Source organism: Enterobacter sp. NFIX58, from assembly GCF_900110475.1.
In the GTDB taxonomy this organism is placed as follows: domain Bacteria; phylum Pseudomonadota; class Gammaproteobacteria; order Enterobacterales; family Enterobacteriaceae; genus Enterobacter; species Enterobacter quasiroggenkampii.
The window spans coordinates 192306-249976 of sequence record NZ_FODW01000005.1 but is presented as its reverse complement, the minus strand read 5'-3'; the positions used below and the strand labels follow the sequence as shown (position 1 = coordinate 249976).

50 protein-coding genes and 2 pseudogenes (2 of these 52 cut by a window edge) are annotated in these 57671 nt (G+C 56.1%); 31 read left to right on the top strand and 21 right to left on the bottom strand.

From position 1 onward, the window contains the following. The 3 genes from eptB to BMW97_RS19875 form a co-directional block, all read right to left on the bottom strand. Positions 1-1099, bottom strand: the 5' portion of a protein-coding gene (gene eptB, locus BMW97_RS19885) for a kdo(2)-lipid A phosphoethanolamine 7''-transferase (RefSeq protein WP_045907857.1). 593 nt of this gene lie to the left of the window's left edge; only the first 1099 of its 1692 coding nucleotides appear in the window; the start codon lies at positions 1097-1099; its stop codon lies off the left edge, out of view. A 256-nt stretch (positions 1100-1355) separates the two neighbouring features. Next, a complete protein-coding gene (locus BMW97_RS19880; RefSeq protein WP_008502767.1) occupies positions 1356-2558 on the bottom strand; it encodes an L-lactate MFS transporter in 1203 nt (400 codons plus the stop codon). A gap of 238 nt (positions 2559-2796) precedes the next feature. After that, a complete protein-coding gene (locus BMW97_RS19875; protein ID WP_045907858.1) occupies positions 2797-3495 on the bottom strand; it encodes an autotransporter domain-containing protein in 699 nt (232 codons plus the stop codon). Positions 3496-3648: 153 nt separating this feature from the next. On the opposite strand from BMW97_RS19875, the gene tag reads away from it, so the two are divergent. Beyond that, positions 3649-4230 carry a DNA-3-methyladenine glycosylase I gene (gene tag, locus BMW97_RS19870; protein WP_045907859.1) on the top strand — a complete coding sequence of 194 codons (582 nt, stop codon included), beginning with the start codon at positions 3649-3651 and terminating at the stop codon, positions 4228-4230. After that, complete coding sequence (locus BMW97_RS19865) at positions 4208-4654, top strand: N-acetyltransferase (RefSeq protein WP_045907860.1); 447 nt, start codon at positions 4208-4210, stop codon at positions 4652-4654. The genes tag and BMW97_RS19865 overlap by 23 nt, the downstream gene beginning before the upstream one ends. Here BMW97_RS19865 and BMW97_RS19860 read toward each other — a convergent pair. Next, positions 4617-6896, bottom strand: a complete 2280-nt coding sequence (locus tag BMW97_RS19860) for a molybdopterin guanine dinucleotide-containing S/N-oxide reductase (protein ID WP_045907951.1) — start codon at positions 6894-6896, stop codon at positions 4617-4619. The two genes, BMW97_RS19865 and BMW97_RS19860, sit on opposite strands and share 38 nt — an antisense overlap. A 211-nt stretch (positions 6897-7107) precedes the next feature. On the opposite strand from BMW97_RS19860, the gene BMW97_RS19855 reads away from it, so the two are divergent. The 6 genes from BMW97_RS19855 (at position 7108) to ghrB (ending at position 13162) form a co-directional block, all read left to right on the top strand. Further along, complete coding sequence (locus BMW97_RS19855) at positions 7108-7770, top strand: OmpA family lipoprotein (RefSeq protein ID WP_024909080.1); 663 nt, start codon at positions 7108-7110, stop codon at positions 7768-7770. Between the two features lie 179 nt (positions 7771-7949). Next, positions 7950-8966: a LacI family DNA-binding transcriptional regulator gene (locus BMW97_RS19850; RefSeq protein WP_045907861.1), complete on the top strand. Its 1017-nt coding sequence runs from the start codon at positions 7950-7952 to the stop codon at positions 8964-8966. Positions 8967-9069: 103 nt separating this feature from the next. After that, entirely contained in the window at positions 9070-9819 is a 750-nt protein-coding gene (locus BMW97_RS19845; protein ID WP_045907862.1) for a sugar phosphate isomerase/epimerase family protein, read from the top strand. Between the two features lie 3 nt (positions 9820-9822). Then, positions 9823-10761, top strand: coding sequence for a sugar kinase (locus tag BMW97_RS19840; RefSeq protein WP_045907863.1), 939 nt, complete (start codon positions 9823-9825; stop codon positions 10759-10761). Between the two features lie 117 nt (positions 10762-10878). After that, the gene (locus tag BMW97_RS19835; RefSeq protein ID WP_045907864.1) at positions 10879-12159 is read left to right on the top strand and encodes an MFS transporter; all 1281 of its coding nucleotides are present in this window, start codon (positions 10879-10881) and stop codon (positions 12157-12159) included. Between the two features lie 28 nt (positions 12160-12187). Beyond that, entirely contained in the window at positions 12188-13162 is a 975-nt protein-coding gene (ghrB, locus tag BMW97_RS19830) for a glyoxylate/hydroxypyruvate reductase GhrB (protein ID WP_045907865.1), read from the top strand. A 58-nt stretch (positions 13163-13220) separates the two neighbouring features. Here the strand turns inward: ghrB and cspA are convergent, their stop codons facing one another. Both cspA and BMW97_RS19820 read right to left on the bottom strand, forming a co-directional pair. After that, on the bottom strand, positions 13221-13433 hold the full coding sequence (gene cspA, locus BMW97_RS19825) for a transcription antiterminator/RNA stability regulator CspE (protein ID WP_003860775.1): 213 nt from the start codon (positions 13431-13433) through the stop codon (positions 13221-13223). 246 nt (positions 13434-13679) lie between these two features. Continuing rightward, the gene (locus BMW97_RS19820) at positions 13680-14390 is read right to left on the bottom strand and encodes a DUF3053 domain-containing protein (protein WP_024909075.1); all 711 of its coding nucleotides are present in this window, start codon (positions 14388-14390) and stop codon (positions 13680-13682) included. A gap of 331 nt (positions 14391-14721) precedes the next feature. Between BMW97_RS19820 and BMW97_RS19815 the strand changes: the two genes are divergently transcribed. Beyond that, a complete protein-coding gene (locus BMW97_RS19815; RefSeq protein ID WP_008502755.1) occupies positions 14722-15009 on the top strand; it encodes an HTH-type transcriptional regulator in 288 nt (95 codons plus the stop codon). Between the two features lie 39 nt (positions 15010-15048). On the opposite strand, the gene BMW97_RS19810 is transcribed toward BMW97_RS19815, so the two are convergent. Further along, complete coding sequence (locus BMW97_RS19810; RefSeq protein ID WP_045907866.1) at positions 15049-16668, bottom strand: ABC-F family ATP-binding cassette domain-containing protein; 1620 nt, start codon at positions 16666-16668, stop codon at positions 15049-15051. A gap of 844 nt (positions 16669-17512) precedes the next feature. Here BMW97_RS19810 and BMW97_RS24145 point away from each other — a divergent pair. Next, positions 17513-17689: pseudogene (locus BMW97_RS24145) on the top strand (hypothetical protein); the annotation flags it as partial. After that, a pseudogene (locus tag BMW97_RS19805) lies at positions 17617-17802 on the top strand (hypothetical protein); the annotation flags it as partial. The pseudogenes BMW97_RS24145 and BMW97_RS19805, both read left to right, overlap by 73 nt. A gap of 108 nt (positions 17803-17910) precedes the next feature. Here BMW97_RS19805 and glyS read toward each other — a convergent pair. From glyS to BMW97_RS19790, 3 genes are all read right to left on the bottom strand, one after another. Further along, positions 17911-19980 (bottom strand): glycine--tRNA ligase subunit beta, encoded by a 2070-nt coding sequence (glyS, locus tag BMW97_RS19800; RefSeq protein ID WP_045907867.1) that lies wholly within the window; start codon positions 19978-19980, stop codon positions 17911-17913. Between the two features lie 9 nt (positions 19981-19989). After that, positions 19990-20901, bottom strand: coding sequence for a glycine--tRNA ligase subunit alpha (gene glyQ, locus BMW97_RS19795; RefSeq protein ID WP_003860141.1), 912 nt, complete (start codon positions 20899-20901; stop codon positions 19990-19992). 160 nt (positions 20902-21061) lie between these two features. Next, positions 21062-21367: a YsaB family lipoprotein gene (locus BMW97_RS19790; RefSeq protein ID WP_045907868.1), complete on the bottom strand. Its 306-nt coding sequence runs from the start codon at positions 21365-21367 to the stop codon at positions 21062-21064. Between the two features lie 183 nt (positions 21368-21550). On the opposite strand from BMW97_RS19790, the gene BMW97_RS19785 reads away from it, so the two are divergent. Continuing rightward, positions 21551-22546 (top strand): acyltransferase, encoded by a 996-nt coding sequence (locus BMW97_RS19785; protein ID WP_045907869.1) that lies wholly within the window; start codon positions 21551-21553, stop codon positions 22544-22546. Here BMW97_RS19785 and BMW97_RS19780 read toward each other — a convergent pair. The 4 genes from BMW97_RS19780 to xylA all read right to left on the bottom strand — a co-directional run bounded on the left by BMW97_RS19780 (position 22539) and on the right by xylA (position 26940). Then, on the bottom strand, positions 22539-23459 hold the full coding sequence (locus BMW97_RS19780; RefSeq protein WP_045907870.1) for a GlxA family transcriptional regulator: 921 nt from the start codon (positions 23457-23459) through the stop codon (positions 22539-22541). The two genes, BMW97_RS19785 and BMW97_RS19780, sit on opposite strands and share 8 nt — an antisense overlap. Beyond that, entirely contained in the window at positions 23459-23998 is a 540-nt protein-coding gene (locus BMW97_RS19775; RefSeq protein WP_045907871.1) for an isochorismatase family protein, read from the bottom strand. The genes BMW97_RS19780 and BMW97_RS19775 overlap by 1 nt, the downstream gene beginning before the upstream one ends. A 103-nt stretch (positions 23999-24101) precedes the next feature. Next, positions 24102-25556 (bottom strand): xylulokinase, encoded by a 1455-nt coding sequence (gene xylB / locus BMW97_RS19770; protein WP_045907872.1) that lies wholly within the window; start codon positions 25554-25556, stop codon positions 24102-24104. A gap of 61 nt (positions 25557-25617) precedes the next feature. Further along, positions 25618-26940 carry a xylose isomerase gene (gene xylA / locus BMW97_RS19765; protein ID WP_086374966.1) on the bottom strand — a complete coding sequence of 441 codons (1323 nt, stop codon included), beginning with the start codon at positions 26938-26940 and terminating at the stop codon, positions 25618-25620. Positions 26941-27311: 371 nt separating this feature from the next. Between xylA and xylF the strand changes: the two genes are divergently transcribed. From xylF to xylR, 4 genes are all read left to right on the top strand, one after another. Further along, on the top strand, positions 27312-28304 hold the full coding sequence (xylF, locus tag BMW97_RS19755; protein WP_008502746.1) for a D-xylose ABC transporter substrate-binding protein: 993 nt from the start codon (positions 27312-27314) through the stop codon (positions 28302-28304). 72 nt (positions 28305-28376) lie between these two features. Then, on the top strand, positions 28377-29918 hold the full coding sequence (locus BMW97_RS19750) for a xylose ABC transporter ATP-binding protein (protein WP_045907873.1): 1542 nt from the start codon (positions 28377-28379) through the stop codon (positions 29916-29918). Further along, positions 29896-31077: a xylose ABC transporter permease XylH gene (gene xylH, locus BMW97_RS19745; RefSeq protein WP_045907874.1), complete on the top strand. Its 1182-nt coding sequence runs from the start codon at positions 29896-29898 to the stop codon at positions 31075-31077. Before BMW97_RS19750 ends, xylH begins: the two co-directional genes overlap by 23 nt. 33 nt (positions 31078-31110) lie before the next feature. Then, entirely contained in the window at positions 31111-32289 is a 1179-nt protein-coding gene (xylR, locus tag BMW97_RS19740) for a D-xylose utilization transcriptional activator XylR (protein ID WP_021242460.1), read from the top strand. A 39-nt stretch (positions 32290-32328) separates the two neighbouring features. Here xylR and BMW97_RS19735 read toward each other — a convergent pair whose 3' ends face one another. Next, positions 32329-33153 (bottom strand): protein bax, encoded by an 825-nt coding sequence (locus tag BMW97_RS19735; RefSeq protein ID WP_045907875.1) that lies wholly within the window; start codon positions 33151-33153, stop codon positions 32329-32331. A gap of 314 nt (positions 33154-33467) precedes the next feature. Here BMW97_RS19735 and BMW97_RS19730 point away from each other — a divergent pair, with 314 nt between their 5' ends. The 4 genes from BMW97_RS19730 (at position 33468) to BMW97_RS19710 (ending at position 40274) form a co-directional block, all read left to right on the top strand. Beyond that, positions 33468-35498 (top strand): alpha-amylase, encoded by a 2031-nt coding sequence (locus tag BMW97_RS19730; protein WP_045907876.1) that lies wholly within the window; start codon positions 33468-33470, stop codon positions 35496-35498. 196 nt (positions 35499-35694) lie between these two features. After that, positions 35695-36951 (top strand): valine--pyruvate transaminase, encoded by a 1257-nt coding sequence (gene avtA / locus BMW97_RS19725; RefSeq protein ID WP_045907877.1) that lies wholly within the window; start codon positions 35695-35697, stop codon positions 36949-36951. Positions 36952-37256: 305 nt separating this feature from the next. Next, on the top strand, positions 37257-38465 hold the full coding sequence (locus tag BMW97_RS19715) for a collagen-like triple helix repeat-containing protein (RefSeq protein WP_072052246.1): 1209 nt from the start codon (positions 37257-37259) through the stop codon (positions 38463-38465). A 90-nt stretch (positions 38466-38555) separates the two neighbouring features. Then, positions 38556-40274: a ShlB/FhaC/HecB family hemolysin secretion/activation protein gene (locus tag BMW97_RS19710; protein WP_045907879.1), complete on the top strand. Its 1719-nt coding sequence runs from the start codon at positions 38556-38558 to the stop codon at positions 40272-40274. On the opposite strand, the gene BMW97_RS19705 is transcribed toward BMW97_RS19710, so the two are convergent. Then, positions 40258-40713 (bottom strand): 4Fe-4S dicluster domain-containing protein, encoded by a 456-nt coding sequence (locus BMW97_RS19705; RefSeq protein ID WP_045907880.1) that lies wholly within the window; start codon positions 40711-40713, stop codon positions 40258-40260. The genes BMW97_RS19710 and BMW97_RS19705 overlap by 17 nt on opposite strands. Before the next feature lie 3 nt (positions 40714-40716). After that, positions 40717-41535 (bottom strand): IclR family transcriptional regulator YiaJ, encoded by an 819-nt coding sequence (yiaJ, locus tag BMW97_RS19700; RefSeq protein ID WP_021242452.1) that lies wholly within the window; start codon positions 41533-41535, stop codon positions 40717-40719. 224 nt (positions 41536-41759) lie between these two features. Between yiaJ and yiaK the strand changes: the two genes are divergently transcribed. The 8 genes from yiaK (at position 41760) to araD (ending at position 49480) form a co-directional block, all read left to right on the top strand. Beyond that, complete coding sequence (gene yiaK / locus BMW97_RS19695) at positions 41760-42758, top strand: 3-dehydro-L-gulonate 2-dehydrogenase (RefSeq protein ID WP_045907881.1); 999 nt, start codon at positions 41760-41762, stop codon at positions 42756-42758. Between the two features lie 10 nt (positions 42759-42768). Continuing rightward, positions 42769-43236 (top strand): YhcH/YjgK/YiaL family protein, encoded by a 468-nt coding sequence (locus BMW97_RS19690; RefSeq protein WP_023294828.1) that lies wholly within the window; start codon positions 42769-42771, stop codon positions 43234-43236. A gap of 151 nt (positions 43237-43387) precedes the next feature. After that, positions 43388-44314: a DUF4862 family protein gene (locus tag BMW97_RS19685; protein WP_045907882.1), complete on the top strand. Its 927-nt coding sequence runs from the start codon at positions 43388-43390 to the stop codon at positions 44312-44314. Positions 44315-44357: 43 nt separating this feature from the next. After that, the gene (locus BMW97_RS19680) at positions 44358-45677 is read left to right on the top strand and encodes an MFS transporter (RefSeq protein WP_025910539.1); all 1320 of its coding nucleotides are present in this window, start codon (positions 44358-44360) and stop codon (positions 45675-45677) included. A gap of 95 nt (positions 45678-45772) precedes the next feature. After that, positions 45773-47278, top strand: coding sequence for an FGGY-family carbohydrate kinase (locus tag BMW97_RS19675; protein WP_045907955.1), 1506 nt, complete (start codon positions 45773-45775; stop codon positions 47276-47278). After that, positions 47275-47928: a 3-keto-L-gulonate-6-phosphate decarboxylase UlaD gene (ulaD, locus tag BMW97_RS19670; protein ID WP_045907883.1), complete on the top strand. Its 654-nt coding sequence runs from the start codon at positions 47275-47277 to the stop codon at positions 47926-47928. The genes BMW97_RS19675 and ulaD overlap by 4 nt, the downstream gene beginning before the upstream one ends. Before the next feature lie 2 nt (positions 47929-47930). After that, the gene (locus BMW97_RS19665; RefSeq protein ID WP_045907884.1) at positions 47931-48791 is read left to right on the top strand and encodes an L-ribulose-5-phosphate 3-epimerase; all 861 of its coding nucleotides are present in this window, start codon (positions 47931-47933) and stop codon (positions 48789-48791) included. Next, positions 48785-49480 carry an L-ribulose-5-phosphate 4-epimerase gene (gene araD, locus BMW97_RS19660; protein WP_045907885.1) on the top strand — a complete coding sequence of 232 codons (696 nt, stop codon included), beginning with the start codon at positions 48785-48787 and terminating at the stop codon, positions 49478-49480. The genes BMW97_RS19665 and araD overlap by 7 nt, the downstream gene beginning before the upstream one ends. Here araD and BMW97_RS19655 read toward each other — a convergent pair whose 3' ends face one another. Continuing rightward, a complete protein-coding gene (locus BMW97_RS19655; protein ID WP_045907886.1) occupies positions 49481-50290 on the bottom strand; it encodes a helix-turn-helix domain-containing protein in 810 nt (269 codons plus the stop codon). Positions 50291-50515: 225 nt separating this feature from the next. Between BMW97_RS19655 and BMW97_RS19650 the strand changes: the two genes are divergently transcribed. Both BMW97_RS19650 and BMW97_RS19645 read left to right on the top strand, forming a co-directional pair. Then, positions 50516-51916, top strand: a complete 1401-nt coding sequence (locus BMW97_RS19650) for an MFS transporter (RefSeq protein WP_045907887.1) — start codon at positions 50516-50518, stop codon at positions 51914-51916. A gap of 10 nt (positions 51917-51926) precedes the next feature. Then, positions 51927-53876, top strand: a complete 1950-nt coding sequence (locus BMW97_RS19645; protein WP_045907888.1) for a glycoside hydrolase family 127 protein — start codon at positions 51927-51929, stop codon at positions 53874-53876. A gap of 69 nt (positions 53877-53945) precedes the next feature. On the opposite strand, the gene BMW97_RS19640 is transcribed toward BMW97_RS19645, so the two are convergent. Next, the gene (locus BMW97_RS19640; protein ID WP_045907889.1) at positions 53946-54686 is read right to left on the bottom strand and encodes a MipA/OmpV family protein; all 741 of its coding nucleotides are present in this window, start codon (positions 54684-54686) and stop codon (positions 53946-53948) included. Positions 54687-54803: 117 nt separating this feature from the next. Here BMW97_RS19640 and BMW97_RS19635 point away from each other — a divergent pair, with 117 nt between their 5' ends. Continuing rightward, positions 54804-55769, top strand: coding sequence for a LysR family transcriptional regulator (locus BMW97_RS19635; RefSeq protein ID WP_065365941.1), 966 nt, complete (start codon positions 54804-54806; stop codon positions 55767-55769). Here the strand turns inward: BMW97_RS19635 and aldB are convergent. Together aldB and selB are read right to left on the bottom strand one after the other, a co-directional pair. Beyond that, on the bottom strand, positions 55766-57304 hold the full coding sequence (aldB, locus tag BMW97_RS19630; RefSeq protein ID WP_045907891.1) for an aldehyde dehydrogenase AldB: 1539 nt from the start codon (positions 57302-57304) through the stop codon (positions 55766-55768). The two genes, BMW97_RS19635 and aldB, sit on opposite strands and share 4 nt — an antisense overlap. Positions 57305-57390: 86 nt before the next feature. Then, positions 57391-57671: the 3' end of a selenocysteine-specific translation elongation factor gene (selB, locus tag BMW97_RS19625; RefSeq protein WP_090393089.1), read on the bottom strand. 1567 nt of this gene lie beyond the right edge of the window; only the last 281 of its 1848 coding nucleotides appear in the window; the start codon falls outside the window, past its right edge — the gene reads right to left on this strand; its stop codon occupies positions 57391-57393.

Below are 57671 nucleotides of genomic sequence, written 5' to 3'. Positions count from 1 at the left end.
TTCCACGGTTGCGCGCCTCTGCGCCAATCTGCTCGCGGTAGGAAATGTTTTGCGCCATGGTGTTGCTGTAGAACCACATCTCGCTCTGCATCGCATAGAGGTCAGACGTAAATCCAAGCTGATGCAGCACCGAGAAGACGTTTTGCTCTTTCAGCGTACGCTGCGGGTTGTCGCTCGCCCCGCCCTCGCGCACAAACATGCAGCGCAGGGAGAGCTTGGTGGCGGTATCACAGGAATAGCCACGATAGGCAATCAGGTTCTTTTCCTGCGCCAGTTTCGGCGTGGTATCTCGGTTATAGCCGAGAATGCCCATATGATCCCAGCGCGTGGTCTCTCCGATAATAAAGACGACGTAGGTATCGTCGATATCTTTTGGCGCAACATAGGTAAATTTCTTCGCCGGGTTTATCAGCGACTTATTATCCGAGGATTCATCCACCTGCGCCCACGCATACAGCCCCAGCGCGGAGATCCAGTTAGACGGCAAATACGAGTTGGCGACCACACCGCCATAGCTTGGCAGATCCACGCCGGAGGTACGCTCATCATTCTTCTGCTTCACTTCCAGCAGGCGAATCGGCCCCCAGACCATCAGGCCCGCCAGCAGCACCACGGCGACGCTTCTGAATCGCTTTCCGGGCGTGCGGATCTGGTGAACCAGCGTGTAGCGGCAGCGGTTGCTCCAGATGAGCAGCAGCGGCAAGGCGCTGACGGCCACCAGCCAGAGAATAAAGTGGAGCCCTACAACCTCTTTAGAGAGGTCGATATCCGTGGTCATCACCGAGGCAATAATGCCGTAGCCAATCACCACGTTCATAAAGGTCATGTAATAGCTGGCACCCGCCGAGCACAGCACGATAAACGTTGCCAGCACTCGCCACACGCGACGGCCAAACAGGGTAAGAATACGGAATAAAAAGAAGGTGACCAGTACCGCAGCGACCAATTCGACAACCGCTGCAATTCCTTTCCAGACGGTAAAATCATGCGCATAACCGTCAAACCGACGAAAAAAAACTGCGCCATTCATAAACAGGCCGATGTACAACGCCAGCAAAAAGCAGAGCTTTTGTTGCGCCATCGATTTAATGTATTTCATGCAAGCTACCCGGAACAAGGGACAGTACCACCGCCCACGCTGATTATTACGTGGGCAGATTACATATACGCACAGGGGATCGTTCAGTGAAACGACGACAGGCGTGGTAAGTAGACCACAGAGGAAGGGAAAAGTGGCAGCAGAGTGTGTGATAGGTACAGTTATTTACAAAAAACACTTCAGGAATTTGACAACGCCAGCAAAGCCTCGGTCTTCACATAAGAAACAGGCCGGATAACCGGCCTTATTTAACGTCTCAGGCGTGCACCTCTTTGAAGACTTCACGCTGCGGCTGACGAATCGTCGTGGACAGCGCCAGCGAGATAATCAGCAAGGCAAAGATCACGCAGAAGGTCACGTAGAATCCGCCGAACAGGGAGGCAATCAGCGAGCCGCAGATACTGCCAATCCCGAAGCCCAGATAGATAACCCCATAGTTTTTCGCCAGATTGTTCAGGCCAAAGAACTCGCTCACCAGTGACGGGAAGACGGTAATGGTGCCGCCGAAGTTAAAGGCCACGCAGGCAATCGCCGCGAAGAAGGTGGCTTCATTCAGCGGAGCAAACAGCAGCGCCGCCATACCGACCAGCGAGACCACCTGGCCAATCGTAATCACGCGGATGCGGGCAATTTTGTCAGACAGAATACCGAGGACCAGACGACCCGAGAGGTTAGCAATGGAGATCACGGTTACCGCGTTGGCCGCCGTGGCTGCATCCAGTTTCACCATCCCCTGCGCGATATCTTTCGCCACGCCGATGACATACAGACCGCTCATGCAGGCCGTCAGGAACATCACCGCCAGCATCCAGTACTGTGGCTTACGCATGGACTGCGCGAGGGTGAAGTCGTTCTCCACCACGCCGTTTACAGATTTCACTTCCTGCTGCGGCGCATCTTTCATCAGCGTGGCGCCGAACAGAATCATCACCAGCACGATAGCGCCCCAGATCATGAAGGTTTTTTCGAGACCGACGGACGCCAGCAGATGGGCGTCGATAAATTTGAACCCGAGGCTGCCCAAACCGTAAGAACCAATGGCAAACGCCGAGATTAAGCCTTTACGTTCCGGGAACCACTTCACGCAGTTTGACAGCGTCAGCAGATACCCCGCACCGTCCGCCAGCCCCACCAGCACGCCAGCGCTTAGCCACAACATCATCAGGTTGCTGGAATGCGCGGTCAGGAAAAAGCCCAGCCCCAGCAGGATGCCGGACGCCATTGTCACGCGCTTCACGCCAAAACGCTCCTGCAGCTTACCCGCGACGGAAGATGAAATCGCCAGACCCAGACTCAGCAAACCAAAGGAGAACGCGACCTGGCTGACCGGGGCGCCGAGTTTGTCGGAAAGCGCGCTGTTAAACAGGCTCCAGGTATAGACCGACCCCAGCGCAAACTGAGTGACGATGGTACCAAAGAGCGTGAGCCAGCGCGTGCGGTTATAGGTTGATGTGTTCATGGCAGTTGTCCTGCAAGAGAAATTAAGGAAGTTCGCTGAGGACAACGATAAACAAAACCTTAATATGCCTGGGGTAAAACGGCATGAAATGCAGGCGGAACGGAATGAAATGCCTGGAATCGGGAATGAATGACCTGGCACGGGAATAAAGCGATAGCGTGTTAGTACCTGCTATCGCTGTAAACCCTGTGGTTGTTGTATTCGAGATGTTACCGTAACGTTTAAAAAAGTAACAACTCTAGAAATTCGCGCTGACGCCGAGGGTGTATAAAAACTCCTCACCGGTAGTGGTATGCTCCCCCTGAGCCAGCGACGCATAGGCCGCCATGTGCGTATTAAAGGGAATATCCGTTCCTACGGTGACATCCATCCAGCTACCGTTTTGAGCAGGGGCGGGCGTTTGTGGCATACCAAACTGCGATTTCCACTGATTTTCACCAAACTGCTGGTTATAGCTGATCTGCGCCCAGGGCCGGAGGTCGCCGTACTGGGTATTCACGCGCCACCCCAGCGTGCTGATGCTGGCATGCCAGAGCGGGTCCGTGACTGACTGTGTCGACGCGCTATCCCCAAACTCGTTGATCATCATGGGAGCCGTGCCGTCATAACGCCACGCCACCACCGGGCCAGTGGTGATGCGCGCTGAAACGGGAAAATTCCAGCCCACGCTCATCGCCCCCTCTGCCGTACTGCCAGACGGTATATTCAGGGTAAGACCCGGGGCGTTTTGCGAAGACTGAATACGCTCAGCGAGAATATCCTCATAGCGCGGTTGGTGATCCGCGTCCCATGTATAGCGTTCCGCCGTATTATTTTGGGCGTCTGAAACGATATATTCCTGTTGCCAGGCAGACGCTGTATTACAAAAAAACAGGCAGGCTGAAATTCCCACCAGGCCAGACACAGCATGGCGACCACTGATTTTTTTTATCATCATCAACGCGACCCCAGAGAGAGCCGAATTCGGCGATATTTGTCGTTATTCAGGAAGAGCTTATAGCCCTGTATTAACTATTGTCTTTATAGTAAACACGTCAAGCCGGTCAGAACGAATTTTTTGCAAAATCAGTATCAATAAGGGAGATGACGGATGGAACGTTGCGGTTGGGTAAGCCAGGATCAGCTTTATATCGACTATCACGATCGGGAATGGGGCGTGCCGGAAACGGATGGCAAAAAGCTCTTTGAGATGATCTGCCTTGAGGGCCAGCAGGCGGGGTTGTCATGGATTACGGTACTGAAGAAACGCGAAAATTACCGCAACGCCTTCCATCAGTTCGATCCCGTCGCCGTCGCCGCGATGACCGATGAGGACGTGGAACGACTGGTGCAGGATGCCGGCATCATCCGCCATCGCGGTAAGATCCAGGCCATCATCGGTAACGCACGGGCTTATCTGGCGATGGAGCAAAACGGCGAATCATTTTCAGATTTTGTCTGGACGTTTGTGAACAACACTCCGCAAGTCACGCAGGCCGCCACACTCGCGGACATCCCGGCCTCCACCCCAGCCTCGGATGCGCTCTCGAAGGCCCTGAAAAAACGCGGCTTTAAGTTTGTCGGCTCCACCATCTGCTACGCCTTTATGCAGGCCTGTGGCCTGGTCAACGACCACGTTACCGGCTGCTTCTGTCATCCGGGAGGCCATCATGATCCGCAAATGGCAAAGTGAAAATACCGCGCCGCTTCTGAGCCTGTGGCTTGAAAGCACCACAGAAGCGCATCCGTTTATCGCGCCGAATTACTGGAAAGAGAATGAGGCCATGGTGCGGGATGTTTACCTGCCCTCCGCTGAAACCTGGGTCTGGGAACAGGACGGCGAACCTTGCGGATTTATCAGCGTGATGCAGTCTCAGTTTGTCGGCGCCCTGTTTGTAGCGCCGTCATGCATCGGGAAAGGGATCGGGCGCGCGCTGCTGAACCATGTTCAACAGCGCTTTCCGCACTTAACCCTGGAGGTGTATCAGAAAAATGTCCGGGCGGTGAACTTCTACCATGCGCAGGGCTTTCGCATTGAAGACAGCGCCTGGCAGGATGACACCCAGCACCCGACGTGGATCATGAGCTGGCAGGCGGATCAAACGCCGTTAAGGTAAGCTCGGGACCCGTATATTTCTCGACCCAGGCCAGCGCCGTGTTTCCTGCGCAGCCATTCCCCAGCTTCGAGCTGGGGAGATCTTTGGTCAGCACGTTAACCGCCCCGTTTTTACAGATACCGCCTTCGGCGAGCTCAAGGTCAGGCCATGCGCCCTGATGAATGCAGATCACGCCCGGCTTAATCCCGTCGCTCACCACCGCCCCTGCCAGCACCTGCCCGCGTGAGTTCCAGACGCGCACCACGTCGCCGTCCGCAATCCCGCGCGCTTTCGCGTCGAGGGTATTCAGCGTGATCGGCTCTCGACCGGCGACCGCATACTGCTCGCGCAGGGAGGTATAGTTAAGCTGGCTGTGCAGACGGTGCGCGGGATGGGCAGACAACACCTGCAGCTGATCCGGCCGGGCGTTGCCGTGCCACTCGTCCGGCTCGAGCCACGTAGGATGCGGCGGGCAGTCAGCATAGCCAAAGCTGGCGATGCGCTCGCTGTAGATCACTATCTTTCCGCTCTCGGTTTTCAGCGGATGATTCTCCGGATCGCGTCGAAAATCAGCGAAACGAACAAACTGCGCGTTCTGTTCGCTCTCCGGCATTTCAATAATCTGGTTCGCCTCCCAGAACTCAGCAAATGGCGGAAGCGTCACGCCCTGCGCCGCGCCGCGCTGCCCGGCAATCTGGTAGAACGTCTCCAGCCATTGCAGATCGCTTTTCCCTTCAGTAAAACGCGCCCGACCGCCCGCTTCCCACAGTTCGCTCAGTTCAGCAAACACGTCAAAATCGTCACGCGCTTCATCACGCGGGGCGACAACGCGCTTCATCGGGACCATATGCTGATTGCTGTAGTCGCCGGTCATGGTGAGATCGTTACGCTCAAACGAGGTGGTCGCCGGGAGGACGATATCGGCGTGTTTCGCCGAAGCGGTCCAGAAGCACTCTGAAATCACCACCAGCTCCGGCTTCTGCCAGGCGCGGATCAGGCGATTGGTATCCTGATGGTGCGTGAAGTTTGACCCGCCCGCCCACCAGACAAATTTAATATCCGGGAAGTGGCGGTCCAGACCATTGTGCTGATAAAAACCGCCCGGATTTTCCAGGGCTTCAACAATACGCGCCACCGGGATTTTATCCACCGCATCCACGCCGCCCTGCACCGAGCCCTGCAAAGACGCCAGCACCGCCGCTTTACGCGTGGGGTTACCGCCATTGGCAAAATGATAGGAGAGACCAAAACCGCCGCCCGGCGTACCGATCTGCCCAAGCATCGCGGCAAGGGTCACCAGCATCCAGTGTTTCTGCTCGCCAAACTGCTGGCGTTGCATCCCCCAGCCGGACATTAACATCGTGGCATTTTTATGGAATAACGCCGCCAGTTCGCGGAGTTTATCCGCAGGAACACCGCAAATCTCTGCTGCCCACTCTGCCGTTTTCGCCACGCCATCGGACTGGCCAGTCAGGTAGTGGGCGAACTTATCGAAGCCGGTGGTACAGCGCGTCAGGAATTCGACATCGTGCCAGCCGTTTTCCACCAGCGTATGGGCGATACCCAGCATCATTGCCACGTCGGTGCCCATATGCGGGGCAACCCACTCGGCGCTGTCGCCGAAGAAATCCAGGGTTTCAGAGCGCATCGGGTCAATGCAGATGATGCGCTTGCCGCTTTTGCGCAGCGCGTCGAAATAGCCAATGCCCTGCTCGTCGCTGGCATTCCAGGCAATTTTCAACGTGTTAAGAGGGTTAGCGCTCCACAGCACCACCACATCGGTATGCGCCAGCACCAGCGGCCAGCTGGTCTGCTGCTGATACACTTCGTTCCCGCCCACGACGTACGGCATGATCGCCTGCGCCGCACCGGTGGAGTAATCCCCCAGATGACCGGTATAGCCTCCCGCCAGGCTCATATAGCGCTGCAGCAGCGTCGACGCCTTATGCAGCACCCCATTAGAGCGCCAGCCGTAGGACCCGGCGAAAATCGACGACGGACCGTAACTGTCGCGAATGCGCTTGTGCTGGGTGTGGATCAGCGCCAGCGCGTCATCCCAGCTCACGCGAACAAACTCATCCTGCCCACGAATACCCTGCGGCTTGTCCGGCGAGGCCAGAAAACCTTTACGCACCATCGGCCAGCGCACGCGCGTTTTGCTATGCACCTGATCGCGAACGACGGTCTGTAAAGAGTTGGGATGTTGTGTTGGCAATGCTCCGCGAGATGACAGAACGTTTTCGCCGTCGGTTTCGACCAGCATCGGCCCCCAGTGGGCGGCGGTCAGAATGGTTTTCGTTGAGGTGCTCAAGCGTGCGCTCCTGGTTGCGTGCAGGTTTACGGCCTTCTTGTTGAGGCCGTTTATGGTTTGTCACAAATTTCAGAGTTATACCCGGAATTTTCTCCGTATCTGGACGTCATAATCAACTGCCACGCTCGCCGTGGCAAAGAATAAAAAGGATTAAGGAAAGAAGATGAAAAAACGCGTACTCGTTATTGCCGCTCTGGTGAGCGGTGCCCTGGCTGTTTCTGGCTGCACAACCAACCCTTACACCGGTGAACGCGAAGCGGGTAAATCCGGCATTGGCGCGGGTATCGGCTCGCTGGTCGGCGCAGGCGTTGGGGCGCTCTCCTCCTCCAAGAAAGACCGCGGCAAAGGCGCGCTGATTGGCGCAGCGGCGGGCGCAGCGCTGGGCGGCGGCGTAGGCTATTACATGGACGTGCAGGAAGCGAAGCTGCGCGACAAAATGAAGGGAACCGGCGTGAGCGTGACGCGCAGCGGCGATAACATCATCCTGAACATGCCGAACAACGTGACCTTCGACAGCAGCAGCGCAACGCTGAAACCGGCTGGCGCGAATACCCTGACCGGCGTGGCGATGGTGCTGAAAGAGTACAATAAGACTGCGGTGAACGTGATGGGCTACACCGACAGCACCGGCAGCCAGGATCTGAACATGCGTCTGTCCCAGCAGCGCGCCGATGCCGTGGCCAGCTCACTCATCACCCAGGGCGTTGAAGCAAACCGCATCCGCACCAGCGGCATGGGCCCTGCCAACCCTATCGCCAGCAACAGCACGGCGGAAGGCAAAGCGCAGAACCGCCGTGTTGAGATTACGTTAAGCCCAATTCAGTAGGTAAAAGCAAAACGGCAACCCCGTTGCCGTTTTTAGTGTTTGCGCCCTCTCCCGTGGGAGAGGGTTGGGGTGAGGGCATCAGACCGCAACCTCCGGTAAGCGCAGCGCCACCGGGCAAATTACTTGATTCGTCCGATTTTCCCGCTAAGGTATTCTCACTAAATTCAGGGAAATCAGTGATGAGCAAACCAGCCCGGGCCACCATCAGCGACGTGGCGAAAGCCGCCAAAACCGGTAAAACCAGCATTTCGCGCTATCTTAACGGCGAGAAACACCTGCTGTCCGATGCGTTGCTGGCGCGTATTGAACAGGCCATTGCCGATCTCGACTACCGTCCCAGCCTCATGGCGCGCGGGCTCAAACGCGGCCGCACCCGCCTTATCGGGCTGATCATCGCCGATATCACCAACCCCTACTCCGTGAACGTGCTCAGCGGTATCGAAGCCGCCTGTCGCGAGAAAGGCTTTACGCCGCTGGTCTGTAATACCAACAACGAAGTCGACCAGGAACTGCATTATCTCGACCTGCTGCGCAGCTATCAGGTGGAAGGGATTGTGGTCAACGCGGTAGGCATGCGTGAAGAAGGATTAAATCGCCTGCAGCAATCCTCCCTGCCCATGGTCCTCATCGACCGTAAAATCCCGGAATTTGCCTGCGACGTGGTCGGGCTGGACAACACCCAGGCCGCGACGACCGCCACCGAACATCTGATTGAACAGGGCTTCGAGGCCATTCTGTTTCTGAGTGAACCGCTGGGGATGGTCAACACCCGTCGTGAACGCCTGAGCGCATTTCGCGCCACGCTGGAGCGTTATCCCGGCGTGATCGCCGAAAATGCCGAAACGCCGCTGCACGAAGCCGCGCAGCTCGACAACACCCTGCGTCAGTTCCACATGCGCCATCGTGGGATGCGAAAAGCCGTTATCTCCGCCAACGGGGCGTTGACCCTGCAGGTTGCCCGCTCGCTCAAGCGCATTGGCCTGCACTGGGGCAGCGACATTGGTCTGCTGGGATTCGATGAACTGGAGTGGGCGGAACTGGCTGGCGTAGGCATTACCACCCTCAAACAACCCACCTGGCAGATTGGCTATGCTGCTGTTGAACAAGTGGTTCGTCGTATTGAAGGCACCAGCGATGCCGTTCGCGAGCAGGTCTTCTCCGGTGAACTGATCGTTCGTGGCTCTACCGCGCGTTAAATTTCCCTTGTGATAGCGATCATAAATTCATCATCCTGACCTTTTCTTTGGAACCGGTTCCATCTAGCGTAATAGTATTGATATGTTGCGATGGAGTCCGAAGATGGGCAGAAAAATTATGGTGGTCACCGCCGCGTACGGTGCGGAACAGGTGCGGCAGGCGGGAGGTCAACGGGCGATGCTCCCTGTTATTGCTGGCGCGGGGGCAGACGGCGTGGAGATCCGCCGCGAGCTGTTCAACAGCGAAGAGCTGCTGGCGCTGCCTGCGCTGGGCGAATCCATTGAGCTGCTGGGCCTGCTGGCGTGCTACTCCGCACCCGCAGCCCTGTTTATGCCTGACGGCACCCTCAACCCGGACCTGCCCCACTATCTCTCTGAAGCCAACACCCTGAACGCCCTGTGGCTGAAGGTTTCCCTCGGCCATTTCAGCGACACGCAACCGCTCGACGCCCTGCGTACGCTATTGAACACCAGCGGAATGGCGCTGGTCGTGGAGAACGATCAGACCGACTGCGGACAGCTCGCGCCCATGCAGCGCTTCCAGGCCGCCTGTCGGGAAATGGCGCTCCCCGTCACGCTGACCTTCGACATGGGGAACTGGCTGTGGGTGGGCGACTCGCCGGAAGAGGCCGCGCGTCATCTGGCCTCTGCAGTGAGCTATATCCACGTGAAAGCCGCCGTGCCGCATAAAGATAACTTCCGCGCCGTCGCACCGGACCGCGCCGATGCACGCTGGCTGGATCTGCTCGGCCAGCTGCCTGCCGATGCCCCGCGCGGTATCGAATTCCCGCTGGAAGGGTCGGATTTAACCGCCGTTACCCGCCATTACGTCAACCTGCTGCGCGAGGAGTAAACCATGCACAAGACGCTGGATGTCATCACGATTGGTGAAGCCATGGCCATGTTTGTCGCCACCGAAACGGGTGAGCTGAGTGCGGTGGAGCACTTTATCAAACGCGTCGCAGGCGCAGAACTGAACGTCGCGACCGGCCTGGCGCGTCTCGGCCTGAACGTGGGCTGGGTCAGCCGCGTGGGGGATGACAGCTTTGGCCATTTCGTTCTCGATTCGCTGAAAAAAGAGGGGATTGATGCCACTGGCGTCACCCTCGACGGACGCTTCCCTACCGGCTTTCAGCTTAAATCTAAGGTTGAAAATGGAACCGATCCCATCGTGGAGTATTTCCGTAAAGGCTCGGCCGCAAGCCACCTCTCTGTCGCGGATTACCACGCCGATTACTTTGCCTCCGCGCGCCATCTTCATCTGAGCGGCGTGGCAGCCGCGCTGTCTGCCAGCTCGTATGAACTGCTGGATCATGCGGCAGCTACCCTGAAAGCCCAGGGCAAAACGATCTCGTTCGATCCGAATTTGCGCCCGGTGCTGTGGAAAAGCGAAGCGGAAATGGTGGAGAAACTGAACCGTCTGGCGTTCAGGGCGGACTGGGTTCTGCCAGGCCTAAAAGAAGGGATGATCCTGACCGGCGAAAGCACGCCGGAAGGCATTGCTGACTTCTACCTGAATAAAGGGGTAAAAGCGGTGGTGCTGAAGACCGGTGCCGATGGCGCATGGTTTAAAACGGCCAACGGTGAACAGGGTGCGGTCGCGGCAGTGAAGGTCGAGAACGTGGTCGACACCGTCGGCGCGGGCGACGGCTTTGCCGTGGGCGTGATTAGCGCCCTGCTGGAAGGCAAAACGCTGCCGCAGGCCGTCGCGCGAGGCAACAAGATTGGCTCGCTGGCCATTCAGGTGCAGGGCGACAGCGAAGGATTACCAACGCGAGCACAGCTCGGCGTTTAAATTCTCTCTCCCTGTGGGAGAGGGCCAGGGTGAGGGCAGCAAGCCGCACCAAATAATTAAGCCACCGTGTACCCTACAGACAACGGCGGTAACAACCTCAACAACAGAGGCAAGCCTATGAACAGTTCGACCAATGCAGTAAAACGCTGGTGGTACATCATGCCAATCGTGTTTATCACGTATAGCCTGGCGTACCTTGACCGTGCCAACTTCAGCTTCGCGTCCGCAGCAGGGATCACCGAGGACCTCGGGATCACCAAAGGTATCTCCTCCCTGCTGGGTGCCCTTTTCTTCCTGGGTTACTTCTTCTTCCAGATCCCCGGCGCGATTTATGCGGAACGCCGCAGCGTGCGTAAGCTGATCTTCATCTGTCTGATCCTGTGGGGCGCCTGCGCGTCACTGACCGGCATGGTGAACAATATTCCTGCCCTGGCCGCCATTCGCTTTATCCTCGGCGTCGTTGAGGCGGCGGTTATGCCCGCGATGCTGATCTACATCAGCAACTGGTTTACCAAATCTGAGCGCTCGCGCGCGAATACCTTCCTGATCCTCGGTAACCCGGTCACGGTACTGTGGATGTCGGTGGTGTCGGGCTACCTGATCCAGTCCTTCGGCTGGCGCGAGATGTTTATCATTGAAGGGGTGCCGGCGATTATCTGGGCCTTCTGCTGGTGGGTGCTGGTGAAAGATAAACCTGCCCAGGCGAAGTGGCTTTCCGAAGATGAAAAAGCAGCGCTGCAGGCGCAACTGGATAAAGAACAGCAAGGTCTGAAGGCGGTACGTAACTATGGTGAAGCCTTCCGCTCGCGTAACGTGATCCTGCTCTGCGCACAGTATTTTACCTGGAGCATTGGCGTGTACGGCTTTGTGCTGTGGCTGCCGTCCATTATCCGCAGCGGCGGTGAAAACCTCGGCATGGTCGAAGTAGGCTGGCTGTCATCCGTACCGTATCTGGCGGCAACCATCGCGATGATTATCGTCTCCTGGGCGTCGGACAAGCTGCAGAACCGCAAGCTGTTTGTCTGGCCGCTGCTGCTGATTGCTGCCTTCGCCTTTATTGGCTCCTGGGCCGTGGGCGCAAACCACTTCTGGGTCTCTTATACGCTGCTGGTGATTGCCGGTGCCGCCATGTATGCCCCGTACGGACCGTTCTTCGCCATCATCCCCGAGATGCTGCCGCGTAACGTTGCGGGTGGCGCGATGGCACTGATTAACAGTATGGGTGCACTGGGTTCGTTCTGCGGCTCCTGGTTCGTGGGTTACCTGAACGGTGCCACCGGCAGTCCATCCGCATCGTACATCTTTATGGGGGTGGCGCTTTTCGCCTCGGTGTGGCTTACTCTGATTGTTAAGCCTGCTAATAATCAACAACACCCTGTCGGCGCTCGCCACGCCTGAATCCTTAAAAAAATCAACGGAGATTAGCATGAAGCCGTCCGTCATTTTGTATAAATCCCTGCCGGAAGATCTGCAGAAACGTCTTGAAGAGCACTTCACCGTCACGCAGGTGAAGAACCTGCGCCCGGAAACCGTGGCACAGCACGCCGACGCGTTCGCCAGCGCCGAAGGCCTGCTGGGTTCAAGCGAAAAAGTGGATGTCGCCCTGCTGGAGAAAATGCCGAAGCTTCGTGCTACCTCTACCGTTTCCGTGGGTTACGACAACTTCGACGTGGATGCCCTAAACGCCCGCAAGATCCTGCTGATGCATACGCCGCATGCCCTGACGGAAACCGTGGCCGATACGCTGATGGCGCTCATGCTCACCACGGCCCGTCGCGTGGTGGAAGTGGCTGAGCGCGTCAAAGCGGGTGAATGGATAAAGAGCATTGGTCCGGACTGGTTCGGTGTGGATGTTCACGGCAAAACGCTGGGCATTGTTGGCATGGGACGTATCGGGCTGGCGCTGGCGCAGCGCGCGCATTTTGGTTTTAACATGCCGATTCTGTATAACGCGCGTCGCCATCACAGTGAAGCCGAAGAACGCTTCAACGCCCGTTACTGCGAGCTGGATACCCTGCTGCAGGAAGCCGATTTTGTCTGCCTGGTTCTGCCGCTGACGAACGAAACCCGTCATCTGATCGGCAAAGAGGCGTTTGAAAAAATGAAGACGTCCGCCATTTTCATCAACGCGGGTCGTGGCCCGGTGGTGGATGAGAAGGCGCTGATTGAGGCCCTGCAAAACGGTGAGATCCATGCAGCAGGTCTGGACGTGTTTGAGCAGGAGCCGCTGCCGGTGGATTCGCCACTGCTTTCGCTGCCTAACGTGGTTGCCCTGCCCCACATCGGCTCAGCCACCCATGAGACGCGCTACAACATGGCGGCCACCGCGGTTGATAATCTGATTGCCGCATTAGGTGGAAAGGTGGAGATAAACTGCGTGAACCCGCAGGTGCAACGGTAGAAACGAAAAAACCCGCCAGAAGGCGGGTTTTTAAATTCTTTGCTACTGGGTTGGAAGCTTACAGGCTTACAACGTTACCAGCTGCTGGGCCTTTAGCGCCGCTTTCGATGGTGAAGGACACTTTCTGACCTTCGTCCAGAGATTTGTAGCCATCGTTCTGGATAGCAGAGAAGTGTACGAACACGTCTTTAGAGCCATCGTCAGGAGTGATGAAGCCGAAACCTTTATCAGCGTTGAACCATTTTACCAGACCAGTCATTTTAGCAGACATAGAAATTACCTTATTAACAAATATATTGTGCCTTCCGGCTTGATGGATTGCGTTACAGATTTTTAAGCGATGAAGGAAGGGTCACTACGAAGGGTATCTATGGATAACAATCTGGACTGCTTTACTAAACTGCTTTAGGTCTGTGTAACAAACCGACGGGAACAGTTATACCGATGTGGTAGAGGAATGACAAGCGTTATTTTCTGTATGCATAAAAAAACCCCGCCAGAAGCGGGGTTTTTCGTCTTATTCTGTGGCAGTGACTGCCGCACTCCAGGCCTGGCTAAAGGCCTGATGCTGGGAGGCCAGCGGCCCAATCAGCGTATTGTACTGGCTTGCCTGCTGCGAGGTCGGGAACTGAATACCGTTGGCAACAAAGCTCACCTGCGTATTCTGCTGGGCGATAAAGTCACCCACCTGGACCAGCTGCTGCGTGAAGATTTGCGCGGCTGGAATCAACGGCTGCAGTGCTTCAGACGGTTTGGTCACCACTTTCTCATACACTTTGTCGAAGACCGGTTTGAGATCGTCGCCCTGCTTCAGCGCAGAACGTGACGCGTCAGCCTGCATTTTCGCATTTTGCAACTGCTGGCTCAGCACGCCAAGCGCACCGTTGGACTGGCGCAGCGGTTCACGTTGCGTCATATAATCCTGTGGAACGCGGATGGCGTTCACGCTATCCACTACCGGGCGGATACCGGAATCCATCGCCTGGCTCACCTGCTGTGAATAACCATAAAGAATGGCGTAATCGGACACGAAGGGGCCAAACTGTTTTTTCTGATCCGCAGTCAGCGTCGGCAACCGCTCGCCGCTGCGCATCACTGTATTCTGCAGAAAATCGATAAACGCTTTGCGCTGATCGCCTTCTTTATCAAAACACCCACTCAGGCTAACAACCATCAACAACGCCGCAATAGGCGCAAACCAGCGAGAGCAGGACTTTCCTGTCGCCATTTTATTACTCCTTTCACCCAAAAAAGCGCACACCGGCACACGCGTGCCCGACGCTGACAAGGATAGTCCAGGTCAGCCTTGCAAGATACTCTTTTCATGCAAAACGGCTATTGCCGATTTATTTCTTATCATTTACAAAAAAATACCTGGCGAAGCCGACATATGACTAATCAGGGAATTAGCATAACTCTCCATATTGCTGAATCGGATACAGCGATCGTTACCGCACGATTAATCACACCCGTGACGATCCTGGGTTGGTATTAGGGACTATTCTTAATTGGCTCTCTGATGTTCTTGATCACGATGTGAGATTTAAGAGGAGTCCTCAATGGAATATAAAGATCCTGAGTTTGAACTGCTGAGCAGTCTGGAACAGATCATTTTTAAAGATGTACCGCAGACGATTACCCTGCAACAAAAATCCAATCCCTTTACAGAATATGAGCAATTGCGCAAAGGGACAGGACTGAAAACCGAAGAATTCGCCAGAGCGATGGGTGTCAGCGTGGCTATGGTGCAGGAGTGGGAGTCAAAACGTGAGAAACCCACCCCAACCGAGTTAAGGCTGATGCGCCTGATTCAGGCCAACCCTGCACTCAGCAAACAGATAGCGTAGTGAAGATTGAATGCCCCCGCCTTTGCGGGGGCTTGTGTTTTACAGGCTATCACAACGCCAACCCGCCTCTTCCCACACCAGCTCATGCGTTAACGTTAAGCCGCTTAAAAACGCCTCATCGTGTGATACCACCAGCAGTGCCCCAGGGAAACCGGCCAGCGCCGCTTCAATGGCCTGGACTGAAGCCAGATCCAGATGGTTGGTCGGTTCATCCAGCAGCAGAAGCTGCGTGGCCTCCGCGCGCCACAGCACGCAGGCCAGGGCAGCCTTAAGACGCTCACCGCCGCTGAGCGCCGCCAATGGGAGCATCACTTTGTCAGCCCCCAGTTGAAGCTGCGCCAAACGGGTTCGCAATACCCCCTCTTCCAGAGGGGTATGACTCAAATTGAGATGCGTCATGACCGACTGCGAGAGATCGAGCCGGGAGAGATGCTGGTCGAGATAAGCACAGCTAACGGAGACCTTACAGGTACCCGAACGGGGAGTCATCTCGCCGAGGATAGTTTTTAACAGCGTCGATTTTCCGCAGCCGTTCGGTCCCTTTAACGCCACACGCATCGGTCCGTCCATACGCCAGGTAAGCGGTGGAACAGGCACATGCGGCAGCACCAGATCCTCCAGCACCAGTACCTGCTTCCCCTCCGGGATCTGACTCCCCGGCAGGGTGAACATGACCGGGTTATCTTCTTCAACGCGTTCACGCGCCTTGTTTACCGCGGCGTTCAGGGCTTCATTCTGCTCGCTGTGCTGTTTTTTCCAGGTGCCGATCCGCTCCTTTGCCGCGCCTTTATATTTGACCCGCTCGAACGACGCGATATTCAGGGTACCGACGGTGCGCAATGTTTTTGCCGAACGCCGCTGGCTGTCGTCATGCTCTTTTTGCATCCGTGCCCGTGTGCGTTTGCGCTCGGTTGCCGCATGTACCAGCGCCGCGCGGGCCGCCTGCTGTTCGGCATCGCGCTGGGTTTGATAATCCGCATAATTCCCGCCGTAGCTGCGCAGACCCGAGGCGCTCAGCTCAAGGATACGGGGTACCTGAGCCAGTAACTCACGGTCATGGGAGGCCACCAGTACGCCGCCCTGATACCGACTCAACTGGTCGTAGAACCACGCCCGGCCTTGTCGATCCAGGTGGTTAGTAGGCTCGTCCAGCAGCATGAAATCCGCTTCAGCCGTAAACGCCCCGCACAGCAGGGCACGAATGCGCTCGCCGCCGCTGAGTTCACCGGCAGGTTTATCCGGATCAAACGGTGGGAGCTTCGCATTGATAAACGCTTCGCTCAGACGTTCGGCTATATCCCAGTAACCGTCGAGCAACGCCAGATCGTCGGGCTGGTAATCGCCGCTGTCGATGCGCTTACGCGCCGCAAAAATCGCGTCATATCCGAGCAATTCAGCCAGCGTCGTCTGCGAAGAAATGACGTGCTGCTGCGCCACCCAGGCATGCGAGCCAAAGCGTTCGATATGACCGGTAGCCGGTTCGTCCAGCCCCGCCAGCAGACGCAGCAGACGCGTTTTTCCGCTGCCGTTGCGGCCAACCAGCGCGCACAGGGAGGGTTCCAGCGAAAGATTCAGCGGACCAAAAAGGGTATCGCCCGTCGGAAACTGACAGGTGACCTGATGCAAAATAAAAGAAGGGGGCTGCGCAAAATGAGCCATAAGCACTCCTGAATGAAATCAAAACATCCCCTGCCGACGCGGTGGCGTTTAGCAAGGATCGAAATTCATCAGTCGTGTTTGTTCATTTTTGGGGGGTGCTCCAGCGCGAGTAAGTTAACGCGATAAGGATAGCGGTAATGTGTTGACGGTTTCAAGGTTAAATTTTGGACGACTTATACTCCCTCTCCCTTTGGGCTGAGGGATCCCCACAAATTAATGCGAGCAGTGAACAATCCCCTCGCCCCTTTGGGGAGAGGGTTAGGGTGAGGGGGAGCATACGGCTCTGGTGGTCATTCCGTTCACTTTATGTTCCTTGCTACTCTGTAACGACAATACCCGTGAACGTGCCAGGGTGGCTCAGTCGCCACCACCCTGGCTACCCGGGCTCCCGGCGGTAAATCGCCGCTACGCGGTACCTTCGGCTTATTCCTTCCGGCTTATCGGGGACGGGCGGAGGTAACATCCCTGTAAAGCCCACCCTCTCGGCGCATCCATGCGCCTCGCCCCGGCCTACAGGAAACGCCTCAGCGATTTACAGCCGGACCATAGCGTCGCTGTAAGACCTCTGCCCGCAGTATGCTTTTCATTGCGGTAATTTTGCGAGTCTCTTTCCAGAAATGGTAATTTCCTCAGTGGCATAGCTCAAATCTGTTGCCGCCTGTTTTGATGAGCAGTAAGTTCTCTTCGCACCTGCAAAATCAGGTGCCGGGTTTAGCATCCTGGCTTATCTTATCGGCGGCACATTTTGTGCAGCATGCTTTGCTACATCTCAATGGTGGGCTGAGCAGGGGCATCGAAAGATGCGCCGGTATCCGATAAGGCCGGTAATGCTAACTCTGTTCAGTCCACCACCAGCGAAGTTAGCATTTCCGGTGGTGGAAGCTTTATCACTTATCGGAGGCTGCCAATATGGCTACTACTCCAACCCACGCTCATTCTTTATTCACCCTGCCCTTCAACCACACCACCGACTTCACCGAACTGGCGGATAACTGCGAACGTTTTACCGACGCACTGGTAGATTGCGAAGAACCCGCCCCAAAAATGGCGCTTTACGGCAGACTTTATGCCTGTCTGAATCTTCTGCAACCCGCGCTTCTGGATCCTGTTCCGGACGCTTTAAAAGCCAGCCTGATCGCGATCGGCTAAACCTGCCGGATGGCGCTGCGCTTATCCGGCGTACGAAAGCCCCATAAAAAAACCCGCCGAAGCGGGTTTTTAGCATTTGTCACAACGGGCACATTACTGCAGCAGCGAAATATCCGCCACGCGCAGGAACAGCTCACGCAGTTTCTCGAGCATAGAGAGACGGTTAATACGCAGCTCTTTATCTTCTACGTTCACCATCACTTTCTCGAAGAAGGCGTCGATAACGTCACGCAGCTCAGCCAGCTCCACCAGCGCTTCCTGGTAGCGACCTTCCGCGAAGACCGGCTCGAGCTTGTCGCGCAGCACCACAACCTGCATCGCCAGGGCGATCTCTTCCGGCTCTTTCAGCGTCGCGGCGTTCACACGCTCGTTCAGCGTCTCGTCGGATTTCGCCAGAATGTTGGATACACGCTTGTTGGCCGCCGCCAGAGCAGAGGCCGCTTCCAGCGTACGGAAGTGGGAAACCGCCTTCATACGCGCATCGAAATCAGCCGGACGGGTCGGACGACGCGCCAGCACCGCCTGAATGGTGTCGACGGTGTAACCTTCATCCTGATACCAGGCGCGGAAACGACCGAGCATAAAGTCGATCACGTCATCCACCACGTTCGCGTTGGTCAGCTTGTCGCCGTACAGACGCACCGCTTCTTCGGTCAGGGTCTGCAGATCCAGGTTCAGGTTCTTCTCAACGATGATACGCAGCACGCCGAGCGCAGCACGACGCAGCGCAAACGGGTCTTTGTCGCCTTTCGGATGCTGTCCGATACCGAAGATACCCGCCAGGGTGTCCATCTTATCGGCAATCGCCACCGCGCACGCAACCGGGTTAGACGGCAGTTCGTCACCCGCAAAGCGCGGCTGATACTGCTCGTTCAGGGCCACGGCCACGTCTTCCGCTTCGCCATCGTGACGCGCGTAATGCATACCCATCACGCCCTGGGTGTCGGTAAATTCGAACACCATGTTGGTCATCAGGTCACACTTGGACAGCAGGCCCGCACGCGTTGCGTGGTTGACGTCCGCACCGATTTCACGGGCAATCCAGCCGGACAGCTCCGCGATACGGTCGGTCTTGTCGCGCAGCGTACCCAGTTGCTGCTGGAACAACACGGTCTGCAGGCGTGGAAGATGATCTTCCAGACGCTTTTTACGGTCGGTATTGAAGAAGAACTCGGCATCCGCCAGACGCGGACGCACGACCTTCTCGTTACCAGAGATAATCTGGATCGGATCTTTCGATTCGATGTTTGCCACGAAGATGAAGTTTGGCAGCAGTTTGCCGTCGTTGGCATAGACCGGGAAGTACTTCTGGTCACCCTTCATGGTGTAAACCAGCGCTTCAGCCGGAACGGCCAGGAATTTCTCTTCGAACTTCGCAGTCAGCACAACCGGCCATTCCACCAGCGAGGTCACTTCTTCCAGCAGGCTGTCGCTCAGATCGGCTTTACCGCCAATCTTGCGCGCCGCGTCTTCCGCGTCCGCTTTGATTTTGGCTTTACGCTGTTCGTAGTCAGCAATGACCTTGCCGCGCTCCAGCAGGATCTGCGGATACTGGTCGGCATTGTCGATGGTGAACTCTGGCTCGCCCATAAAGCGGTGGCCGCGGATCACGCGATCGGACGCCACGCCCAGAATGGTGGCCGGAATAACGGTGTCGCCCAGCAGCAGGGTCACGGTGTGAACCGGACGCACAAAGTGCACGTCAGACGCGCCCCAGCGCATCAGCTTCGGAATAGGCAGCTTCGCCAGAGACGTGGCAATCATGTCCGGCAGCAGCGCTTCCGCGCTTTCGCCCTTCACGTGCGCACGGTACAGCAGCCACTCGCCTTTATCCGTAGTCAGACGCTCGGCCTGATCGACAGTGATGCCGCAGCCGCGCGCCCAGCCTTCCGCCGCTTTGCTCGGCTTGCCTTCCGCGTCAAAGGCCTGGGCAATCGCCGGGCCACGTTTTTCGACTTCACGATCTGGCTGGGACGCAGCCAGATTTGCCACTTTCAGCGCCAGACGGCGCGGCGCGGCAAACCACTCAATTTTACCGTGTGCCAGGCCAGCGTTATCCAGCTCGGCAGTCACGTTCGCAGCAAAAGATTCAGCCAGGCTGCGCAGGGCTTTTGGTGGCAGCTCTTCGGTGCCGATTTCCACCAGGAAAGTTTTCTCAGACATGGCCGCCTCTTATTTGTTTCGGTTGCACATCGGGAAGCCAAGGGCTTCACGGGACGCGTAGTAAGCTTCTGCAACGGCTTTGGTCAGGGTACGAATACGCAGAATGTAGCGCTGACGTTCAGTCACGGAGATGGCTTTGCGGGCGTCCAGCAGGTTGAAGCTGTGGGCGGCCTTCAGAATACGCTCGTAGGCAGGCAGCGGCAGCGGAGTCTCCAGCGCCAGCAGCTGCTGCGCTTCTTTCTCATACTGCTCGAAGCAGGTGAACAGGAAGTCCACGTCCGCGTATTCGAAGTTATAGGTGGATTGCTCCACTTCGTTCTGATGGAACACGTCGCCGTAGGTGGTTTTACCCAGCGGGCCGTCGCTCCAGACCAGGTCGTAAACGCTGTCTACGCCCTGAATGTACATGGCCAGACGTTCCAGACCGTAGGTGATCTCACCGGTGATCGGCTTACATTCCAGACCGCCCACCTGCTGGAAGTAGGTGAACTGGGTCACTTCCATGCCGTTCAGCCACACTTCCCAACCCAGACCCCAGGCACCCAGCGTTGGGTTTTCCCAGTTATCTTCCACGAAACGAATGTCGTGGATGGTTGGATCCATACCCAGCTCTTTCAGCGACCCGAGGTACAGTTCCTGAATGTTGTCGGGTGATGGCTTAATCACCACCTGGAACTGATAGTAATGCTGCAGACGGTTCGGGTTTTCACCGTAACGACCATCGGTCGGACGACGGGAAGGCTGCACATACGCGGTCGCCATTGGCTCTGGCCCCAACGCGCGCAGGCTGGTCATCGGGTGTGAAGTGCCGGCGCCGACTTCCATGTCCAAAGGTTGAACAATGGTACAGCCCTGACGAGCCCAGTAATCCTGTAAGGTCAGGATCAGGCCCTGGAAGGTCTTGGTATCAAACTTTTGCATAGTATTTCGTGCTGGATACGTGTGGTTTTAAATGGAAGGGACCAGTATACCCGCTGGCTGCAAGATATACAGTACGAAACGGGGTTGTTTAGGGAAAATTGGGAAATAAGCCTTCCGGCCAGAACGCTGACGGCGTCTGGCTGTTGATTATCCGAGCAGGCTAGCGCATGGAGAGGTGTAAAAACTGACCGTCCGCATCAAACGAGCAGACAAAGCCCTCTTTACGCGACGTATGGCCCCGCAGCTCATAGCTGCCCTGAAAACGTTCAAAACCGGTAACGTCAATTTTCTGCACGTCCGAGTTATAGCGGCGAGCGGCCCGATCTTTACAGAGCGCTTCCATATTCAGTGAACGTTCCGGGCTCATTTTACCCTGCTGCGCTTTTTGCACAGGTGCTTCCTGTGGCGCACTGCATCCCGCCAGTATGAACAGCAGAAAGAGTGACGCCACACGCTTCATCATCATTTTTATTACCGCCCTGGTCAGTGGCTGTTATTTTTAGTATCAACGCTTTTATAGATTATGGTCCGGCATTCTGCGAATCTCGTGGCCTCCCGACAAGCCTGCGGAATAAAACTCAGAATTTTCCAAACGAAGACATTTGGACAATGGGAGTCACACTCAATTTACAGGGAATACGAGGAACTGATGCAGTCAAAAATTAACTGGATTGATAACCTGCGAGGAATAGCCTGTCTGATGGTGGTCATGATCCACACGACGACCTGGTATGTCACGAATGCGCACAGCATCAGCCCCGTTAACTGGGATATCGCCAATATTCTCAACTCTGCGTCGCGCGTCAGCGTGCCGCTGTTCTTTATGATTTCCGGCTTTCTCTTTTTTGGCGAGCGCAGCGCGCAGCCAAGGCACTTCATCCGCATCGCGGCCTGCCTGGGGTTCTACAGCGCCGTTGCCTTGCTCTATATCACGCTGTTCACCTCAATAAACGCCGGACTATCGCTAAAATACGTGCTGCAAAAGCCGGTGTTCTACCACCTGTGGTTCTTCTTCGCGATTATCGTGATCTATCTGGTCTCCCCCCTCATTCAGGTGAAAAACGTCAGCGGAAAAATGCTTCTGGCCCTGATGGTGGTGATTGGCATTGTCGCCAACCCAAATACGGTCTCGCAGAAAATCGACGGATTTGAGTGGCTGCCAGTGAACCTCTATATCAACGGCGATACCTTCTATTACGTGCTTTACGGCATGCTGGGGCGCGCAATAGGGACGTTGGACACGCAAAAACGTGGTCTGAACTGGCTCTGCGGGGCACTGTTTATCGCTGGCGTGGCGGTGATTTCACGCGGGACGCTGCATGAGCTGCAGTGGCGCGGCAATTTTGCCGATACCTGGTACCTGTACTGCGGGCCGATGGTCTTTATCTGTGCCGTATCGCTGCTCATGCTCGTTAAAAATACCCTGAATACGCGTCCCCTTCCCGTACTGAGCGTCATTTCACGATACTCTCTCGGGATTTACGGTTTTCACGCGCTGGTGATCCACGCGCTTCGGACAAGAGGCGTTGAGCTTAAAAGCTGGCCGGTACTGGATATCGTCTGGATTTTTGCCGCGACCCTGGCGATCAGCCTGCTGCTGTCGATGCTCCTGCAAAAAATCGACACTCGCCGCTTCGTCAGCTAATGCTTCGCTGCCGGGCGCGATGATACTGGCGCGGGGAGGAAAACCCTGCCGCCAGTGAAGCCTGCTCCACGCCGCGCCCCTGCAATAGCCACTGCTCCGCCACCGCCAGACGCAGCTGCTCCAGATAATCGCGAACGCTAATCCCTAAATGTGACTGAAAAAGCCGGGTGAGATGGCGCGGGCTGACGTGCGCCAGCGCGGCGATATCAGGCAAGCTCCACGTTTTTTGTGGCTCGGCGGTGAGCGCATCCTGCGCCCGATGAATCGCCGGATGAAGATGATTGCGGTAGCGTAGCCACGGGGAGAGCTGGGGATCGTCACCGGAACGGCGGAACCAGACCACCATCTCGCGCGCCACGGCCAGCGCCTTTTCGGGACCGCACAGGCGGTTAATCATATGCAGCGCCAGATCGATGCCAGACGTGATCCCCGCGCTGGTCCAGATGTTCTCATCCTGCACAAAGATGCGGTTTTCTTTAATCGTCGCGGTGGGGGCTGCGGTGCGTAAACGGCTGATAACGTCATGGTGGGTTGTACACTGCCGGTTGTTCAGCAGGCCCGATTTCGCCGCCAGCAGCGCGCCTGAACAGACGCACATCACCGTGATATCCCGGCGCTGAATGACCGGCTGCAGGCGCATCAGCCAGTGCTGTATCTGTAACGCCTGTGGTGTCGAAAACTGAGTGCGGGAGTCGCTCACGCCGGGCAATACCAGCAGGCTCCCCTCAGGCACCCTTTCCGGTAACGGCTGGATGCAGCTCATCGTCAGGCCTATCGACGTCGGAACGTCCGGTTGCGGCCCAATGTAATGCAGACGAAACGCGTCGCCAGCCAGCACAAAGGTCTCTGCCGGGCCCGTCATATCTAATGACAGCACCCCGGGCAACATGACGAACCAGACGTCGATGGGCATTACAGTGACTCCAGCGTCTCCGCTACCGTTTTAATGTCGGCAAAACGCCCGGACAGTACCGTTTCGGTACGGTGGCGAATTTCCGCTGCACTCAGGGTAATGCCCCTGTACGTCATGGGGAACGTTAGCGTGGCCTCGCTAACAAAGGTCACAGCATAACCCAGATCGGATGCCACCCGGGCGGTGGTTTCGCAGCATTGCTCCGTGCGAATGCCGCAGATAATCACACTATTGATATCACGCTCACGCAGCCAGCGATCGAGCCCGGTATCCGTGAAGGCATTATGGACGTGTTTCTGGAAAACCACATCCGGCTGATGACGCAAAAAGGCCATAGGTTTAACAAAGCCGCTTTGCAGCGTGAAGGGGCCGTCTTCATCCACATGGAAAATATCAACGACCGGAATACCGCGCGCCTGGCAGCCTTCAATCAGCCCCAGCATTGCCTGCTGAAAGGCAGGAATGTCGTCCTCCTGCCAGTAATTGCGATGATGGAACGACTGCTGAGTATCAATATTGATGAGTGCAATGCGTGACATGGTGGATCTCCTCGCCAGTGGGTGTGACACCATACTGGCAAGGAAATAAAGGCACGCACAGACCAAAAAAGGACATCCTCGTGCCTCTCCCGGACAAGCGAATTTACGTCATCAGCGGCAGCAGCTGCTGGTAGATTTTGCGGAACACGTCGCGCCTTTCCGCGTACCGCGCATGGTTTGCCGCATCAGGGAAATGCGCCTGCTCAAGGGTAAGCTGCGGCAGCAGTTGCGAAAGCGGTTGTTCCGGATGAATGGCTATCTGCGCCAGACGCGCGGCGCCGAGCGCGGGGCCAACATCGCCACCGGTGCGGAAATCCAGCTGCAACCCGCTGATATCCGACAGCATTTGTCGCCAGTAAGGGCTTCGCGCGCCGCCGCCAATCAGGGTGACGCTTGCGGGTTTCAGGCCGCAGTCATGGACCACGTCCATCCCGTCGGCCAGCGCATACCCCACCCCTTCCAGAACCGCACGCGCCAGTTCTGCCGGGCCATGCTGATGGGTTAAGCCAAAGAATACCCCTTTCGCTTCCGGGTTGTTGTGCGGCGTACGTTCTCCAGAAAGATACGGTAAAAACCAGACGGCACCCGCAGCGTCATCCGCCTGCTGTGCTGCCGCAATGAGCGCAGGCACGTCGGTCATGCCGGTGAGTTTCGCCGCCCAGTCCAGGCAGGACGCCGCGCTCAGCATCACCGACATCAAATGCCATTTTCCCGGAAGCGCATGACAGAAACTGTGCACAGCGCTTTCGGGATTACTGCGATAGCCGTCGCTGACGGCAAAATAGACGCCAGACGTTCCCAGAGACAGCATCGCCTGCCCTGCCTCAACCATGCCGACGCCCACGGCACCCGCAGCGTTGTCACCGCCCCCGGCAACCACCGGTACGGCAGGCATATTCCAGCGTTCCGCAACGTCTGGCAGCAGTGTGCCTGTTACCTCGCTACCTTCGAACAGCACGGGCATGTGTTCACGGGTCAGGTGGCAGGCATCCAGCATCGCCTCGCTCCAGTCACGTTTCGCCACGTCGAGCCACATCGTGCCGGCGGCATCGGACATGTCGGAAGCAAAATCGCCCGTCATACGAAAGCGCAGATAGTCTTTCGGTAGCAGGACTTTCGCCACCTGCCGGAAAATCTCCGGCTCGTGTCGCTGCACCCACAGCAGCTTGGGGGCGGTAAAGCCGGGCATCATCAGGTTACCGGTGATCTCACGAGACGTGGGTACACGCGCCTCGAGAAGCGCACACTCTTCCGCACAGCGGCCATCGTTCCAGAGAATGGCGGGTCGCAACACGCGATGTTCGCTATCCAGCAAGGTAGCACCGTGCATTTGCCCGGCAATCCCCAGCGCTTTCACGTCACGCAGAGAATGCTGTTCACCTAACGCCTTGATTGCACGATCCGTTGCCTGCCACCACTGCTCCGGGTCCTGTTCCGACCACAGCGGATGCGGACGTGAAACCTGCAGCTTTTCCGTCTGCGTTGCTAACACCTCGCCCTGTTCGCTTAACAGGATGGCTTTCACACCCGATGTGCCAAGATCGATCCCGATATACATTACGGTGACTCCTTTAACAGAAATGCCCGGTGGCGCTAACGCTTACCGGGCCTACGTGCTGTTATTTATCGAACAGGTAGTGATTGACCAGATTTTCCAGTAACTCCTGGTGCCCGCTCTGGTGCTGCGGCGCCAGCTGATGTTGTTCAGCGTACTTCGCGATGTCCGCAAGTGATAACTGACCTTTCAAAATTTGCTGGCCCAGCTCACTGTTCCAGCCGCTGTAACGCTTCGCCACGCGTTTATCGAGCTCGCCGTCTTCAATCATACGTGCCGCCACTTTCAGCGCCAGCGCCATGGTGTCCATCGCGCCAATGTGGCCGTAGAACAGATCGTATTTGTCGGTGCTCTGGCGACGCACTTTGGCGTCAAAGTTAAGGCCGCCGGTAGTGAAACCACCCGCTTTGATGATTTCGTACATCACCAGCGCATTCTCTTCCACGCTGTTCGGGAACTGGTCTGTGTCCCAGCCCAGTTGCGCGTCGCCGCGGTTAGCATCGACCGAGCCGAAGATGCCCAGCGCAATCGCAGACGCGATCTCGTGGTGGAAAGAGTGGCCCGCCAGCGTGGCGTGGTTGGCTTCAATGTTCACTTTAATCTCTTTTTCCAGACCGAACTGCTTCAGGAAGCCATACACCGTCGCCACGTCGTAGTCATACTGATGCTTGGTCGGTTCCTGCGGTTTCGGCTCGATCAGCAGCGTGCCGCGGAAGCCAATTTTGTGCTTGTGGTCGACAACCATCTGCATAAAGCGGCCAATCTGCTCGCGCTCCTGACGCAGATCGGTGTTGAGCAGAGTTTCATAGCCTTCACGCCCGCCCCAGAGGACATAGTTTTCGCCGCCCAACTGATGCGTGGCGTTCATTGCCGTCACCACCTGCGTGGCCGCCCAGCTAAACACTTCCGGATCCGGGTTGGTTGCCGCACCCGCGCCGTAGCGTGGGTTAGTGAAGCAGTTTGCCGTGCCCCAGAGCAGCTTCACGCCGCTTTGCTGCTGCTTTGCCGCCAGTACATCCACCATCTGCGCAAAGTTGTTCAGATACTCTTTCAGCGATGCGCCTTCCGGCGACACGTCGACGTCATGGAAGCAGTAGTACGGCACGTTCAGCTTGTGGAAGAACTCAAACGCCACATCGGCTTTGCGCTTTGCCAGTTCGATGGCCTCACCCGGCTGCTGCCATGGGCGGTCAAAGGAGCCCACGCCGAACATATCGGCACCGTTCCAGCAGAAGGTATGCCAGTAACAGGCGGCAAAGCGCAGATGATCTTCCATGCGCTTACCCAGCACCAGCTCATCCGGGTTGTAGTGACGAAATGCTAAAGGATTGGTCGTTTTCGGGCCTTCGTAACGAACACGATCGAGTTGGTCGAAATAAGCTTGCATATTGAGCTCCATAATCAGGGTATGCGGCGAGTCGTTGATACAGGAGTAATAGTGAATAGACATTTTGGGTTGCTCAATTACGTTATTTCACACTGCTATTGAGAGAATGCACAACTGTGCGCTGGCTCGCAAAATAATGCGCAGACAAACTATTTTTCGGCGCGAATTCCAGAATCAAATGTAATTAAGACGTTACGTATTTTAAAATCCGATCGCGATCATAAATTCAGAAATAAACCAAATATCGTAATGAGAAGATAAAAATCTGTAATTGCCAGCCCGCCTTTCCGCGTTAAAAATTTGCTGCGTCTCAGCAGTGAATGTTTCTTTTATCTCAGCAACACATACCCCTACAAAAAGGCCTAATAATTATGAAGATAAAGAACCTGACCCTAACGCTCTGCACTACGCTCCTGCTTGCCAGTTTTGCCGGTCATGCCAAAGAGGTCAAAATTGGCATGGCGATTGACGACCTGCGCCTGGAGCGCTGGCAAAAAGATCGCGATATCTTTGTAAAAAAAGCGGAATCCCTCGGCGCAAACGTGTTTGTTCAGTCGGCTAACGGCAACGAAGAAACGCAAATGTCGCAGATCGAGAATATGATTAACCGCGGCGTCGATGTGCTGGTCATTATCCCCTATAACGGCCAGGTATTAAGTAACGTGGTGAAAGAAGCCAAACAAGAAGGCATAAAAGTGCTGGCTTATGACCGCATGATTAATAATGCGGACATTGATTATTATATTTCGTTCGATAATGAAAAAGTCGGCGAATTACAGGCACAAAGCCTGATCGACAAAGTGCCTCAGGGCAATTATTTCCTGATGGGCGGCTCTCCGGTGGATAACAACGCCAAGCTGTTCCGCGAAGGGCAAATGAAGGTCCTTAAACCGTACATCGACAACGGGAAAATTAAAGTGGTTGGCGATCAATGGGCCGACGGCTGGCTGCCAGAAAACGCGCTGAAGATTATGGAAAATGCGCTGACGGCCAACAACAACAAAATTGATGCGGTTGTGGCCTCTAACGATGCCACCGCAGGCGGTGCGATTCAGGCATTAAGCGCCCAGGGGCTGGCGGGTAAAGTCGCCATTTCTGGACAGGACGCCGATCTGGCTGGCGTAAAACGCATTATCGCAGGCACCCAAACCATGACGGTCTACAAACCGATTACCGAGCTTGCCAATACGGCGGCGGAAATCGCCGTGGAACTGGGCAATGGCAAGCAACCTAAAGCAGACGCAACGCTGAATAACGGGCTGAAAGACGTTCCGGCTCGCCTGCTCACCCCTATTGAAGTCAATAAAGAGAACATTGACGCCACCGTCATTAAAGACGGCTTCCACAAGAAGAGCGAACTGTAATCCGGCGCGGCCCCTGCTTTGCAGGGGCGCATCACGTTGTACTGTTCTTCCCTCGGTTTATGTGGAGCAGTTATGCCTTATTTACTTGAAATGAAAAGCATCACCAAGCGCTTCGGCACGGTGAAAGCCGTCGATAACGTCAGTCTCCGGTTGAACCCCGGCGAAGTCGTTTCGCTGTGTGGCGAGAACGGCTCAGGCAAGTCAACGTTGATGAAAGTGTTGTGCGGGATCTACCCGTATGGCAGTTACGAAGGCGAAATCGTTTTTGCTGGCGAAGTTATCCAGGCGGCTCACATTCGTGATACCGAACGTAAAGGCATCGCCATCATCCACCAGGAACTGGCGCTGGTGAAGCATCTCACCGTGCTGGAGAACATTTTCCTTGGGGCCGAAATTTCCCGCCACGGCGTGCTGGATTACGACACCATGACGCTACGTTGTGAAAAGCTGCTCGCGCAGGTGAGCCTCAGCATTTCACCGGATACCCGCGTGGGCGACCTGGGACTGGGGCAACAGCAGTTGGTTGAAATCGCTAAAGCGCTCAATAAACAGGTCAGGCTGCTGATCCTTGATGAGCCCACGGCCTCGCTCACCGAACAGGAAACTGCGGTACTGCTCGATATCATTCGCGATCTGCAAAATCACGGCATCGCCTGCATCTACATTTCGCACAAGCTGAACGAGGTTAAAGCCATTTCGGACACCATCTGCGTGATCCGCGACGGGCAGCACATCGGCACACGTGAAGCCGCGGGCATGAGTGAGGATGACATCATCACCATGATGGTAGGACGCGAGCTGACGGCGCTCTACCCGAATGAGCCTCACACCAAAGGTGATGAAGTGTTGCGCGTGGAAAATCTGACCGCGTGGCACCCCGTTAACCGCCACATCAAGCGTGTGAATAACGTCTCGTTTTCTCTGCACAGCGGCGAAATCCTCGGTATCGCCGGGTTAGTCGGCGCCGGGCGCACGGAGGCCGTACAGTGTCTGTTTGGCGTGTGGCCGGGGCGCTGGGAGGGCACGATTTATATCGACGGCCAGCCGGTGAAAATCGACAACTGCCAGCAGGCGATCGCCCGCGGCATTGCCATGGTGCCGGAAGACCGCAAAAAAGACGGCATCGTGCCGGTTATGGCGGTGGGGAAAAACATTACGCTGGCGGCGCTCGCTCGCTTCTCCGGCGCGCTGAGCAGCCTGGACGATGCCGCCGAGCAGCAGTGCATCCTTCAGTCACTCGCCCGGCTGAAGGTCAAAACCTCCTCACCGGAACTGGCCATTGGCCGCCTGAGCGGCGGCAACCAGCAGAAGGCGATTCTGGCGCGCTGCCTGCTTCTCAATCCACGCATATTAATCCTTGATGAGCCGACGCGCGGAATTGATATCGGTGCCAAATATGAAATCTACAAACTGATTAATCAGCTTGTACAGCAAGGGATTGCCGTCATTGTCATTTCGTCTGAGTTACCCGAAGTGCTCGGCCTGAGCGACCGTGTGCTGGTTATGCACGAGGGAAAACTGAAAGCCAACCTGATTAACCAGAACCTGACGCAGGAGCAGGTGATGGAAGCCGCTTTAAGGAGCGAACGTCATGTCGAAAAGCAATCCGTCTGATATCAAAGTCGCCGTTCCGACGCCCGGTGCGTTCGCAGGACTAAAAGCGCTGAACCTGCAGGTGTTCGTGATGATCGCGGCAATTATCGTCATCATGCTCTTCTTTACCTGGATGACGGATGGCTCGTACCTGAGCGCGCGTAACGTCTCCAACCTGCTCCGCCAGACCGCTATCACCGGCATTCTGGCCGTCGGCATGGTGTTCGTGATTATCTCCGCGGAAATCGATCTGTCGGTCGGTTCAATGATGGGGCTCCTCGGCGGCGTGGCGGCCATTTTTGACGTCTGGCTCGGCTGGCCGCTGCCGCTGACCGTGGCGGTCACGCTGGTATTAGGGCTGGTACTGGGGGCCTGGAACGGCTGGTGGGTAGCCTACCGTAAAGTGCCGTCGTTCATTGTCACCCTCGCGGGGATGCTGGCCTTCCGTGGGATCTTAATCGGCATTACTAACGGCACCACCGTCTCCCCTACCAGTGCGGCCATGTCGCAGATTGGTCAGAGCTACCTCCCGGATGGCGTGGGCTTTACCATCGGCGTGGCGGGATTGCTGGCGTTTGTTGCATGGCAGTGGCGTGGACGCATGCGTCGTCAGGCGCTGGGGCTGGCGTCGCCAGCATCCACGTCGGTGGTGGGACGTCAGGCGCTCACGGCCGTCATTGTGCTGGGCGCCATCTGGCTTTTAAACGACTATCGCGGTGTTCCGACCCCCGTGCTGCTGCTGACGCTTTTGCTGCTGGGCGGCATGTTTATGGCCACGCGCACCGCGTTTGGCCGCCGTATTTATGCCATCGGCGGCAACCTTGAGGCTGCCCGCCTCTCGGGCATTAACGTTGAACGCACCAAACTCGCGGTCTTCGCCATTAACGGCCTGATGGTCGCCATCGCCGGGTTGATCCTCAGCTCGCGTCTGGGGGCGGGTTCCCCCTCCGCCGGTAACATCGCCGAGCTGGATGCTATCGCCGCCTGCGTTATTGGCGGCACCAGCCTCGCAGGGGGTATCGGCAGCGTCGCGGGCGCGGTGATGGGGGCATTTATCATGGCGTCGTTGGATAACGGGATGAGTATGATGGACGTCCCGACGTTTTGGCAGTATATCGTCAAGGGGGCCATTCTTTTACTGGCAGTCTGGATGGACTCGGCCACCAAGCGACGGGCCTGATAACGGTATTGTGACTTAATTGGGAAGTGAGCCATGTTTGAAAAGCGTCACCGCATTACGTTGTTATTCAATGCCAACAAAGCCTACGACCGCCAGGTGGTAGAAGGCGTGGGTGAATATTTGCAGGCGTCGCAATCCGAGTGGGATATCTTTATTGAGGAAGATTTTCGCACCCGTCTGGAGAACATCAAAGACTGGCTGGGCGATGGCGTTATCGCCGACTATGACGACCCCGTCATTGAGCAACTGCTGACCGACGTCGACGTTCCAATCGTGGGCGTCGGCGGCTCCTACCATTCGCCCGAACACTATCCGCCGGTTCACTATATCGCCACCGACAACCATGCCCTGGTTGAAGCCGCGTTTCTCCATTTAAAAGAGAAAGGCGTCCATCGCTTCGCGTTTTATGGTTTACCCGCGACCAGCGGCAAGCGCTGGGCCGTAGAGCGTGAGCACGCGTTTTGCCAGTTGGTCGCACAGGAGAAGTATCGCGGCGTGGTCTATCAGGGGCTGGAAACCGCCCCGGAAAACTGGCAGCACGCGCAGAACCGTCTCGCTGACTGGCTGCAAACGCTGCCGCCGCAAACCGGCATTATTGCCGTGACGGACGCCCGCGCGCGGCACGTGCTGCAGGTCTGCGAACACTTACACATTCCGGTGCCCGAAAAACTGTGCGTGATTGGCATCGATAACGAAGAGCTTACTCGCTACCTGTCCCGCGTGGCGCTCTCCTCCGTTGCCCAGGGCACGCGTCAGATGGGCTATCAGGCGGCGAAGCTGCTGCACCGTCTGCTGGATAAAGAATCTCTGCCGCTTCAGCGCCTGCTGGTGCCACCGGTTCGCGTCGTAGAACGTCGCTCGACCGATTATCGCTCCTTAAGCGACCCGGCCGTCATTCAGGCCATGCACTATATTCGCAACCACGCCTGCAAAGGGATTAAGGTCGATCAGGTACTGGATTCGGTGGGCATTTCGCGTTCGAATCTGGAGAAGCGTTTTAAAGAAGAGGTGGGCGAAACCATTCATGCCGTCATCCATGCTGAAAAGCTGGAGAAAGCACGCAGCCTGCTCATCTCCACGTCGCTGTCGATCAACGAAATCTCGCAGATGTGCGGTTACCCGTCGCTGCAATATTTTTATTCGGTGTTTCGCAAAGAGTATGACACCACGCCGAAAGAGTACCGGGATCGCCACAGCGAGGTGCTGATCTAGAAAAGAAAACGCCTTCCACTGGAAGGCGTTTTTTTGAGATTACATATGGGCGGCGATTAAGCGCTGGTTATCCTGGTACATAGCGAACAGATAGTTGTTATAGCTCTGTCCCTTCGTCGAATACCCTTTCAGCTTGTGGATCATCGTACTGGCCGTCACTTCCTGGTCCGCTTTACGCAGCTGAGCGCGTGATTTACGGAACGATGAGTAGGCCGGGTGCGTGTTCAGATTCACCACATAGGCGTTCACGGAATCTTTCACGGATTCAAACTGCGAATAGCCTTTCACCTTGCCGGGCGCATTCGTACAACGGCCTTTCACGCATTTCATGCCGAAAAGGTTGTTGTTGTTACGCGCAAGCTTAGACGTTCCCCAGCCGCTTTCGGCTGCAGCCATGGTCGCAACCATGCTGCCCGGGATGATATCCACACGCTCAAGAAGAGCATTCCACGGAACACGACGCGTGTTACCGTTCCAGCTCAGCTTGTAGCGCTTCGTGATATCTTTCAGACGCGCGCGCTCTGACGACGACCAGCGGCTATCGTACTGTTTGGAAATCAGCCAGTTACGATCCGCAGTAATCGCGGCATTTTGACTCGTGATGTAAGGCATTACCGTCCGGAGAAACGCTTTTTTCCTTGGTGTTCCGGAAGGGTATTTTCGCAAATCAGGAAGTGAACTACTCTTTGCACTATTGCGAGAATACTCTTGTTTACTGCTAACCTTACTACTTGTCGTCTTTATTACGTGGGCTTTCTTACTCGTTGTATCCGTGTGCGTCTTCGCAAGCACCTCACCCGAAAATGCCGTGGTGAGTAACATGAGTATCGCAGCCCCATATCGTCGAATGGGAGTCGATATCATTAGGTCTCCTGGTCGGATGTAATCATCCTAACACCTTATTTTTTTCACAAATTTGAGAGCGGAATCTCAAATCATATCAAAAATAGACTTCAAGAGCACGTATAGAAATAGTCCAATTCCGAAACTATGTCACCTGAAACTTGCTCATAAAAACATCATTTCCGGAAAAATGTGTGCGTTATCGCAGATAACTGCCTAATTTTGCGCAAGATCACTCATCCTCACGCATCCTCCTGGCAGAAAGCGACAGGGGATGAGTTTTTCCCGCCCGCCTGCTGGCACACTGGTCAAAAAATCCGCGACAGGAACAAGGAATGAAACGCACCGCAATAGCCTTTCTGATGTTACCCGCACTGGCACATGCCGACTGGTCATCGCCGGGGTTTGGCGCATTTCGCGCCGAGGGCACCGGGATTTTCACCAGCCAGGCAAAGCTTGCGAAGGGTACGCGTCCTCTTACGCTGAGTTTTGACAAGACGTGCTGGCAGCCCACAGGCGCGATAAAACTCAATGAGATGCTGTCGCTCAAGCCCTGTGACGGCGCTCCGCCGCAGTGGCGCCTTTTCCGCGACGGTGAATACCAGATGCGGATTGATACCCGATCCGGCACGCCCACCCTGCTGCTGGCGGTTCAGAGCGCGACAGAACAGCCGGTGGCCAACGTTATCCGCCAGTGTCCGAAGTGGGACGGTAAGCCGCTAACGCTGGACGTCAGCCATACCTTCCCGGAAGGCTCCGTCGTGCGCGACTACTACAGTAAACAGACGGCGACCGTACAAGATGGGAAAATCACCCTGCAGCCAGCCGCCAACAGTAACGGCCTGCTGCTGCTTGAGCGCGCCGAAACCGACAAGCCGGCACCGTTTAGCTGGCAAAACGCCACTGTCTATTTTGTACTGACCGACCGCTTTGTGAATGGCGACCCGAGCAACGACAACAGCTATGGCCGCCATAAAGACGGCATGCAGGAGATTGGCACGTTCCACGGTGGCGATCTAAAGGGGCTGACCAGCAAGCTCGATTACCTGCAGCAGTTGGGGGTGAATGCGCTCTGGATAAGCTCCCCGCTTGAGCAGATCCACGGCTGGGTAGGCGGCGGAACCAAAGGTGATTTCCCGCATTATGCCTACCACGGCTACTACACCCAGGACTGGACAACGCTCGATGCCAACATGGGCACCGAGGATGACCTGCGTCAGCTTGTTGATGAGGCGCATAAGCGCGGCATTCGCATCCTGTTTGATATCGTCATGAACCACGTTGGCTATGCCACGCTGGCAGACATGCAGGAATTTCAGTTTGGTGCCCTGTACCTTCAGGGTGATGAACTGAAAAAGACGCTGGGAGAACGCTGGACGGACTGGGCGCCGGGCCTAGGCCAGACCTGGCATAGCTTCAACGACTACATCAACTTCAGCGACAAGGCCGCATGGGAAAAATGGTGGGGCAAGAAATGGATCCGTACCGACATCGGTGATTACGATAATCCCGGCTTCGACGATTTAACGATGTCGCTGGCGTTCCTGCCCGACCTGAAAACGGAATCCACCGTCGCTTCCGGGTTACCCAATTTCTATCAACATAAGCCCGATACCCACGCGAAAGCGATTCCGGGCTATACCCCGCGCGACTACCTGACCCACTGGCTCAGCCAGTGGGTACGTGACTACGGCATCGACGGTTTCCGGGTGGATACCGCGAAACACGTTGAGCTTGCGGCCTGGCAACAGCTGAAAGACCAGGCAAGCCAGGCGCTGGCCGCCTGGAAAGGCGCTCACCCGGATAAAAAGCTCGATAATGCACCGTTCTGGATGACCGGGGAATCCTGGGGCCACGGCGTCATGCAGAGCGATTATTACCGCCACGGTTTTGATGCGATGATTAACTTTGATTATCAGGAGCAGGCGGCAAAAGCGGTGGATTGTCTGGCCGATATGGATCTCACCTGGCAGCAGATGGCGGAGAAACTGCAAAGCTTCAACGTGCTGAGCTACCTCTCATCCCACGATACGCGCCTGTTCCGCGAAGGGGGTCAGCGCGCGGCGGAGCTGCTTCTGCTGGCACCGGGCAGCGTGCAAATCTATTACGGGGATGAGTCCGAGCGTCCATTCGGGCCGACAGGCTCCGACCCGCTGCAGGGCACCCGCTCAGATATGAACTGGCAGGACGTCACGGGCAAGCAGGCCTTAACCGTCGCCCACTGGCAAACGCTGGGTCAGTTCCGCGCCCGCCACCCGGCGATTGGTGAAGGCAAACAAACCACGCTGTCGCTGAAAGAGGGGTATGGCTTCGTGCGCGAGCATAAGGGCGATAAGGTGATGGTGGTATGGGCGGGTAATCAATAGATCAATCCCCTCACCCTAACCTTCTGCCCTAAGGGGAGAGGGCCGGGGTGAGGGGAATTCCACCAGAACTATTCACTACACAAGCCCACTCCTGCCCTATAAAACAACAAATCCGACCACACCACCCGATTTGCACCAACACGGTGCTAGCGTTATGGTTACCCACTTTCAAAATAAGCTCGACAGATCACCTGCTATGACGTTTTCACTTTTCGGCGACAAATTTACCCGCCATTCAGGCATTACTCGCCTGATGGAGGACCTCAACGACGGGCTGCGCACACCGGGCGCAATCATGCTCGGCGGCGGAAACCCGGCTCAAATCCCGGAGATGAATACCTATTTCCAGACCCTGCTCGCTCAGATGCTGGAAAGCGGCAAAGCAACCGATGCGCTTTGCAATTACGACGGCCCGCAGGGTAAAACCGAACTGCTGGCACTCCTCGCCGAAATGCTGCGTGACGAGCTGGGCTGGGATATCGAACCACAGAATATTGCACTGACAAACGGCAGCCAGAGCGCGTTTTTCTACTTGTTTAACCTGTTCGCAGGACGTCGCGCCGACGGCACCACCAAAAAAGTGCTGTTCCCGCTGGCACCGGAGTATATCGGCTACGCTGATTCCGGCCTGGAAGAGGATCTGTTCGTCTCCGCGCGCCCGAACATTGAGCTGCTGCCGGAAGGCCAGTTCAAATATCACGTCGATTTTGAACACCTGCATATTGGCGAAGAGACGGGCATGATCTGCGTATCGCGCCCGACTAACCCAACGGGCAACGTAATCACTGATGACGAACTGATGAAGCTGGATGCGCTGGCAAATCAGCACGGCATCCCGCTGGTGATCGATAACGCCTACGGCGTACCGTTCCCGGGCATTATCTTCAGCGAAGCACGTCCGCTGTGGAACCCGAACATTGTCCTGTGCATGAGCCTCTCTAAGCTGGGTCTGCCGGGCAGCCGCTGCGGCATCATCATCGCCAATGAGAAAATCATCACCGCCATCACCAATATGAACGGCATTATCAGCCTTTCTCCGGGCGGCATTGGCCCGGCGATGATGTGCGAAATGATCAAACGCAAGGACCTGCTGCGTCTGTCGAATGACGTGATCAAGCCTTTCTACTACCAGCGCGTTCAGGAGACGATCGCGACACTTCGTCGCTATTTGCCGGAAGAACGCTGCCTGATCCACAAACCGGAAGGGGCGATTTTCCTGTGGCTGTGGTTTAAAGATTTACCTATCACCACCGAACTGCTTTACCAGCGCCTGAAAAAGCGCGGCGTACTGATGGTGCCGGGCGATTATTTCTTCCCAGGTCTGGATAAGCCGTGGCCGCATACCCATCAGTGCATGCGCATGAACTACGTCCCCGATCCGGAAAAAATCGAAGCGGGTGTTAAAATTCTCGCCGAAGAGATCGAAAAAGCCTGGCGCGAAGGCAATTGTTAAATAATAAGGCTCTTCAAATGAAGAGCCTTATTTTTCCGTGATCTGAATCTTATATTAAGGATATATCCTGTAGCGTTTGATTTATCATCTCCCTTGAGTTTCCTTAGGAATATTCCTTTAATTTACGCTCACTAACTTTCCCCTCAATAATTAAGCATCGATTAAAAATCTTAACTTATTGTTATTTTGAAATAACCCTCTGCAACACAGGGAAATACCTTCCCGAGCCACTTTCATGCATATTTAAAAATAGGGCATATACTCACTAATACGCCGCTCGGCGTTCTTTTGCGTGGAGTATTCATATGCTACCTAATAATGTTAGTCGCATCAGCGCTATCGCTGTTGCGGTACTGCTCGCGTTCTCTCTTTCTGCCTGCAGTGGAAGCGGTGGCGGCTCTCATCACTCAACGGCCAAAAATAACCCTGCGACGGGAAGCAGCAGCGGCTCAGGTGATGGAAGTGGCACGACCGCGAACAATGGCGGTTCGGGCAGCAACGGCTCAGGTACCGGGACGGGTTCAGGTACCGGGACAGGCGCTGGTGGCGGAACGGGTTCTGGTTCAGGATCGGGCTCAGGAGGCAATGGCAGCGGAGGAACCGGAACAGGCAACACGGGCGGTGGCGGAACCACTACCGCAGGCGTAAATACGATACTGGGTGATGCCGGTAAAACCGTAACCAGCGTCGGATCGACGGTGGATGGCCTTGGAAGCCAGCTTCCGACAAATAACCCCGTCACGTCAACCGTTTCAACCACCGTCAGCGGTGTTGGCAGTGCCGTGTCCACCGTGGGGACAGGCGTCACGACTGGCGTTGGCGATCCAAACAACCCGAACGGTGTGGGCACAACGGTTAAAGGCGTGACCACGTCCGTCACCTCCCTTGGCAATACCGTTTCAACAGTAGGCACGGGCCTGGCGAGCTCCACTTCCGGAACACCGGTCAGCGGCGTAACCGGACTGACGGGCAGCGTGGTCAACAGCACCGGGCAACTGGTCAGTAACACCGGCACGGGTCTCACCAACACGGTAAGCAGCCCAGCGGTCACTCAGGTAACAACCGATACCACGGCCCTGGCTAACAAGACGCTGGGCGGGGTACAAGGCGTGACGCAAAGCGTGGGCACCACAACGGGTCTCGGCACACCTGTCAACGGTCTGCTGACCCAGGTGGGTGGCACCGTCAGCGGCGTGGGGACCAACATTAGCAGCAGCAATAGCGGGCTTAGCGGTGTCGGTCAGGTCGTTCAAAATGTAGGCCAGACGGTCACGGATAGCGGTACGCTAGTGAAACCCACATCAACCACCGGAGGCAGCGGCACAGGATCTCTGACGGCCGATGCCAATGTGACAGCCACAAACAATAGCCTGAGCACTACGGTCAATACCACCCTCAATACGCTGACTGCGGGTGTAACGGCCAATGCAGGCACAACCCAAAACACATCTACGACAAACCCGATTAACGGACTCAACACGTTAACCACCGGTCTGCTGACGCCAAAACAGTAACCTGCTTATTGTCATTCTGCGCCCCTGGTTCAGGGGCGCTTTATACAGCGACACTCCCCCTAACCGGGAATGATGAACAGGGATAGCGCGATGAAACACCACTTCCTTTTTTCGCTGACGGGGCTGGTTGTGCTGAGCATGGCCCGCGCCGATACACTGCCCTCTATTATTAACCCTGATAACCCGGCGCAAGTTTCTCGTAACGTTGCCCCCGAACAGACGGAGGCCGTCCCGCAGCCGAAAGTCAAAATAGAAAAACCGCAGTCAACGCTGACGCCTGAAACACCCATTACCATTAATCACATTCAGTTTATTGGCGGCACGCGTTATCCCTTGCAGGAATTACTTCAGCCCTTCAGGCCTTATGCCGGAAAAACCGTGCCGCTAAAAACGCTCACCGGGCTGGTAAACGATATTACGGCGCGCTATAAGGCCGACGGTTTTCCGCTCTCCTATGCCTGGCTGCCCGATAATAATTTCCAGCAGGGGAATATTAAAATTGTTCTGGTTGAAGGCTATGTCGCTCACAGCGACATCACCAGTAATAACCCGCACGTCGCCGAGCGTCTTAAACGATTGTCAGAAAAAATCATGGCGGAAAAACCGCTGTCTCAGGATACGTTCGATCGCTATAGCCAGCTGATGACCCGTACCCCGAACGTTCCGGTCACGGCTAACGCGCAGCTGCCAACCAATATCTATGGCGCGGCGGCGATGCAGATTACCGGTAATCAGGAGCGGAGCTGGAATATCGCCTCGACGATCGATACCCGTAAAGGGCAAGATTTAATGATGCTGAACGGCACGCTCAGCAACATGACAAGTTATGGCGATCAGCTTGGCGTGGCCACGCTTGTGCCGTTAGATAGCAACACGCGAAAAAACTATGTCGGGCTCAACTGGCAGCAGTTTTTAAACGATGAAGGGCTGACGATGCAGCTCAAAGGCAGCTATTACCGCGAAGATCCGCGAGATTTTTCGCCCCTGCTCTCTTTGCCGAATAATATCAGCGTCGATTCGAAGCAAAAAACAACGCAATACAACGGTGGCGTGACGTTTGGCTATCCCCTGCTGCTGACGCAAAAATCACAAATTAATCTGACCGGCGGTTTTGATTACACCGACCGCCAGGATGATTATGCTCTTCAGGCCAGACTGCAGGGCAAAACCTATCGTCTGGACTCCGTCAACCAGCACGCGCGTTATCCGGCGCTGGAAGTGGGCGTTAATGGTGCGCATCAGTTCACAACCGCCAGCATCAGCGGCCGGCTCAACGTGCGTCAGGGCATTGATGCGATGGGTGCCGATATCGTCTCGGCCCCCAGACCCGATATGAATTTTACGCTCACGAAAAGCTATCTGGACGCAGCCAGGCTGTTTGCCGACAAGTGGCGGCTTTCAACGTCCTGGGAGGGTGACTGGTCAAATAACACGTTGCCAGAACCCGAACGCGTTAGCTTCGGTGCCCAGCGGTTTGGCCGTGGATACCAGGACAGTGAAGCAAGCGGTGATTACGGCTATGGCGGGCAGGTAGAACTGCGCTATATCCAGATGCGAAAAGAGAGTACCTGGCTTGCCACAATCCAACCCTACATCCTGGCCGATACCGCGCAAACCTGGTTTAACACCTCTGGCTTGCCTCATCAGCGGCTCGGGTCAGTGGCGGCCGGCGTGATGGTAGGCGATACCCGCCACTATAGCGTCACGGTTGAGGCGGCAAGACCCGTAGGGGATGTTCCGACAGACAGTCGCAACAGAGACTGGCGCTACAGTCTGACGTTTACGTGGAATTTCAATAAAATGCAGTAAGCCTTTCAGCCCGAATACTGACAGGATCAACGCAGCGCAGCGCGTGGGTTGGACAGGCCTCCACGCAGGCCGGTCCGCCTTCGTGATGACGGCACAAATCACATTTCAGCGCTTGTGCCCTGTTTCCCACCAACCGTACCTGCATCGCCCCAAACGGACAGGCGACCATACAGCTCTTGCAGCCAATACAGCGCGTCTGCTCAACAAGCCAGGCGCCCGCCGTACGGCTGATGGCATGGGTTGGGCAGACGTTGGCACAGGGGGCATCCTCGCACTGATGACACCCCACCGCCGTTGTATAGGCGTCCCCTTTCACCACCCGAAGGCGGGAGGTAAAAGCCTGCGCGGTGAAATCGTCCTGATGCGCGACCGCACAGGCCACTTCACAGGTGCGGCACCCGATGCATTTTTCCGCATCCGCCATGATAAATCGGTTCATCTGTTACGCCTCGCGTACGTTAAAACCCAGCTCTTTTGAGATAGCCTCTGCCGTTTCGCGCAGCGGTTTGAGCAGGTTCTTCTCGCCCACCTGCTTCATGCGCGACGTCGATAGCGAGATAGAGATCGCATACGGGACGCGGCCGTGAATATCAAACACCGGCACGGCAATACAGGAGACGCCCAGCTCGTTCTCTTCTTTGTCCATCGCCATGCTGCGATCGCGAATTTCCGCCAGTTCATCATACATGGCGCTCAGTTCAGTGATGGTGTTGCGCGTCAAAGGTTGAATCTGTTCCTGGTGGCTTTCCCAGTAGCTCGCCACGTAATCCTGATGGCCAAACGCCATGTAGATCTTGCCCATCGCGGAACAGTAAAGCGGCATATGCTGGCCAATATAGGCGCGCGTGCGCAGCATACCGGTTGTCGGTTCGAGCTTATAAATCAGGATAGCGTGGTCGTCTTCCCGGCTGGAGAAGTTCACCGTCTCGCCGGTCGCAATGTTTAGCGCTTCGAGGTGCGGAGCAGCCACGTGAATGATATTCAGCGACGACAGCGCCTTTTGCCCGACGGCGATAAATTTGGTGGTCAGGCGATAGCTGCCCGCCGCGGGTGCCGGGGTCACGTACCCGCACGACTGTAGCCCCTGCAGCAAGCGGTGCACGGTGCTCTTATTCAGCCCCGCCAGTTCCGATAAATGTGCAAGCGGGCACCCGTTCGGATAGTTGCTGAGGATCTCAATCAGCATCAGGCCGCGAAACAAGCTCTGGCTGCCTGCTGGCCTCTCTTTTTCTTGCGTCATTTCGCTCTCTTTCATGCTCATTACATGGCTCCTGTTTAGCGCGCCCTGATGGTAGCGCAAAGTGTGGGTCAGTTCACGATCTCAACAGAAAAAACACAACCAATTGATTTTAATCGATTTTGAAAAACATGAATGTCGTTGATCTGACAAAATTTGATCGCTATATTTGAAATCAGATTTCGCATAGTGGAATTTAGCGATAAAAAAGCACTCACACTTGCCCTTAAAAGAACAGGAGAACAGGGATGAAAGTGACCTTCGAAGAGTTGAAAGCGGCGTTCAATCGGGTTCTGCTCGATCGCGGCGTGAAAGCGGAAACCGCAGACGCTTGCGCCGAGATGTTTGCCCGCACCACGGAATCCGGCGTCTATTCGCATGGTGTAAACCGCTTCCCGCGCTTTATTCAGCAGCTTGATGCAGGGGATATCATTCCTGACGCCCAGCCCAAACGGGTGATGACATTAGGCGCCATCGAACAATGGGATGCGCAGCGCTCCATCGGCAACCTGACGGCGAACAAGATGATGGATCGCGCCACCGAGCTGGCGTCCGATCACGGCATTGGTCTGGTGGCACTGCGTAACGCGAACCATTGGATGCGCGGCGGCAGCTACGGCTGGCAGGCGGCGGAGAAGGGCTATATCGGCATTTGCTGGACCAACTCGATTGCCGTGATGCCCGCGTGGGGATCAAAAGAGTGCTGCATCGGCACAAACCCGCTGATCGTTGCCATTCCGTCGAACCCGATCACCATGGTCGACATGTCGATGTCGATGTTCTCCTACGGCATGCTGGAGGTGAACCGCCTGGCCGGGCGCGCGTTGCCGGTAGATGGCGGCTTTGACGACGAAGGTCACCTCACCAGAGAGCCGGGCGTGATCGAGAAAAACCGCCGTATTCTGCCCATGGGCTACTGGAAAGGGTCCGGCTTATCCATCGTGCTCGATATGATCGCCACCCTGCTCTCAAACGGATCTTCCGTCGCGGAAGTGACCCAGGACAACAGCGACGAGTACGGCGTATCGCAGATCTTCATCGCCATTGAGGTGGATCGCCTGATCGATGGCCCAACCCGGGATGCCAAACTGCAGCGCATTATGGACTTCATCACCACCGCCGAACGCGCGGATGAAAATGTCGCCATCCGTCTGCCAGGGCATGAATTTACCCGTTTGCTTGAAGAGAACCGCAGCAACGGCATCACGGTTGACGACAGCGTGTGGGCGAAAATCCAGTCTCTGTAAGGAGTGGGCCATGATATTCGGACATATTTCCCAGCCAAATCCGTGTCGCCTGCCGCGGGCGATTGAAAAAGCCCTTCATTTTCTGCGCACGACGGATTTCACCACCCTGGAGCCAGGCGTAGTAGAAATTGAAGGTCGCAACATTTTTGCCCAGGTTCTCGACCTAACAACAAAGGATCTGCACGAGAATCGCCCGGAAGTGCATCGCCGCTATCTGGATATCCAATTCCTGGCCTGGGGTGAAGAGAAAATCGGTATCGCGATTGATACCGGTAATAACGAAATAAGCGAATCATTGCTGGAACAACGCGATATTATTTTTTATCACAACAGTGAAAATGAGTCGTTTATCGAAATGATACCCGGCAGCTATGCCATATTTTTTCCGCAGGATGTGCACCGTCCTGCCTGTATTAAAAACAAGGAAACCACAATTCGTAAGATTGTGGTGAAAGTGGCAATCAGCGAATTAGATTAATTTTCTGATATACCCTAAATAATTCGAGTTGCAGGAAGGCGGCAAGAGAGTGAATCTCCAGGAGCTTACATAAGTAAGTGACTGGGGTGAACGAGCGCAGCCAACGCACATGCAACTTGAAGTATGACGGGTATAAATACAGGAACGCGAAATGACCAACACCAGTTTTATTATTGGTGCGTACCCCTGCGCACCCTCGTTTCACCAGAAAGGGGAACAAGAAGAACAAACCTTCTGGCGGGAACTTTCCGACACGCCGAATATTCGCGGGCTGGAACAGCCTTGCCTTGAAAATCTTCATCCCCTTGGTGACGAATGGCTGTTCCGCCATACCCCGGGGGACTGGCAAATCGTGGTCACGGCAGTAATGGAAACCATGCGCCGCCGCGGCAGCAACGGCGCATTTGGCCTGGCCTCGGCTGACGACGCGCAGCGTAAAGCATGCGTGGACTTTTACCGACATCTGCACCAGAAAATTAACGCCGTGAATGCCCGTTATCCAGGCAAAGTGATTGCTCTGGAAATGCAGGCCGCCCCGCAGGCGGGCAATGCTTCCGTCGAACAGGCTACAGAAGCGTTTTCCCGCTCGGTTCGGGAAATCGCGGGCTGGGACTGGGACTGCGATCTGGTGCTGGAACACTGCGATGCCATGAACGGCCCGGCACCGCGCAAGGGCTTCCTGCCACTGGAGCAGGTGCTGGAGGTGGTGAAAGACACGGATATCAGCGTCTGCATCAACTGGGCGCGGTCGGCCATCGAAGGCCGTAACACCACCCTTCCCCTTGACCACGTTCAGGCCGCGCTTAATGCCGGGAAACTGGGTGCGCTGATGTTTTCAGGCACCACCCCCGGCGGGGAGTACGGTGAATGGCAGGATCTGCACGCGCCATTTTCCTCCTTCTGTGCCGACAGTCTGATGTCCACTGAATGTGCAAAAGCACTCTTTACTGCGGCGAGCGCCGCAACGTTGAAATTCTCCGGTATTAAATTACTGGAAATAAATGCTAATGCTGATGTCAGCCATCGCATCGCCATTTTGCGCGACGGTATCAGCGCAATGAATAAAGCAACGCAATAACAATAAGAAAAGTTTATTCCGGTTACCTACGGAGAGATTAACTATGAATATTTCTACTCATGCTCTACATGCGGACATTCCGCGCCAGCGCTGGCTAAGAATCATTCCTCCTATTCTTATCGCCTGTATTATTTCATATATGGACCGCGTGAATATCGCGTTTGCAATGCCGGGAGGGATGGACGAAGAATTAGGTATTACCGCCACCATGGCAGGCCTCGCGGGCGGCATATTCTTTATCGGCTATCTGTTCCTGCAGGTACCCGGCGGCAAGATTGCGGTGCACGGTAGCGGCAAGAAATTTATCGGCTGGTCACTGGTCGCCTGGGCGGTGATCTCGGTGCTCACGGGTCTCGTGACGAATCAGTACCAGCTGCTGGTGCTGCGCTTCTTACTCGGCGTGGCGGAAGGCGGGATGCTACCCGTTGTGCTCACCATGATCAGCAACTGGTTCCCGGATGCCGAACGCGGTCGCGCCAACGCAATTGTGATCATGTTTGTACCCATCGCCGGGATAATCACCGCCCCGCTGTCGGGCTGGATTATCACCGCTCTTGACTGGCGCTGGCTGTTCATCATTGAAGGTCTGATGTCCATTGTTGTGCTGGTGCTCTGGGCATTCACGGTCTACGACCGTCCGCAGGAAGCCCGCTGGATCTCAGCGGCAGAGAAAAACTATCTGGTGCAAACGCTGGCGGCTGAACAGCAGGCCATCGCCGGAAAAGAGGTGAAAAATGCCTCGCTCAGCGCGGTGCTGTCTGACAAAACCATGTGGCAGCTGATCGCCCTGAATTTCTTCTATCAGACCGGGATTTACGGTTACACCCTCTGGCTGCCGACCATTCTGAAGGAGCTGACACACACCAGTATTGGTCAGGTGGGGATGCTCGCCATCCTGCCCTACATCGGCGCCATTGCGGGCATGTTCCTGTTCTCCTCGCTTTCTGACCGCACCGGCAAGCGCAAGCTGTTTGTCTCCCTGCCGTTGATTGGCTTCGCGCTCTGCATGTTCCTCTCCGTAGCCCTGAAAGCAAACATCTGGCTGGCCTATGCCGCACTGGTGGGCTGCGGTTTCTTCCTGCAATCCGCCGCCGGCGTGTTCTGGACGATCCCGGCAAGACTGTTTAGCGCAGAGATGGCGGGCGGCGCGCGCGGCGTGATCAACGCCCTGGGCAACCTCGGTGGCTTCTGCGGCCCGTATGCCGTTGGCGTGCTGATCACCCTGTACAGCAAAGATGCGGGCGTCTACTGCCTGGCCGTTTCACTCGCGCTGGCGTCGCTGCTGGCCCTGCTGTTGCCGGCGAAATGCGATGCCGGGGCAGAGCCCAATCCCACGGTAAATCCCCATAAACGTGCGGCCTGATGCCCTCACCCCAGCCCTCTCCCACAGGGAGAGGGAGAAAACCAAACCGTAGGCCGGGTAAGCGCAGCGCCACCCGGCAATTAAGCGAGATGAAGATGAGTGAAAAAGAGACCTTCTGGCTGGGTATCGATTGTGGCGGTACTTATCTGAAAGCCGGTTTATACAACAGCCAGGGCAAAGAAGTCAGTATCGAACGCCGCTCCGTTGCCACGCTCAGCCCGCGAGCGGGCTACGCCGAGCGGGATATGCATCAGCTGTGGCAGCACTGCCACGCAACCATCGCCGCGTTGCTCAAGAATGCAGGCGTAAACGGCAACCAGATCAATGGGGTCGGCATTTCTGCTCAGGGTAAAGGGCTCTTTCTGCTCGATAAACAGGACCAACCGTTGGGCAATGCCATCCTCTCCTCCGATCGCCGGGCACTGGAGATTGTGCAGCGCTGGCAGCAGGACGGCATTCCCGAAAAACTCTACCCGCATACGCGCCAGACGCTGTGGACCGGGCATCCGGCCTCGCTTCTGCGCTGGGTCAAAGAGAACGAGCCGCAGCGCTATCAGCAGATTGGCTGCGTGATGATGGCGCACGACTATCTGCGCTGGTGCCTGACCGGCGTGAAGGGCGGTGAAGAGAGCAACATCTCCGAGTCCAATCTCTACAACATGAATACCGGGCAGTATGACCCGCAGCTTACGCGCTGGCTCGGGATCAGCGAGATTGACGGCGCCCTGCCGCCGATTGTCGGTTCAGCAGAAATCTGCGGGGAAATCACCGCTCAGGCAGCCGCCCTTACCGGTCTCGCGGCGGGCACACCCGTCGTGGGGGGACTGTTTGATGTGGTTTCCACCGCGCTCTGCGCCGGACTGCAGGACGAGCACACGCTGAACGCCGTGATGGGCACCTGGGCCGTCACCAGCGGGATCGCCAGTGCGCTTTGCAGCAACGAACCCTTCCCCTACGTTTATGGTCGCTACGTGCATCCGCAGCAGTACATCGTTCACGAAGCCAGCCCGACCTCGTCCGGCAACCTTGAGTGGCTCACCGCGCAGTGGGGCGACATGTCGTTCAGCGAGATCAACCACGCCGTCGCCAGCCTGCCGAAAGCCGAAAGCGATGTGTACTTTCTGCCGTTCCTCTATGGCAGCAACGCCGGGCTGGAGATGACCAGCGGCTTCTACGGGATGCAGGCGCTACACACCCGCGCGCACCTGCTGCAGGCGGTTTATGAGGGCGTGGTGTTCTGCCACATGACCCACCTAAACCGCATGCTCGAACGCTTTACCCACGTTCATGCCCTGCGCGTGACGGGTGGTCCAACCCATTCGGACGTATGGATGCAAATGCTTGCGGACGTCAGCGGGCTGGCGATTGAACTGCCGCAGGTAGAAGAGACCGGCTGTTCCGGCGCGGCGCTGGCCGCCCTGGTCGGCACCGGCGTGTATCCCGATTTCCATACGGCGCAATGCGCCCTCCGACACGACATTCGTGTCATTGAGCCTGACATGCGCGCCCATGCGGCCTATCAGCGCAAGTATCAGCGCTATCAGCTACTGATTTCAGCACTACAGGGCTATCACGCCCGAGTTAAGGAGAACAACCTATGAGCCGACCATTACTGCAGCTGGCGCTCGACCATACCTCTCTTCAGGCCGCGCAGCGTGATGTCGCGACGCTTGCCGATCACGTTGATATCGTCGAAGCAGGTACCATTTTGTGCCTGACCGAAGGGCTAAACTCCGTGCGCGCCCTGCGCGAGCAGTGCCCTGATAAAATCATCGTTGCGGACTGGAAAGTGGCCGATGCCGGAGAAACGCTGGCAGAGCAGGCATTTGGCGCGGGTGCAAACTGGATGACCATCATCTGCGCCGCCCCGCTGGCCACCGTTGAACGCGGCCACGAGGTAGCCCTGCGCCGCGGGGGAGAAATCCAGATGGAGCTCTTTGGTCACTGGACGCTGGACGATGCTCGCGCATGGCATCGCATCGGCGTGAAGCAGGCCATTTATCACCGCGGACGTGACGCACAGGCGAGCGGCCAGCAGTGGGGTGAGGCGGATCTCGCAAAAATGCAAGCGCTCTCCGATATCGGTTTGCAGCTTTCGATTACCGGCGGTATCACCCCCGCCGACCTGCCGCTGTTTAAGCAAATCAACGTCAAAGCCTTTATTGCCGGACGCGCGCTGGCAGGTGCCGCCAATCCACCGCAGGTGGCACAGGCATTCCATTCGCACATTCGCGACATCTGGGGAGCGTAACCATGCGTCTGCATCCGTTAGGTATTTACGAAAAAGCGCTGCCAAAAGATCTCTCCTGGCCCGAGCGGCTGGTACTGGCGAAAAGCTGCGGGTTCGATTTTGTCGAGATGTCTGTCGATGAAACCGACGAGCGATTATCACGCCTCGACTGGAGCACCACGCAGCGCGCCTCTCTGGTGGAAGCGATGCTGGAAACCGGCGTGGCGATCCCCTCTATGTGCTTGTCTGCCCACCGTCGCTTCCCGTTTGGCAGCCGCGATGAGACCGTGCGCGAACGCGCCCGTGAGATCATGAGCAAAGCCATCAGGCTGGCGCGTGATTTGGGCATTCGCACCATCCAGCTTGCCGGGTATGACGTCTATTACGAAGCGCATGACGAGGGGACGCAACAGCGCTTTGCCGACGGGCTGGCCTGGGCCGTAGAACAGGCCGCCGCCGCACAGGTGATGCTGGCGGTGGAGATCATGGACACCGCGTTTATGAACTCCATCAGCAAATGGAAAAAGTGGGACGACATGCTCGCCTCACCGTGGTTCAGCGTTTATCCGGACGTCGGCAACCTGAGCGCGTGGGGTAACGACGTCACCGCCGAGCTGACGCTGGGCATTGACCGCATTGCGGCTATTCACCTGAAAGATACCCAGCCCGTCACCGCACAAAGCCCCGGGCAGTTCCGCGACGTGACGTTTGGCGAGGGCTGCGTCGATTTCGTTGGCGTGTTTAACACGCTGCATCAACTGAACTATCGCGGCGCATTTCTGATTGAAATGTGGACCGAAAAAGCAAAAGAGCCGGTGCTGGAGATTATCCAGGCGCGCCGCTGGATTGAAGCCCGTATGCAGGAAGGAGGCATGACATGCTAGACGAACTTAAAACCGAGGTACTGGCAGCAAACCTGGCGTTGCCCGCCCACCAGCTGGTGACGTTTACCTGGGGCAACGTCAGCGCTGTGGACCGCAAAAGCGGCATGATGGTCATTAAACCGTCCGGTGTGGAATACGACGTGATGACGGCGGAGGATATGGTGGTGGTGAATATCGCCACGGGCCAGGTTATTGAGGGGAATAAAAAGCCCTCTTCAGACACGCCTACCCATCTTGCGCTGTATCGTCGTTACCCGGAGATTGGCGGCATAGTGCATACCCATTCGCGCCACGCCACTATCTGGTCCCAGGCGGGGCTGGATTTACCGGCCTGGGGAACCACGCACGCGGACTATTTCTACGGGACCATCCCCTGCACGCGCCTGATGACCACGGCAGAGATTGCAGGGGAATACGAATACCAGACGGGTGAAGTGATCATCAAAACCTTCGAGGAGCGCGATCTTAGCCCGATGCAGATCCCGGCGGTGCTGGTCCACTCCCACGGTCCGTTCGCCTGGGGTAAAGACGCGGCCGATGCGGTTCACAATGCCGTGGTGCTGGAAGAGTGCGCCTATATGGGCCTGTTCTCTCGCCAGCTCGCGCCACAGCTTCCGGTTATGCAGCAGGAACTGCTCGACAAGCATTATCTGCGCAAGCATGGAGCGAATGCCTATTACGGGCAGTGATCACCCGGAATTAATGTGTTCCTTGCAGTACCGCCGTTTCCAGACGGCGGGAGTTAACCCGGTATGCTTCGAAAAGATCTGCCGAAAATAGCCCACGTCATTAAAACCACACCGCGTTGCCACTTCGGTGAGCGATGCAGAGTCATTCAGCAACAATTTTTCTGCCGCCCTGACGCGCTGGCGATGTATCGCCTCCGTCAGGGTTAAATGGAAGGTCCGGCGAAACACGCGCCCCAGATAATCCGCATTACAGTGCAATGCTTTTGCCAGTTGCGAGGTAGAAAGCGGCAAATGGAACTGCGTGCGAATAAGCTGCTTCGCCTTCCACGCCATTGCTGCACCGGCTTCATCTGCGTTGTCTTCATAGCCTGACGAAAGGGAAATTTGCTGCAAAATCAGTAATAAAATGATTTCCAGCGCCACGCTTCGCTGTAATTTCTCCTGCTCGCTCAGGAACTGGCGAAAAAGAGAAATCACATACTGGGCATCCCTCACGCGGCAGTGTTGTTCGATTGCCAGATTGGGTAATCGGGGCAGGTGATGCTCAACCTCAAAATGCAGCCAGTAAAACTTCAGATCGGCGGGAAAGTCGCCGACGCCTACATGTCGCCTGCCAGGCCAAAGCAGCAAACTCTCGCCCGCCTTCACGTCAAATACCGTATTTTCTTCCTGGATCGTTAATGTCCCTTTTTCGACAAAAATAATCTCCCACGATGTTAATTTACGCGCAGGATGGCGGCCCACACCCCGGGAAATAAACAACCCACCGTTTTGAACCTTAACCGGAAACGCTATGGATAATTCAAGCATTTATATTCACCATTTCGCTTTTAATCCCGCCATTATTAAATGCATCCATTGATTATTAATAAATAATGGCCCGACGGCCCGATCGGAATCACATTTTTATCATCAGGTCGGAATCGTCATCTTTTTATACTTTTCCCTTCCCTTGTTGGCCTCCCCATTCAGTGCAGAATAATCAGGTACCTTGCACAAATACGATAATAAATTCGATTACCGAGGAGTTACCCGATGACTTCCACACCGATTACAGAGTCTGACGTTACACAACAGGAGATAAATGACCGTTTGTCCGTGCGCGAAAAAATTGGCTACGGCCTGGGCGACGCGGGCGGTACGGTGATTACCTGCCTGATCATGAATTTTCTGACCTTTTTCTATACCGATATTTTTGGTCTGACGCCTGCGCTCGTGGGTACGCTCTTTATTGCCCTGCGCGTATTTGACGCTATTTCCGATCCGGTCATGGGCATTATTGCCGACCGCACGCAGAGCCGCTGGGGGCGCTTTCGCCCATGGCAGCTGTGGGTCGCCTTCCCGATCGGAATTATCGGCGTGCTGACCTTCACCGTTCCGGAAGCCAGCATGGGCGTGAAAATCGCCTGGGCATTTGGGACCTATCTGCTGCTGTCCGTCGGCTATACCGCCATCAACGTTCCCTACTGCGCGCTGATTAATACCATGACCACCCGCCATAACGAGGTGATCTCCTGCCAGTCCTGGCGCTTCGTGCTGTGCGGCGTGGCAGGATTTTTGGTCTCCGTAGGCCTGCCATGGCTGGTCGCTGAACTGGGCCAGGGAGATGCCGCGAAAGGTTATCAGCTTGGCGTCGGCGTCCTGTGCGCCATTGCCGTGGTGATGTTCCTGTGCTGCTTCTTCTGGGTACGCGAGCGTGTCCCGCTGGCGCTGATGGGCAAATTCACCCTGCGGGAGCATCTGGCCGGACTGCGTAAAAACGATCAGTTGCTGCTGATGCTGGTGATGTCGTTCCTGCTGATCAACGTTTTCAACATTCGCGGCGGCGGATACATGTACTTTATCACCTACGTACTGCAGGGCAGCACCGCCTATACCTCGCTGTTTTTCACGATGGTGACCTTTGCGGCCATTCTTGGGGCGGTCATCGTCAACCCGCTGTCGCGCCGTATTGATACCGTCAAACTCTACTACTACACAAACCTGGTGCTCGCCGCACTTGCGCTGGGAATGTGGTTTCTGCCAGGAGGCCCGGCGCACCAGACGCTCTGGCTGATCGTCATTTTAAGCAACGGCGTGATCCTGGGCTTCACCCTGCCGCTGCACTTCTCGCTGATGGCCTTTGCCGACGACTACGGCGAATGGAAAACCGGGGTGCGCTCATCGGGCATGAACTTCGCCTTCAACCTGTTTTTCATCAAGCTCGCGTGGGCCTCCAGCGCCGGGATCATCAGCCTGGTGTTTATCGCCGTCGCCTACCAGCCGGGCACGGGCAATCAGACACAGGCTTCGCTGCAGGGCATCACCGCCATGGAGACCCTGCTCCCCGCCCTTTTCCATCTGCTACTGGCCGTTTCCATCCGCTGGTGCAAACTCAACAACCCAATGATGTCGCGCATTGCCACCGAGCTGCGCCAGCGTCACGTATCGTCCTGAGGAGAACGCTATGTCCATAATGGAACCCGACCTGCACAAGCTGAAAATTAACGACCCGTTTCTCGGGCAGTATCAACGACTGGTCCGTGAAGTGGTGATCCCCTACCAGTGGGATGCGCTAAATGACCGCGTGACGGAAGCCGAACCCAGCCACGCCATTAGCAACTTCCGCATAGCTGCAGGTCTGGAGCAGGGTGAATTCTACGGTATGGTGTTTCAGGACAGCGACGTGGCGAAATGGCTGGAAGCCGTAGCGTGGTCGCTGTGCCAGAAGCCTGATGCTGAACTGGAGAAAACCGCCGACGAGGTGATTGAGCTGGTCGCGGCGGCGCAGTGTGAGGATGGCTATCTCAACACCTACTTTACGGTAAAAGCGCCTGAGGAGCGCTGGACCAATCTGGCCGAATGTCACGAGCTCTACTGCGCCGGACATATGATTGAAGCGGGCGTGGCGTATTTTCAGGGGACCGGAAAACGCCGCCTGCTGGACGTGGTCTGCAGGCTGGCGGACCATATCGACAGCGTGTTTGGCCCCGGTGAAAACCAGCTGCACGGTTATCCGGGCCATCCGGAAATCGAGCTGGCGCTGATGCGACTTTATGACGTTACGCAGGCGCCCCGGTACCTTAATCTGGCGAAATACTTTATCGAGGAGCGCGGCACCCAGCCTCACTTCTACGATATCGAATACGAGAAGCGCGGCAGAACGTCGTACTGGAATACCTATGGCCCGGCGTGGATGGTCAAGGACAAAACCTACAGCCAGGCGCATCAACCCCTTGCCGAGCAACAAACGGCCACTGGCCACGCCGTACGTTTCGTCTATCTGATGGCGGGCATGGCGCATCTGGCACGCCTGAGCCATGACGAGGGTAAACGGCGGGACTGCCTGCGGCTGTGGAAAAATATGGCGCAGCGCCAGCTGTACATTACCGGTGGAATCGGCTCGCAAAGCAGCGGCGAGGCGTTCAGCAGCGATTACGATCTGCCCAACGATACGGTGTACGCCGAAAGCTGTGCCTCCATCGGTCTGATGATGTTTGCCCGCCGGATGCTGGAAATGGAGGCCGACGGCCACTACGCCGACGTAATGGAGCGCGCACTATACAACACGGTGCTGGGCGGCATGGCGCTGGACGGTAAGCACTTCTTCTATGTGAACCCGCTGGAAGTCCATCCGAAAACCCTGGCGTTCAACCATATCTACGATCACGTGAAACCCGTCCGCCAGCGCTGGTTTGGTTGCGCCTGTTGCCCGCCGAATATCGCCCGCGTGCTGACGTCGCTGGGGCATTATATTTATACCGTTCGCCAGGATGCGCTTTTTATTAACCTCTACGTCGGCAACGATGTCGTCATTCCGGTTGGCGATGAAACCCTGGCGCTGCGGATCGGCGGTAATTATCCGTGGCAGGAAGCGGTGAAAATCGAGATCGTCTCACCTTCGCCGGTGAAACATACCCTGGCCCTGCGCCTGCCGGACTGGTGCGCGGCGCCTGAGGTATCGTTGAACGGTGAAGACGCTGCAGGTGAAATTTCACGGGGATACCTCTATCTGACCCGAAACTGGCAAGAAGGGGATGTCGTCACGCTGACGCTACCGATGCCGGTTCGCCGGGTGTACGGAAATCCGCAGGTACGCCAGCAGGCGGGAAAAGTCGCGCTACAGCGCGGGCCGCTGGTTTACTGTCTGGAAGAAGCGGATAACGGCACCAATCTGCATAACCTTTCCTTGCCGCCTGACAGCACGTTCCGGATCTTTGAAGGTAAAGGCATTTTCGCGCACAAGATGCTGATACAGGCAGAGGGGACGGGCTGTCATACGAAGGACACTGATGCGCTGTGGCACTATGACCGCCCGCCGGTACAACGTCATCCTCAGACGCTAACCTTTATTCCGTGGTTCAGTTGGGCGAACCGGGGAGAAGGGGAAATGCGGATCTGGGTGGATGAAGGTTGAATTTCTGCGGCCTGTTGCCCTCACCCCATCCCTCTCCCACGGGAGAGGGAGTAAACAGGCTTTACCACATCAGAAACGCCAGGTCAGGCCGGTCATCAGCGCGAAGCTGTCATCGCGGTCGATCATCGGGCTATTCTTCACGTCGTCAGGCAACACGGTGTAGACCGCGCTGGCATTGAGATACAGCTTCTGGGTTAACTGATATTTAGCCGCCAGACCAACGTATGGCGTCCAGCTGTCACCGGCAGTGTATTGATCCAGCCCGGAGCGGCGAGACTCGCTGCCGGATACGCCGTAGTAGTAGTCGTTATAGCTTTCGTCGCTGTAGAACACACCCACAGAAGGCGTCAGGGTCAGGCGATCCATTTTGATTGGACGGAAGTATGATACTTCGCCGATCACGCCGCTGCTTTCATCCGTGGCATCACCAGAGACCGCCACTTTCAGCGACCCCCAGCTTTCGTGGCGGTAGTACGCACCGCCGAGGAAGGCGGACGCTTTACGCTCATCCAGCTGCTTCATCTGATGGTCGTCATTATCGTCAGGGTCGAAATGCAGCGGCATCCACGTTGCGGTCAGGCTTAATTCATTTTTTGCATCTTTCCACAGGATCCATCCGCCCGTGGTCTGGCGAACGTAAAAGCGATCCCCTTCGTAGCTAATTAACGGTACCGCAGTTGTATTTTCGTTATAGCCTTTGTATGGAGACTCATTAAATACAGCCCCCGCTCCAAGTGAAAATTCCCCGGCCATGGCAGACGTTGATGCAAATAACGTGGCAGCGATGAGTAAATTGTATTTAATAGTCATTCTATGTAATCCATTTAAATGCCAAACAAGCGAGGCGCATAATAATGGTTACAAAATTGCCAATGCAACGCTGCGGTTTATATAATATTATATATAAAATCATATAGATGGGTGTGCATGATGAGTACATTACAGCTAAAACCACGCGAATTAAAAATTATCTCCGTCATCGCCGCCACCCACAGCATTGGTGATGCCGCCGCCCTGCTGGGTATGGCGCAGGCCAACGTGAGTAAATATCTGTCTGATTTTGAAACGCGGGTTGGGCTCAAGGTTTTTGAGCGCACCACGCGACAGCTGGCCCTGACCCAGTTTGGTGAAGCGTTACTCCCCTTCGTGAACGCCACGCTGGATAAGAACAGCCAGCTTGTTAATTTCATTGCTGATTATAAGCATGAAAAGCGCGGAAAAGTGACGATCTATGCCCCAACAGGTATCGTGACCTACCTCGCGCGACACGTGATCCATCAGATAGAAGACATCGGCGACATCCGCATCTCCCTGAAAACCTACAATCTGGACCGGAATGAATTTTCAGAAGGCGTCACCTTTCCGGATGACTGCGACATTTTAATTACCTATGCTCAGCCAAAAGACGAAAGTCTGGTTGCCAGCGTGCTGACAAAATATTCCGTTACGGCCTTCGCAACCGTAGAATATTTAAATAAACATCCCTTAACCGGACCTGAAGATTTAATTAATCACTCCTGTATTCTCATTGACTCCATGCTGGTCGATGATGCCAACATCTGGCGTTTCCGCGTGCACGGCAGCGATGACGTGCATGACTACCGGGTGACCGGTAATTATATTTGCGACAATACGCAGACGGCCCTGGAGCTGGCCAGAAATAATCTTGGGATTGTTTTTGCACCAAAAGAGAGTCTGAAAAAAGAATTAACGAAAGGCATGCTGGTCCCCTGCTTCCCGCATCAGGAAGAGTGGTGGCTCGATCTGACGGCCATCTTCCGCAAACGCGAATACCAGCCCTGGCGCGTGCAATACGTTCTGGATGGCGTCCTTAACTGCCTGCGCCAGCAAATTGCCCAGGCCGCCCACGGACGGCCTGAGCTGGGCGACTAGAACAGCCCCAGTGGTTTATCAGAATAGCTGACCAGCAGACATTTGGTCTGCTGGTAATGCTCCAGCATCATCTTGTGGGTTTCACGTCCGATGCCCGACTGCTTATAACCGCCAAATGCCGCGTGCGCCGGATAGGCGTGGTAGCAGTTGGTCCAGACGCGCCCGGCCTGAATGCCGCGGCCCATTTTATAGGCCAGATTACCGTTGCGACTCCAGACACCTGCGCCCAGGCCATACGGCGTGTCGTTGGCAATCTCCAGCGCCTCCTCTATCGTTTTAAAGGTGGTCACGGCCAGCACCGGGCCGAAAATCTCCTCCTGGAAAACGCGCATATTGTTCTGGCCGAAGAGGATCGTCGGCTCAAGGTAATAGCCGTCCTGCAGATCCCCACCCAGCACCTTACGACGCCCGCCGGTGAGAATATCCGCCCCCTCTTTCTTGCCGATGTCGATGTAGTTGAGGATCGTTTCCAGCTGTCCGTGCGAGACCTGCGCCCCCATCTGTGTAACGTTATCGAGCGGGTTACCGCTGCGAATAGACTCAACGCGGCGAATGGCCCGCTCCATAAAGCGCTCGTAGATGGATTCCTGCACCAGCGCACGGCTTGGGCAGGTGCAGACTTCGCCCTGGTTAAACGCAAACAGCGCAAACCCTTCCAGGGCTTTATCGAAGAAGGCATCCTCTTCCTCCATCACGTCCGCGAAGAAGATGTTCGGGGATTTCCCGCCCAGTTCCAGAGTCACCGGGATAATGTTCTGCGTGGCGTACTGCATGATCTGCTGGCCCACCTCCGTCGACCCGGTAAACGCCACTTTGGCGATACGTTTTGAGGTAGCCAGATATTCGCCTATCTCCCCGCCCGCGCCGTTCACCACGTTAATCACGCCCGGCGGCAGGAGATCGCCAACGATTTCCATCAGCAGCAGGACCGAGAGCGGGGTCAGACGCGCCGGTTTGAGCACAATACAGTTTCCGGCCGCCAGCGCGGGCGCCATTTTCCAGCTCGCCATCAGCAGCGGGAAGTTCCACGGAATAATTTGCCCGACGACGCCCAGCGGTTCGTGGAAGTGATACGCCACGGTGTCGCTGTCGACTTCGCTGATCCCGCCCTCCTGAGCGCGAATACAGGAGGCAAAATAGCGGAAGTGGTCAATAGCAAGCGGCACGTCAGCCGCCATCGTTTCCCGGATCGGCTTGCCGTTATCCCAGGTTTCCGCCGTCGCCAGCAGCTCCAGATTCTGCTCCATCCGGTCGGCGATTTTGAACAGGATCGCCGCCCGGTCCTGCACGGAGGTGTGAGCCCATTTCTCTTTCGCTTTGTGCGCCGCATCCAGCGCCAGGTCGATATCACGCTTACCGGAGCTGGCAATCTCGCACAGCGGCTGGCCGGTAACCGGGGTCAGGTTGGAATAGTATTCGCCGTCGACGGGAGCGACCCAGCCACCGCCAATAAAGTTGTCATAACGGGGCTTCAGCTTGAGGGGAAAACCATACTCGCCGGGCTGGATACGCGATGAGGGAGGATTGTTTGTCATGTCCGTCTCCTTGCTGTTGGTGTACAACAAGGGTAGTTCCGGCTGGCGATTTTCTCGCCAGCCGGTAACGGTGTTTACGACGGAGGTCACGGAGTTTCAGGAAATAATAACGAATCGCGCAACAGATGATCGTTACCGCGACGGCGGGTAAAGCCGATGCGGTTGAAGTATTCCAGGATCTGGATCGCCAGCTTACGGCCCACGTTCAGCCGATCGCGGAAATCCGCTGCGCAGGTCGAGCCACGCGCCTGATCCAGCTCGCGGATCAGGTTGGCAAACGCCACAATGCGATCGTTACGGTAGTAACGATCTTTCACGATCGCGACGATTAGCCCCTGCTGCGCCGCATGGCGCAATACCTGGCGCA

What these genes read in the sequence shown, in the direction of transcription:
- BMW97_RS19880 (WP_008502767.1), bottom strand. Translation starts at nt 2,558, where the DNA reads ATGAACACATCAACCTATAACCGCACGCGCTGGCTCACGCTCTTTGGT.
- BMW97_RS19875 (WP_045907858.1), bottom strand. Translation starts at nt 3,495, where the DNA reads ATGATGATAAAAAAAATCAGTGGTCGCCATGCTGTGTCTGGCCTGGTG.
- tag (WP_045907859.1), top strand. Translation starts at nt 3,649, where the DNA reads ATGGAACGTTGCGGTTGGGTAAGCCAGGATCAGCTTTATATCGACTAT.
- BMW97_RS19865 (WP_045907860.1), top strand. Translation starts at nt 4,208, where the DNA reads ATGATCCGCAAATGGCAAAGTGAAAATACCGCGCCGCTTCTGAGCCTG.
- BMW97_RS19860 (WP_045907951.1), bottom strand. Translation starts at nt 6,896, where the DNA reads ATGCTGGTCGAAACCGACGGCGAAAACGTTCTGTCATCTCGCGGAGCA.
- BMW97_RS19855 (WP_024909080.1), top strand. Translation starts at nt 7,108, where the DNA reads ATGAAAAAACGCGTACTCGTTATTGCCGCTCTGGTGAGCGGTGCCCTG.
- BMW97_RS19850 (WP_045907861.1), top strand. Translation starts at nt 7,950, where the DNA reads ATGAGCAAACCAGCCCGGGCCACCATCAGCGACGTGGCGAAAGCCGCC.
- BMW97_RS19845 (WP_045907862.1), top strand. Translation starts at nt 9,070, where the DNA reads ATGGGCAGAAAAATTATGGTGGTCACCGCCGCGTACGGTGCGGAACAG.
- BMW97_RS19840 (WP_045907863.1), top strand. Translation starts at nt 9,823, where the DNA reads ATGCACAAGACGCTGGATGTCATCACGATTGGTGAAGCCATGGCCATG.
- BMW97_RS19835 (WP_045907864.1), top strand. Translation starts at nt 10,879, where the DNA reads ATGAACAGTTCGACCAATGCAGTAAAACGCTGGTGGTACATCATGCCA.
- ghrB (WP_045907865.1), top strand. Translation starts at nt 12,188, where the DNA reads ATGAAGCCGTCCGTCATTTTGTATAAATCCCTGCCGGAAGATCTGCAG.
- cspA (WP_003860775.1), bottom strand. Translation starts at nt 13,433, where the DNA reads ATGTCTGCTAAAATGACTGGTCTGGTAAAATGGTTCAACGCTGATAAA.
- BMW97_RS19820 (WP_024909075.1), bottom strand. Translation starts at nt 14,390, where the DNA reads ATGGCGACAGGAAAGTCCTGCTCTCGCTGGTTTGCGCCTATTGCGGCG.
- BMW97_RS19815 (WP_008502755.1), top strand. Translation starts at nt 14,722, where the DNA reads ATGGAATATAAAGATCCTGAGTTTGAACTGCTGAGCAGTCTGGAACAG.
- BMW97_RS19810 (WP_045907866.1), bottom strand. Translation starts at nt 16,668, where the DNA reads ATGGCTCATTTTGCGCAGCCCCCTTCTTTTATTTTGCATCAGGTCACC.
- glyS (WP_045907867.1), bottom strand. Translation starts at nt 19,980, where the DNA reads ATGTCTGAGAAAACTTTCCTGGTGGAAATCGGCACCGAAGAGCTGCCA.
- glyQ (WP_003860141.1), bottom strand. Translation starts at nt 20,901, where the DNA reads ATGCAAAAGTTTGATACCAAGACCTTCCAGGGCCTGATCCTGACCTTA.
- BMW97_RS19790 (WP_045907868.1), bottom strand. Translation starts at nt 21,367, where the DNA reads ATGATGATGAAGCGTGTGGCGTCACTCTTTCTGCTGTTCATACTGGCG.
- BMW97_RS19785 (WP_045907869.1), top strand. Translation starts at nt 21,551, where the DNA reads ATGCAGTCAAAAATTAACTGGATTGATAACCTGCGAGGAATAGCCTGT.
- BMW97_RS19780 (WP_045907870.1), bottom strand. Translation starts at nt 23,459, where the DNA reads ATGCCCATCGACGTCTGGTTCGTCATGTTGCCCGGGGTGCTGTCATTA.
- BMW97_RS19775 (WP_045907871.1), bottom strand. Translation starts at nt 23,998, where the DNA reads ATGTCACGCATTGCACTCATCAATATTGATACTCAGCAGTCGTTCCAT.
- xylB (WP_045907872.1), bottom strand. Translation starts at nt 25,556, where the DNA reads ATGTATATCGGGATCGATCTTGGCACATCGGGTGTGAAAGCCATCCTG.
- xylA (WP_086374966.1), bottom strand. Translation starts at nt 26,940, where the DNA reads ATGCAAGCTTATTTCGACCAACTCGATCGTGTTCGTTACGAAGGCCCG.
- xylF (WP_008502746.1), top strand. Translation starts at nt 27,312, where the DNA reads ATGAAGATAAAGAACCTGACCCTAACGCTCTGCACTACGCTCCTGCTT.
- BMW97_RS19750 (WP_045907873.1), top strand. Translation starts at nt 28,377, where the DNA reads ATGCCTTATTTACTTGAAATGAAAAGCATCACCAAGCGCTTCGGCACG.
- xylH (WP_045907874.1), top strand. Translation starts at nt 29,896, where the DNA reads ATGTCGAAAAGCAATCCGTCTGATATCAAAGTCGCCGTTCCGACGCCC.
- xylR (WP_021242460.1), top strand. Translation starts at nt 31,111, where the DNA reads ATGTTTGAAAAGCGTCACCGCATTACGTTGTTATTCAATGCCAACAAA.
- BMW97_RS19735 (WP_045907875.1), bottom strand. Translation starts at nt 33,153, where the DNA reads ATGATATCGACTCCCATTCGACGATATGGGGCTGCGATACTCATGTTA.
- BMW97_RS19730 (WP_045907876.1), top strand. Translation starts at nt 33,468, where the DNA reads ATGAAACGCACCGCAATAGCCTTTCTGATGTTACCCGCACTGGCACAT.
- avtA (WP_045907877.1), top strand. Translation starts at nt 35,695, where the DNA reads ATGACGTTTTCACTTTTCGGCGACAAATTTACCCGCCATTCAGGCATT.
- BMW97_RS19715 (WP_072052246.1), top strand. Translation starts at nt 37,257, where the DNA reads ATGCTACCTAATAATGTTAGTCGCATCAGCGCTATCGCTGTTGCGGTA.
- BMW97_RS19710 (WP_045907879.1), top strand. Translation starts at nt 38,556, where the DNA reads ATGAAACACCACTTCCTTTTTTCGCTGACGGGGCTGGTTGTGCTGAGC.
- BMW97_RS19705 (WP_045907880.1), bottom strand. Translation starts at nt 40,713, where the DNA reads ATGAACCGATTTATCATGGCGGATGCGGAAAAATGCATCGGGTGCCGC.
- yiaJ (WP_021242452.1), bottom strand. Translation starts at nt 41,535, where the DNA reads ATGAGCATGAAAGAGAGCGAAATGACGCAAGAAAAAGAGAGGCCAGCA.
- yiaK (WP_045907881.1), top strand. Translation starts at nt 41,760, where the DNA reads ATGAAAGTGACCTTCGAAGAGTTGAAAGCGGCGTTCAATCGGGTTCTG.
- BMW97_RS19690 (WP_023294828.1), top strand. Translation starts at nt 42,769, where the DNA reads ATGATATTCGGACATATTTCCCAGCCAAATCCGTGTCGCCTGCCGCGG.
- BMW97_RS19685 (WP_045907882.1), top strand. Translation starts at nt 43,388, where the DNA reads ATGACCAACACCAGTTTTATTATTGGTGCGTACCCCTGCGCACCCTCG.
- BMW97_RS19680 (WP_025910539.1), top strand. Translation starts at nt 44,358, where the DNA reads ATGAATATTTCTACTCATGCTCTACATGCGGACATTCCGCGCCAGCGC.
- BMW97_RS19675 (WP_045907955.1), top strand. Translation starts at nt 45,773, where the DNA reads ATGAGTGAAAAAGAGACCTTCTGGCTGGGTATCGATTGTGGCGGTACT.
- ulaD (WP_045907883.1), top strand. Translation starts at nt 47,275, where the DNA reads ATGAGCCGACCATTACTGCAGCTGGCGCTCGACCATACCTCTCTTCAG.
- BMW97_RS19665 (WP_045907884.1), top strand. Translation starts at nt 47,931, where the DNA reads ATGCGTCTGCATCCGTTAGGTATTTACGAAAAAGCGCTGCCAAAAGAT.
- araD (WP_045907885.1), top strand. Translation starts at nt 48,785, where the DNA reads ATGCTAGACGAACTTAAAACCGAGGTACTGGCAGCAAACCTGGCGTTG.
- BMW97_RS19655 (WP_045907886.1), bottom strand. Translation starts at nt 50,290, where the DNA reads ATGCTTGAATTATCCATAGCGTTTCCGGTTAAGGTTCAAAACGGTGGG.
- BMW97_RS19650 (WP_045907887.1), top strand. Translation starts at nt 50,516, where the DNA reads ATGACTTCCACACCGATTACAGAGTCTGACGTTACACAACAGGAGATA.
- BMW97_RS19645 (WP_045907888.1), top strand. Translation starts at nt 51,927, where the DNA reads ATGTCCATAATGGAACCCGACCTGCACAAGCTGAAAATTAACGACCCG.
- BMW97_RS19640 (WP_045907889.1), bottom strand. Translation starts at nt 54,686, where the DNA reads ATGACTATTAAATACAATTTACTCATCGCTGCCACGTTATTTGCATCA.
- BMW97_RS19635 (WP_065365941.1), top strand. Translation starts at nt 54,804, where the DNA reads ATGATGAGTACATTACAGCTAAAACCACGCGAATTAAAAATTATCTCC.
- aldB (WP_045907891.1), bottom strand. Translation starts at nt 57,304, where the DNA reads ATGACAAACAATCCTCCCTCATCGCGTATCCAGCCCGGCGAGTATGGT.